This is a genomic window from Azospirillum sp. TSO22-1, from assembly GCF_003116015.1.
In the GTDB taxonomy this organism is placed as follows: Bacteria; Pseudomonadota; Alphaproteobacteria; order Azospirillales; family Azospirillaceae; genus Azospirillum.
This window is the reverse complement of the sequence record NZ_LGQZ01000030.1, coordinates 1-56,017: the sequence shown is the minus strand read 5'-3', so window position 1 is coordinate 56,017 and position 56,017 is coordinate 1. Positions and strand designations below refer to the sequence as shown.

Below are 56,017 nucleotides of genomic sequence, written 5' to 3'. Positions count from 1 at the left end.
AAGACGCAGGCGCTGGAGAACCGCAGCCTGCACGACGAGCAGGAGGCCCTCCAGCACAAGGCCGAGGCGGAGCGCGCGGCCACCGTCCGCCGCATCGCCGACCAGCTGCAGGACAGCGTCGGCCACGTGGTCGGCGCGGTGGCGTCGGCCTCCACCGAGATGCTGGCCACCGCCGAGTCGATGGCCCGCATGGTCGAGCGCGCCACCGACGGCGCCGGCGCCGTCGCCGCGGCGGCCGAGCAGGCGTCGGGCAACGTGCAGACGGTGTCGGCGGCAACCACCGAGCTGTCGTCCTCGATCGGCGAGATCGGCCGGCAGGTGACGCAGTCCGCCGCCATCGCCGGCGCCGCGGTGGCCGAGGCCGACGGGGCGAACGAGCGCATCCAGGCGCTGGTGCGCGCGGTGCAGAAGATCGGCGAGATCGTCGGGCTCATCAACTCCATCGCCAGCCAGACCAACCTGCTGGCGCTCAACGCCACCATCGAGGCGGCGCGGGCCGGCGAGGCCGGACGCGGCTTCGCCGTGGTGGCCGGCGAAGTGAAGAACCTCGCCAACCAGACGGCGCAGGCGACCGACGACATCACCCAGCAGATCGACGCGGTGCAGGCGGCGACGCAGCAGGCGGTGGCGGCGATCTCCGGCATCGGCCGCACCATCGGCACCATGAACGACGTCACCACCGCCATCGCCTCGGCCATCGAGGAGCAGGGGGCGGCGACGCAGGAGATCGCCCGCAACGTCGGCCAGGCGGCGGACGGCACGCGCGACGTCTCGCAGAACATCGCCACCGTGTCGATGGCGGTGCAGGAGACCGGGGCGGCGGCGGACGACGTGCTGGCCTCCGGCAAGCGACTGTCCGAACAGGCCGAGGCGCTGCGCCGCTCGGTCGACGAGGCGCTGAGCGCGATCCGCTCGGCGGCGTAAGTGGGAGGGCAGGTTACTTGACGCCCCTCCGCACCCCACCTACGCTCCCCGCCCACAACAAGGTGGAGGCCGGGCGATGGCCGAGGCGAAGTTCCTGAAGTTCGACACGCTCAGCCTGCACGCGGGGCAGCAGCCCGATCCGGCGACCGGGGCGCGCGCCGTGCCGATCTACCAGACCACCTCCTACGTCTTCCGCGACACCGACCACGCCGCCGCCCTGTTCAACCTGGAGCGGCCGGGGCACATCTACTCGCGCATCTCCAACCCCACGGTGGCGGTGCTGGAGGAGCGCATCGCGGCGCTGGAGGGCGGTGTCGGCGCGGTGTGCACCGCCAGCGGGCAGGCGGCGCTGACCCTGGCGATCACCACGCTGATGGGGCAGGGCGGGCACATCGTCGCGTCCGCCTCGATCTACGGCGGCAGCCGCAACCTGCTGGCCTACACGCTGCCGCGCTTCGGCATCGAGACCACCTTCGTCAACCCGCGCGACCTCGACGCGTGGCGCGCCGCCATCCGGCCGGAGACGCGGCTGCTGTTCGGCGAAGTGCTGGGCAATCCGGGGCTGGAGGTGCTGAACCTGCCCGAGGTGGCGCGGATCGCCCACGCGGCCGGCGTGCCGCTGTTGATCGACTCGACCTTCTGCACGCCCTACCTGTGCCGGCCGCTGGAGCACGGGGCGGACCTCGTCATGCACTCGGCCACCAAGTGGATGGGCGGGCACGGCGTGGCCATCGGCGGCGTGCTGGTGGACGGCGGCACCTTTGACTGGGAAGCGTCGGGCAAGTTCCCGACCATGACCGAGCCCTACGCCGGCTACCACGGCATCGACTTCGTCGAGGAGTTCGGGCCCTCCGCCTTCGTCATGCGCGCCCGCGCCGAGGGGCTGCGCGACTTCGGCGCCTGCATGAGCCCGACCAACGCCTTCCACATCCTGCAGGGCGTCGAGACGCTGCCGCTGCGCATGAAGGGGCACATCCACAACACCCGCCGCGTCGTCGGCTTCCTGGAGTCGGAGCTGTACAACGAGAAGGGCGCGGTGGACTGGATCAGCTATCCGGAGCTGGCCGACCACCCCGACCACGCGCTGGTGTCGACGCTGCTGCCCAAGGGCGCGGGGTCCATCGTGTCGTTCGGCATCAAGGGCGGGCGCGCCGCCGGCAAGCGCTTCATCGAGGCGCTGAAGATCTTCTCGCACCTCGCCAACGTCGGCGACGCCAAGTCGCTGGTCATCCACCCGGCCAGCACCACGCACGCCCAGCTCGACGCCGAGGCGCTGAAGGCCGCGGGCGTCGGCGAGGAGATGATCCGCCTGTCCATCGGGCTGGAGGACTGCGACGACCTGATCGACGACCTGCGCCAGGCGCTGCGCGCCGCCGTGAAGGGGTAAGGGCTCATGGAACTGACCGTCAACGGCGCCACCGTCTTCGCCCACACCGGCGGTCGCCCCTTCGACCCGGACCTGCCGGCGGTGGTGCTGATCCACGGCGCCGGCATGGACCACACGGTGTGGAGCCTGCAAAGCCGCTACCTCGCCCACCACGGCCGGTCGGTGCTGGCGGTCGACCTGCCCGGGCACGGCCGCTCCGGCGGCGCGCCGCTCGGCACCATCGCGGACATGGCCGACTGGGTGACGGCGCTGCTGGACGCCGCGGGGGCGGCGAAGGCGCTGCTGGTCGGGCACTCCATGGGCGCGCTGGTGGCGCTGGACGCCGCGGCGCGGCACCCGGAGCGGGTGTCCGGGCTGGCGCTGCTGGGCATCGCCGAGCGCATGCCGGTGCACCCCGACCTGCTGAAGGCGGCGGCCGACAACGACCCGCTCGCCATCGACCTGGTCACCGGCTGGGGCTTCGGGCCGCGCGGCCACGTCGGCGGCAACCCGGCGCCGGGGCTGGCGCTGCTGCCGGCCGGCCGGCGGCTGATGGGGCGGCAGGCGCCGGGCGTGCTGGGCATCGACCTCGCCGCCTGCAACGCCTACGCCCAGGGTGCCGAGGCGGCGGCCAGGGTGGCGTGCCCGGCGCTGTTCCTGCTGGGCGCGCTCGACCGCATGACGCCGGCCAAGGCGGGCAAGGCGCTGGCGGCGCTGGTGCGCGGCGGCAAGGCCACCGTGCTGCCGAACATCGGCCACATGGTGATGGTCGAGGCGCCGGACGCCACCACCGATACGCTCGCCTTGCTTGAATAAGTGACCTCTGTTACGGCTTGCTCATCGGTGGGTAATAATTAGTGTTTAAACCATACTGAGGATTGACCATACGTGCGCGGCGGGCCTGCCGCCCGCGTTCTCCCCCGGATGGGACCTGGCGTGCAGCTCAGTCAGCGATACTTCAACGCCCTGCTGGCGAACTCCACCGACGTGATGGGGGTTCTGTCGCGCGACGGGCGCTTCGTCTTCGTCGGCGACAACGTGCGCAAGGTGTTCGGCCACGCGCCGGAGGAGATGGTGGGCCGGCCGCTGACCGACTTCGCGCACCCCGCCGACCGCGCCGCGCTGGCCGAGCGGCTGGCCTTCCGCGCCGCGTCGCCGCTGGGTAGCGCCGGCACCAGCACCTTCCGCATGCGCGATTCGGGCGGCGGCTGGCGGCACGTCGAGGCCACCGGCTGCAACCTGCTGGACGACCCCGAGGTGCAGGGGATGGTCGGCAACATCCGCGACGTCACCGAACGGGTCGAGGCCGAGCGGCGGCGGCGCGAGAGCGAAGCGCTGTACCACACCCTGGCCGAGGCGGCGCCGGTCGGCATGTTCCGCGTCGGCGCGCACGGGCGGATGCTGTTCGTCAACCACCGCATGGCGGTGCTGACCGGCCTGAACGCCGAGCGCATCATGGCCGAGGGCTGGTTCGCCGCCGTCCACCCCGACGACCGCCCGCGCCTGGAGGAGGAGTGGGCGCGCAGTCTGGCCGCCGGCCTGCCGCTGATGACCAACGCGCGCCTGTTGGGGGCGGAGGGCACCACGGCGGCGGTGTTCCTGCAGACCACGCCGGTGCGCGACGCCGACGGCCGGCTGCAGGGCTGCATCGGTTCGCTGACCGACATGAGCGAGTACGTGCGCACCGCCGAGGCGCTGCTGGTGGCGGAGGCGCGCAACCGCTCTGTGGTCGAGGCGGCCGCCGACGCCATCCTGACCGTGGACGAGGAGGGCATCGTCCACAGCTTCAACCCCGCCGCCGAGGCGATGTTCGGCCTGGGTGCGGCGGAGATCGTCTGGCACCGGCTCGACCGGCTGATCCCAGGCGACGTGGTGGAGCGGCACAAGGCCTACCTGCGCCGGCCTGATTTGCGGGTCAAGCCGCCGGCCGGCTGTATCGGCGACATCCAGGCGCGCCGCGCCGACGGCACGCTGTTCCCCATCGAGCTGTCGGTGGCCGCGCTGGAGGTGCAGGGGCGCCGGCTGTTCACCGCCATCGTCCGCGACGTCACCGAGCGCAAGCGCATCGAGGCGGAGCTGATCCGCGCCCGCGACGCGGCGGAGGCCGCCGACCTCGCCAAGTCGGCCTTCCTCGCTACCATGAGCCACGAGCTGCGCACGCCGCTGAACGCGGTGATCGGCTTCTCTCAGGTGATCGAGATGCGGCTGCTCGGCCCCGACGCGCTGGACCGCTATACGGAATACGCCACGTCGATCCGCCAGTCGGGCGAGCACCTGCTGGGGATCATCGACGACATCCTCGACATCTCGAAGATCGAGGCGGGAAGCCTGCAACTGGGCGAGGCGCCGGTGGACGTCACCGACGTGCTCGGCCAGTCGCTCAACCTGATCGCCATGCAGGCCGGCAAGCGCGGCGTGGCGGTGACGCTGGACCTGGAGCGCGACCTGCCGCCGCTCCGGGTGGACGAGCTGCGGCTGCGGCAGATCCTGGTCAACCTGCTGTCCAACGCGGTCAAGTTCTCGGACACCGGCGGCCAGGTGACGGTGAGTGCGCGCCGGGCGGACGGTGGCGGGTTCGAGTTCGTGGTGTGCGACGAGGGCGTCGGCATGGCGCCGGAGGACATCCCGAAGGCGATGGAGCGCTTCAGCCAGGTCGACCAGTCGATGGCCCGCCGCCACGAGGGCACGGGTCTCGGCCTGCCGCTGACCAAGCGGCTGGTGGAACTGCACGGCGGCAGCCTGCGCATCGACAGCGCGCCGGGTGAAGGCACCACGGTGACCGTGCACCTGCCGGCGGAGCGGGTGATGCGGTTCGAGGATTTGCTGGGATAGGAAATTTCGCCCTCCCCACGCTCCGCTGGGGGGCGTGGAGCCGATGCCGCAGGCAACGAGCGCCGAAGGCGATCATAGGCGGAGCGCGGTCGCCCGACTTGCGGGCGACCGGTGAAGGGGCCCAAGCGGAGCCTGGGAAGCAACCATGTTGCTGGTGTTACGCGGCGGCATGCTCCCATGGCTTGCCATCGCGGACCATGGCATTGAGGATGACGATGATCTTGCGCATGGCGGCGACGATGACGACGCGGTGCGCCTTGCCGGCGGCTTTCAGGCGCCGGCAGAACGCCTGGGTCATCGGATTGCAGTGCGCCGCGGCCAGCGCGCCCGTGTGGAGCATGGTGCGCACACGCCGTCGTCCGCCACGGCAGGCACGGCGCCCCGTGTGCTGTCCGCTCTCGTCATCGAACGGTGCCACCCCGATCAGGCAGGCGATCGCGTGGCGTGAGAGCCGCCCCAACTCGGGCAGACGCACCACCGGCGTCACCGCATTCAAGAAGCCGAGGCTGCGACCAGCGCGCGCTTGTCGGCGGTCAGCCGCGCCACCTGCTCGGCGCACAAGGCGCACACCTCATCATCCGAGAACGTTTCGAGCTGCGTCTTGGCCTGCGCCACCGCGGCGCTGAGCTGCTCGTAGTAGGGCAGGTATGCCACCAGCCGCTCCTCGCCGAACAGCGCGGCGAACTCGGCGATGACGCGGGCGTCCAGGCGGTCGTTCTTGGCGTGTTTGTGCCGCATCTGGGCGAACAGTCGCACATCGCGCGGCTGCAGCACCAGCACGCGCTGCCCGGCGGCCCGCAGCGCCTCGACCAGTTTGCGTTCGTAGCCGCCCGCAGCCTGGTCCCCGCCACCGCACCGCACAAGGTGGATGGGCGCACGAAACATCGAACTCCGCGTTGGAATATTTCAACATGGCAATCCATGGGAAACATTCGTGTGCCTATCCTGCCGTCAAGGGAGGGCGTATATGCGGATCAACCTGTCCGTGGCCGAGGCCGACGTCGTCGAGGCGGCGTTTGTCTATGTTCTGTACAGCGACATCGTCTCCCGCCCGCAGAAGCGGGAGATGCTGGGGCAGCTCGCCGCCATGAAGCAGACGCTCGGCTGCGCGCCGCGCGCGTGCGAATCCTGCCGCCTGAAGCCCATGTGCGAGACGCGGGTGGTCGACATCATGGCGGGGACGGCGTAAACGCGCCACCTGTGATCGTGGTCACTGCACGCCGGCGCGGCTGTGCTAGAATGACCCGTTTCTCTGGGTGCGCACGGCATGGGCTTCACTCTCACCTTCTGGGGCGTCCGCGGCACGGTGCCGTGCCCGATGGCCTCGCACATGGGGTTCGGCGGCAACACCAGCTGCGTGGAGCTGACGGCCGGCGACCGCACGCTGATCTTAGACGCCGGCACCGGCATCCGCCTGCTCGGCCGCCGCCTGCTGGACCGCGGTGTCAGCCGGGCGACGCTGCTGCTCAGCCACACCCACCTCGACCACATCAGCGGCTTCCCGTTCTTCGCGCCGGTCTACACGCCGGGCTTCGCGCTGGAGATCGTCTCCGGCCACCTGTGCGCCGCCGGCGGGGCGGAGGCGGTGCTGGAGGGGCAGATGCGCGGCCCGCTGTTCCCGGTGCCCTACCGCGCGCTGGCCGCCTCGCTGAGCGTCACCGACGTCGAGCCGGGCTCGACCCTCGACCTTGGCGACGGGCTGAGCGTGCGCACCGCGCCGCTCAACCACCCGGACGGCGCCACCGGCTATCGCGTCGACTACGCCGGCCGCTCGGTCGCCTACGTCACCGACACCGAGCACGTGCCGGGCCAGATCGACCGGAACATCCTCGGCCTGATCGCCGGCTGCGACCTGGTGCTGTACGACTCCACCTATACCGACGAGGAGTACCGGCAGCGCGTCGGCTGGGGCCACTCGACCTGGACCGAGGGGATGCGGCTGGCGCAGGCGGCGGGCGTCGGGCGGCTGGTGCTGTTCCACCACGACCCCGACCGCGACGACGCCGGCATGGCGGCGCTGGAGGCCGAGGCGCAGGCGGCGTGGCCCGGCCGCGTCTTCGCGGCGCGCGAGGGCGTCACCATAGACCTTCTGTCCGAAGCTTCCGCGGGTTGACGATCAGGTAGAGCCGGCGGATCAGCCCGTCCGCCGCATCGACCCCCATCACCCCGATGAGATCGCCGTCCCGGCGCAACGCGAAGCCCGGCCCGCCGTTGACCCGCACCGGCACGAGGTCGAGCAGCAGGGCGCGCTTGCGCTGCACGCCCAGGAAGAAGCGGGCGATGCGGTCCGGCCCGCGGATCGGGTTGAACGCGCTGCGCGCCACGCCGCCGCCGTCCGCCAGCAGCACCGCGTCCTGGCTGAACAGCGCGACGATCCGCCCGTAGTCGAGCGACGCGCAGGCCTGGGCGAAGGCGTCGGCCAGCGCGCGGGTGCCGGCACCGTCCGCGGGGAAGCGCACCGGCCCTTCCAGCGCGGCGCGCGCCCGCCTCATGATCTGCCGGCAGCCCTCGGCCGAGCGGCCGAGGATCCCGGCGATCTCGGCGTAGTCCAGGTCCATCGCCTCGCGCAGCACGTAGACGGCGCGCTGCTCCGGGCCCAGCCGCTCCAGCAGCACCAGCAGCGCCAGCGGCACGCTGCCTTCCGGTTCGTCGGCGTTCCCTGGGGCGTCGCCCTCGGGAGTCACCGCCGGCTCCGGCAGCCACTGGCCGACGTAGGTCTCGCGGCTCGCCTTCGCCGCGCGCAGGCGGTCGAGCGCCAGACGCGCGGTGAGCGTGGTGAGGAACGCCCGCGGGCTGTCCACCGCGCCGGTGTCGGCGGCGGCCCAGCGCAGCCAGGCGTCCTGCACCACGTCGTCCGCGTCGCTGAGCGAGCCCAGCATGCGGTAGGCGAGCGCGCGCAGCCGCGGCCGCTCGGCGACGAACAGGTCGAGCGAACGGTCGTCGGCGGCGAGCGTCATGCGGCGGCCCGCTCCACCGGCGCCTCGCGGTGGGTCGCGATGCCGACGCGGTTCCAGGCGTTGATGGCCGCCACCGCCATGGTCAGCGCCGCCACCTGCGCGCGGTCGAAGTGGCGGCCGAGGTCGGCGTGCAGGTCGTCCAGGCGGTCCTTCTCCCGCCGGGTCAGCGCCTCGGCCCAGGCGAAGGCGGCGCCCTCGTCGGGGGTGAACAGGGGCGACGCGGCCCAGTCCGCCACGGCGCCGATGCGCTCGCGGCTCTCGCCGTCGCGCTGCGCCCACTCGGTGTGCAGGCCGATGCAGTAGGTGCAGCCGTTGATCTGCGACACCCGCAGGTCGATCAGGTGCTTCAGGCCGGTCGGCAGGCCGGACGCGCCCAGCGCCTTGGTGACGTTGAACAGCGCGCCGTAAAGATCCGGCGCGTCGGCGCTGAGGTCGAAGCGGAAGTCCATGGTGTGTCCCTTTCCCGTTGCGTGAGGTACGCCCCCAGGACGGATCGCCGACGCCCGGCGTGACGCATGGCAGCTATGCGTTCCATGGAGCGCCGGAAGCCTCTATAAGCGCAAGCATGACCACGACCGTCGTCGCGCTGTTCGCGCTCACCTATTTTGGTATGGCGCTGGGGCGCTTTCCGGGGCTGCGGATCGACCGCACGGGAATCGCCGTGGTCGCCACCGTGCTGCTGCTGGGCTCCGGCGCGCTGACCTCGCGGCAGGTGGTGGAGGCGATCGACTTCCCCACGCTGTTCATCCTGTTCGGCCTGATGATCCTGTCGGCGCAGTACGCCGCCAGCGGATTCTACGACTGGTGCGCGCTGCGCATCTCCACCTCGGCGCGCTCGCCGGCGCGGCTGCTGGCGGCGACGGTGGCGGTGGCCGGCGGGCTGTCGGCGGTGCTGGCCAACGACGTGGTCGCCTTCGCCATGACGCCGATGCTGTGCCTGGGGCTGAAGGCGCGCGGCCTCGACCCGCGGCCGTACCTGATCGCGCTGGCCGGGGCGGCGAACGCCGGCTCGGCGGCGACGGTGATCGGCAACCCGCAGAACATCCTGATCGCCCAGATCGGCCACCTGGACTTCTGGCGCTTCCTCGGCGCCTGCGGCGTGCCGGCGCTGGTCGCCATGGCCTGCGTTCACGGCGTCGTCTGGTGGGTGTGGCGCGACCGGCTGCATCTGCGCGGGCCCGAGGGAGAGGAGATCGCGCCGGCGCCGCTCGACCGCTGGCAGTTGGGCAAGGCGGTGGCGGCGACCGTGGCGCTGCTGGCGCTGTTCGCCGCCCCACTGCCGGAGGAGACGGGGGTGCTGCTGGTGGCCGGCTTCATCCTGGTCAGCCGGCGCCTCGCATCGCGCGACATGCTGGGCATGGTGGACTGGCACCTGCTGGTGCTGTTCGCCGGGCTGTTCGCGGTGAACCGGGCGCTCGGCCTCACCGGCATCCCGGGGGAGATGGTGCAGGCGCTGTCCGCCGCCGGCTGGTGGCCGGACCGGCTGGCGGTTCTGACGCCGCTGGCGCTGGCGTCGAGCAACTCGATCGGCAACGTGCCGGCGGTGGTGCTGCTGCTCTCCGCCTGGGAGGCGCCGCCGGAAGGCGCGCTGTACGGGCTGGCGCTGCTGTCGACGCTGGCCGGCAACCTGGCCCTGCCGGGCAGCCTGTGCAACATCATCGTCGCCGAACGGGCGGCGCTGGCCGGCGTGACGCTCGGCTTCCGCGAGCACGCGCGCTGCGGGGTGCCGATGACGCTGCTGTCGATGGCGTTCGCGGTCGTCTGGCTGTGGCTTGGCGGGTGGATGCGCATCGCCTGATTGATGTATCGTGTGCGAACTTGTCGCAGAAGGACGCACCGGTGAGCCTCGTCGAACAGTTCCTGGAGTTCATCGAGCAGGCGCCGAACCAGTCGCTGCGCGCGCTCAGCGGCCGGGTGCTCGGCAAGTGCCGCGACCTGACCGGGGCGGAGGCGGGCTCGGTGTTCTTCCTGCACGGCCGCGGGCGGAGCCGCACGCTGGAGGCGGTGGCGCTGCACAACGACCGGGTGCGGACGCGCAGCACCGCCTTCCGGATCCCGGTGGACCTCACCTCCATCGCCGGCTACGTCGCCGCCACCGGCGAGACGGTGTTCGTCGAGGACGCCTACGCCATCCCCGGGGACCGGCCCTTCCGCTTCAACCCCGGCTTCGACGAGAAGACCGGGTTCCGCACCCGCTCGATCCTCGCCTTCGCGCTGAAGGGGTTCAAGGACCGGCCGGTCGGCGTGGTGCAGCTGATCAACCGCGTCGGCGACGACGGCGTGGCGCCCTTCCTGGCCGAGCACGAGCGGATGATCGCCCCGGTCAACCACATCGTCGGCCGCGCGCTGGAGCGCGCCGCCGGCCTGGAGCGGCTGGCCGAGCGCAACCGCGCCCTGCAGCAGCAGCGCCGCCGCATCGCCGAGCTGCAGGCGGAGACGGAGCGGGCGCTGATGGTGTCGGTGCGCCTGCTCGCCCGCGCCGCGGAGATCCACGACGAGGACACCGGCAACCACATCCTGCGCGTCAACGAGTACGCCCACGCCCTGGCCCGCGCCGCCGGCTGCTCTCCGGCGTTTTGCGAGGAGATCCGCTATTCGGCGGCGCTGCACGACGTCGGCAAGATGAGCGTCGACCAGGCGGTGCTGCACAAGCGCGGCCGCCTCGACGAGCGCGAGATGGCGGAGATGCGCCGCCACCCGCAATATGGCTACGAGATCCTCAGCGCGTCCGACCGCCTGAAGATGGCCGCGGAGATCGCCTGGTGCCACCACGAGCAGTGGGCCGGCACCGGCTACCCGCGCGGCCTCAGGGGCGAGGATATCCCGCTGGCGGCGCGCATCGTGGCGGTCGCCGACTGCTACGACGCGCTGCGCAGCGAGCGGCCCTACAAGCCGGGCTTCAGCCACGCCCGCACGGTGGAGATCATGACCCGCGGCGACGACCGCCTGACCCCGGCCACCCACTTCGACCCGGCCCTGCTCGCCCTGTTCGCCGAGCGCCACGAGGAGTTCGCGCGCATCTGGGAGGCGTTGAAGGACCCGGCCGCGCAGATCACCCCCGCACGTACACCCTGAACCCCGCGAACGGGTGCGTCACCGCGGCGCCGTCCGGGCCGAACGACTCGCAGTGTCCCTCGGAGTGCACCGTCAGCTTGCGCAGCAGCAGGCGCGAGCGGCCGGCGACGTCGTCCAGCTTGCGCGCCAGGCAGCCGAGCGGGAAGTCTTGCGGCGCCACGCCGTCCGGCAGGGTGATGATCCGGTACTCGATCCCGTCGCTGCCGTCCTCCTTGCGCGAGGCGAGGACGTAGCGGTGCGGCCGGCTGAACGACCCGATCACCCCCTCCAGGTAGGGCCACAGCGTCTCCGGCGGCGTCAGGCACAGCTCCGGCGCGAAGCGCATCTCGGTCAGCACGCGCACCCGGCCCGAGTCCTTGTAGAGGAACGCCAGATGCACCGGCAGCACGTGCACCAGCCCGTCGCCGGTGTCGAGCACCAGCCGCATCGGCGCGCCGGAGCGGATGGCGGCCTCCAGCCCGGCGGTGTCGTCCGGCCGCGCGCTGTCATAGGCCATCGTGTGGTCGTGGCGGGTGGTGAAGCGGAAGTCCTTGTAGGCGTCGCCCGGATACCAGTCGAGCGTCGCCATCGCCCCGGCGCGCAGGCCCGGTGCGGTGGTGTAGCGGACGAACAGCCGCTCGTCGCTGCAATACGCGAAGGCGGTGGCGGTCGGCCCGGCCGGGTCCACCGCGATCGGCTGCGGCAGCGCCCAGAAATGCTCGCCGCTCACCACCACGTGGTCGAAGACGTAGCCCTCCAGGTACTCCGGCCAGTTGCTCGGCAGGAACGGGTCGGGGCTCATCACCGTGGCCAGCGAGGCGCCGCCGCGCAGCGCCGCAGCGAGGTCGGGGCGGCCCCGCGGGCCCTCGCCCGGCGATCCCCCGTTCCGGGGCAGGGCGGCGAACAGCCCGGCGGCGCCGGCGAGGTCGCCGTCGCGGGCGGCGGTGCGGCCGAGCCCGAGGACGGTGTCCGCCACCTCCGGCGCGGCGGTCACGGCGCGGCGCGCCTGCGCGGGGGCGTCCACGCCCAACAACGCCATCGACAGGTACGGCCACGCCTCCCCCGGCGCCAGGGCGGCGGCGCGGCGGGCGAGCCATGTGCCGGTCTCGGTGTCGCCGGCGTTCACGGCGTCGCGCGCCGCCGGCAGCAGGCGGGCGGCGTCCTGGGTCAGCGCGGCCTGCGCCAGCGCGAGGGGCGGGAGGTTCGGCATGCGGACTCCACCTTACCGCCCGCCGCTCCGCGACAAAAGGCCGGCGCGATTGTGCGGCGGCGGTGCGCCGGGGCATGATGGGCGCGGATCCACCGACGGCGTTGCCCCATGACCGATTCCGCGACCGGCAAGACCTTCACGCTGGCCCTGGCGCTGCACGAGGCGGGCTGGCTCGACAAGGCCGCGGAGTCCTACGCCGCGGTGCTGCGCGAGGATCCGTGCCACGCCGACGCGCTTTACCTGCTGGGCCTCCTCCGCTACGAGCAGGGCCGGCCGGCCGACGCGACGCAGCATCTGCGCGTGGCGCTGGCGGTGGTCCCAACGGAGGCGCGCGTCCATATGGCGGCGGCGAACGCCGCGTCGGCGCAATTCGACGTGGCCGCCGCCGCCGCCCACTTCCGCAACGCGCTGGCGCTGGAGCCGGCCGATGCCGAGACGCTGCGCCAGTTCGCCCGCCTGATGCGCTGGGACGGCAAACTGATCGAGGCGGCGGCGCTGTTCCACCGGGCGCTGGCGGCCCGGCCCGGCGATCCCGGGCTGATGCACCAGCTGTCCGGCGCGCTGATGGAAAACGGCGAGGCGGATGCGGCCGAGCGCTGGCTGCGCGCCTCGCTGGCGGCGGACGGCGGCACCCCGGCGACGCTCGCGGCGCTCGGCGCCATGATGACCACGCGCGGCCGTCCGGCCGAGGCGCTGCCGGCGTACGAGGCGGCGCTGCGTTCGGGCGGCGACGCGCTGGACCTGGACCTGCACCTGGGTCTCGCCGCGGCGCTGGAAGCGCTGGGGCGCAAGGACGAGGCGGCGGCGCGGCTGGCCGTCGCCGCGGCGGAGGGCGCGTGGCCGCCCGAAGACCTGCTGCGTCTCGTGCGGCGGCTGTTCGACCTGGGCGACGCCGACGCGGCGGAGGCCGTCTACCGCCGCTTCGCCGCGCTGACCGACGACCGCCGGCGCTTTCCCAACGCCACGCTGCGCCGCCTGACCGTCCGCCCGGCCGGCGAGGTGTGCCGGGAGCACGGCTGGACCTACCATCAGGTTGAGGCGCCGCGCCTTTGCTACGCCACCCTGGCGGACGGCGAGCGCAGCTTCGCGGTGCCGGAGGTCTTCCTCGCCCGCATCGACGGGGCCGAGGTGGTGCCGTCGAGCTGCGCAGTCGTCGCCGGCGAGGCGCTGCTGTTCGACGGCCTCAACACCAACTCGCGGGTCAGCGCGACGCTGCTGCCGCATTTCGTGGCGCACGCGGCGGATGAGCGCGTGCTGCTCGACCTGCCGGAAGCGACGGAGACGGTGGAGGAGGAGGCGATCCTGCTCGGCGGCGGGCCGAACTGGTCGCACGGGGTGCTCGACTGGTCGTCCAAGCTGGCGGTGCTGGAACGCTTTCCGGAACTGGCGGCGCTTCCCGTCCTGGTGGCGCCGAACCTGCCCGGCTCGATCCGCGACCTGTTCGAACTGCTGGGCGTGCCGCGCGCGCGGATGCGCCCGTTGCCGGCGGGGCAGCCGGTACGGGCGCGCCGGCTGTGGGTGCCGTCGCTGACGCACAGCTACCAGTTCACCTCGCCGACCCACACCGACTTCCTGCGCCGCCGGCTGGCGCCGCTGATCGCCGAGGGCATGGCACGGCCGCGCCGCCGCATCTTCCTGTCGCGCCGGCAGGCCGGCTACCGCACGCTGGTCAACGAGGCGGAGGTGCTGGCCGCGCTGGCGCCGCTGGGCGTCGAGCCGGTGGTGCCGGACGACTTCCCGATGGCCGAGCAGATCGCGCTGTTCGCCTCGGCCGAGCTGATCGTCGGGCCGATCGGCGGCGGCTCGGCCGCCGTCGCCTTCGCGCCGCCGGGGGCGGCGTATGTGGAGCTGGCGCATCGCCGCATCGCGTTGCGGCAGTACGGCCTCCTCACCGCCCTGCTCGGCCAGCGCTACCGCCAGATCATCGGGCCGATGCGCGGCAACCGCGGCCCGTCGGAGTTCGACTACGACTTCGCCGTCGATCCCACCGAGGTCGCCGCTGCGGCGCACGACCTGCTGGGCGGGTAGGCGGCGTTCCCCCGTTCTGTTTCAACCGCGTAATTCATAAGACATATCCGGATAACAATCGCCTTCTACAGTTGCCTCCAGCGGAAATCGAGATCGGATTTCACCGACGGTCTGGGGGAGCGGAAATGCGCGTGTACCGGGTGGGGGCGGACGGGTGGTCCGCCGGGCGGACTCAGCACGAAACGGGCTTCAACAAGCGTGGCACCGGCGTTTTTGCCGGGCGGGAGCGTGCGCCATGACCAGCGCGGCGACGGCACCCGTGCGCCACTCCGATTCAACCTTTAATCCCTTGCGCATCGAGGCGGCCATGCACCATCATGATTACATCTCCAAGGCTGTTTCCACCGACCGTGAAATCACCCTGGAGGCCCTTCGTGTCTTCACTTATCTCAGCCGGCGCCTGCACTTCGATCGCTCCATCCCGGTTCTGCAGTCCGAACTCGCCGACGCCTTGGGCATGCAGCGCCCGAACGTGAACCGCGCGATCAAGCTGCTGGAGACCAAGCAGATCCTTCTGCGTGAGTCCAAGCTGGGCCGGGCGATCACGTTCCGTCTCAATCCGGAACTGGGCTGCCGCGCGGCGTAGCCTGGCGGTTGGATGATCATCGAGACTCGTGAGCTTCTTTTTACCAATTCGGCGTTGAAGAAGGCGTTCGCCTGGTACGCCGCGGTACAGAACCAGACCGACCTCCCGCTCGGGGCCATCACCACGGTGACCCCGAAACCGGGCGGCGGCGTGTACGTGCTGGTGCAGCAGAGCGGCGCGTCGCGCAACCGCGAGGTGTCGTTCAACGCCAGCAAGACGCTGGCGGTGCTGCTGTATTTCTGCCGCAAGCAGCGCATCCCGATTCCGCGCGAGGCCGACAAGGACATCGCCGCGCAGGGCGATTCCATCAGCCTGACCATCTCCGGTAAGACGCGCACGGTTTCGCCGCCGGCGTGAGCGCGTAAAGGTTCGTTACGCCTCGGTTCGCGACGGAGGGCGGCGCACTGGAATGTCCGCCGCACCGAACCGGAATCCGTGCCGCTCGCCGAAGTCCACCAGATCATCGAGTGTGCGCAACGCCGCCGAAGCGCGGCGCAGGTTCGCCTTCAGGTCAGGGTCGCTCTCGGCGGCGACGAGGAATCGCAGGTATTCGATCTGGCCCATGGCCGCACGATAACGCAGCCCCGTGGTGATTTGATGTCATTTATATAAAATTGGATCTTTCACCCTGCGGCGTGTTGCCGCAGGGGGCGCCGGGGCACCCCCTGCGTTACCGTCCAGTCATTTCACCGGTTCGCCGGTGCGGGCCTCGGCCAGGCGGCCGGCTTCCCGCATCGCCCGTGCGGCGGCGCGCAGCGCGGATTCGGAGTGCCGGTCGGGCATCAGTTCGAACAGCAGCAGCGAACGGCCGGTGACCGGCACCTCGTCGCCGTTGCGCGCGGTGGCGACATCGATGCGGTCGGGCTCGCCGGTGTCCAGCAGCTTCAGCCACTGGCTGCCGCCGACCACCTCGGGCATGGTGAACGGCACCACGTCGTGGTGGCTGTTGACGATCAGCAGCATCGTGGCGTCCGACGACGCCTTCTTGACGCCGGTCGCCTGCGCCCGCCCGTCGAGCAGCAGGCCCAGGCACCGGGCCATCGGGTCCTGCCACTGCTCGCTGGTCTTCTCCACGCCGGCCGGGGTCAGCCAGGTGGCGTCCTTGACCTCAAGGTCGGGATTGAACGCGCCGGTCAGGAAGCGCTGGCGGCGCAGCAGCGGGTGGCTCTGCCGCAACGCGATCAGGCGGCGGGTGAAGTCCAGCAGGTCCAGTCCCTCGTCGTCGATGCCCTCCCAGTCGATCCAGGAGAGGTCGTTGTCCTGGCAATAGGCGTTGTTGTTGCCGTGCTGGGTGCGGCCGAACTCGTCGCCGGCCAGGATCATCGGCGTGCCCTGGGAGAGCAGCAGCGTCGCCAGCAGATTGCGCATCTGGCGCAGGCGCAGTTCGCGGATCTCCGGGTCGTCGGTCGGTCCCTCGGCGCCGTGGTTCCACGACAGGTTGTTGGAGTGGCCGTCGGTGTTGCCCTCGCCGTTCGCCTCGTTGTGCTTGTCGTTGTAGGAGACGAGGTCGCGCAGCGTGAAGCCGTCGTGCGCCGTGATGAAGTTCACCGAGGCCCACGGCTTGCGCCCGCGCCGGTTGAACAGGTCGCCCGACGCGGTCATGCGCGAGGCGAGGTCGGGCAGCTTGCCCTCGTCGCCCTTCCAGAAGGAGCGCACGGTGTCGCGGTACTTGTCGTTCCACTCCGCCCAACCCGGCGGGAAGCCGCCGACCTGATAGCCGCCGGGGCCGCAGTCCCACGGCTCGGCGATCAGCTTGACGCGGCTCAGCACCGGGTCCTGCCGGCAGCTGTCGAGGAAGCCGCCGCCCTGGTCGAAGCCGTGCGGCTCCCGCCCGAGGATGGTTGCCAGATCGAAGCGGAACCCGTCCACGTGCATCTCGGTCACCCAGTAGCGCAGCGAGTCATTGACCATCTGCAGCACGCGCGGGTGGCTGAGGTTCAGCGTGTTGCCGGTGCCGGTGTCGTTGATGTAGTAGCGCGGATCCGGCGCCAGCCGGTAGTAGCTGGCGTTGTCGATGCCCTTGAACGAGAGGGTCGGCCCCATCTCGTTGCCTTCGGCGGTGTGGTTGTAGACGACGTCGAGGATCACCTCGATCCCCGCCTCGTGGAACCGGGCGACCATCTCCTTGAACTCGTAGATGGCGCCGGAGGCGAGGCAGCGCGGGTCCGGCGCAAAGAAGCCGATGGAGTTGTAGCCCCAGTAATTCCGCAGCCCCTTTTCCAGCAGATAGCGGTCGTCGACGAAGGCGTGCACCGGCAGCAGCTCCACCGCGGTGACGCCGAGCGCCTTGATGTAGTCCACCACCTCCTGCTGCGCCATGCCGGCGAAGGTGCCGCGGTACTGCGGCGGCACCGCCGGATGGCGCATGGTGTAGCCGCGCACGTGCGCCTCGTAGACGATGGTGTTCTCCCAGGGGATGGCCGGCGGGCGGTCCTTGCCCCAGGTGAACGCCGGGTCGACCACCACGCACTTCGGCATGCCCGGCGCGGAATCGCGCCGGTCGAAGGAGAGGTCGTTCTTGCTCGACCCGATGCGGTAGCCGAAATGCGCGTCCGACCAGCGCAGCGGCCCGATCAGGTGCTTGGCGTAGGGGTCGATCAACAGCTTGCTGGGGTTGAAGCGGTGGCCGGCGCGCGGCTCGTACGGCCCGTGCACGCGGTAGCCGTAGACGGTGCCCGGCCGCGCCTCGGGCACGTAGCCGTGCCAGACCTCGTCGGTGTATTCCGGCAGCTCGATGCGTTCCAGCTCGCGCCGGCCTTCGCGGTCGAACAGGCACAGCTCCACCTTGGTGGCGTTGGCGGAGAACAGCGCGAAGTTGACGCCGAGCCCGTCCCAGGTGGCGCCCAGCGGGTAGGGCAGGCCTTCGCGGATACGGGAGTGGCGCTGGATCTGCGGAGCGAGCGGCTTCTTCACGGAGGAACCTCGACGCAGGATTGGGGGAAACCGGCGGCGAACGGACAACACGCAAAACGCCGGGTTGATCCACGATGCACGGAGTTCGTGTCGTTACCAATCCACTTCCGTGCAGGTGCCGTTATGAGAATCGGCATAGTCGTCAAGGCAGGTCGCTCCTGCTGGCCCCGCATGCTATGATCGGGGCAAGCAAATAAAGACTAAATACTGATTGGCCGGTTCTACCGCAGGGTTGCTGAGGGTGTCTGTCCCAACAGTTCCCTGATCCATGGAACCGCTGGTCCTGGCGTTCGAGGCGAGGGTGACCGACATGAAATCCTGGACTTTATCCCGAAGGGTGCCGCACGCGTCATCGCGCGGAGACGTCTGACAACCGCGCGAGCGCACGCGGAGCACGCCCCAGGCAGCGGCCGGGGCCGGCTCCGCCCACCCATACGGCGGCACCGCGTTCTGCGCCGTGCCGCGCAGCACCCCATGGCATCATGCCTCGGAAACCCATCCGCAGCCTTCTGACCCTCGACCCGCGGGCGGTCCTGCTCGGCATCGTGCTGACGGTGAACGTGCTGGGCGGCCTGTCGTGGTGTGCCGTCACCGCGCTCGACTACATCGACACGCTCGGTCGTGCCGTGCAGGATACGCGCGCGACGGCGCAGCTGCTCGAAGGCCACGCCCGCTCGATGGTGGAGCCGCACCTCGCGCTGCTCGACCGCGTCGCCGGCCGTTTGCAGGGGCGCGGGATGGGCGCGCTGGCCGAGCGTGCGCTGGACGAGGCGCTGTCGGCGCCGCCCGGCACTCTGGCGATCGTCGGTTCCGACGGCAGCGGCGCCTTCGGCCCCACCATCCTGTTCGATGGTTCCCCGGGCGGCCCGCCGGCCGGCACGCTGGACCGCGTCGACGACGGCAGCGGCCTGCTGGCCGGGGCGGGCAGCGTGGACGGAGTGCCGGCGCTGGTGCTCGGCCGCCGGGTGCGCGGGCCGGACGGCAGGTACGACGGCGCGGTGCTGGTGGCGCTGCCGGCGTCGGCGCTGTCGGCGGTGCTCAACGCGCTGGACGGGCCGCAGCACCACGCCGGGCTGTATCGGCCGGATGGCGGGCTGATCGCCGGAAGCGGTGCTGCCGCGCTCGGCCCGTTGCGCGCGGCGGAGGGCGCGGCGACGCAGGTCGTCGAGTCCTGGCCGGCCGGCGGGCGCGAGCACGTGCTGGCGTGGCGCCGCGTCGGCCCGCTGCCGATGCTGGCGGCGGTGGCGGTGCCGCGCGACGCGGTGCTGGCGCCCTGGCGCTCGCGCCTGGAGCGCGGCGTGCTGGTCACCGGAGCGAGCCTGCTGGCGCTGCTCGGCCTCGCCGGGCTCGGATGGGGCAGCCTGCGCCGCGAGGAACTGGCGATGAGGGCGCTGGCCGAGGCCAACGCCCGGCTGGAACAGCGCGTCGAGGAGCGCACGTCCGACCTGCGCTCGCTGAACCAGAAGCTGGTCGCCGCGCTCGCCGAGAAGGAGCGGGCGCACCAGGCCAAGGCGCGCTTCCTGTCCGCCGCCAACCACGACCTGCGCCAGCCCTTCCAGGCGCTGCGGCTGTTCCACCACCTGCTGAACGAGCGGCTGAAGGATCCGCGCGACAAGGGCATCGCCGACAAGATGGGCGACGCGCTGGACAGCGGCGAGAAGCTGCTGCACGCGCTGCTGGAGGTGGCGACGCTGGACGCCGGCGTGGTGCGGCCGAACATCGGCGTGGTCTCCGTCGCCGGCGTGCTGGAGGAGGTGATGGCGGAGTTCCGCCCGGCCGCCGCGGCCAAGGGGCTGGAGCTGCGCGTGCACGCCTGCGGCTGCGCGGTGCGCAGCGACCCGGTGCTGCTGACCCGCATGCTGCACGACCTCGTCGGCAACGCCGTGTCCTACACCAAGGAGGGCGGCATCCTGATCGGCTGCCGGCGGCGCGGGCAGTGGCTGCGCATCGAGGTGTGGGACACCGGCGCCGGCATCGCCGCCGAGCATCTGGACAGCATCTTCGAAGACTTCGTCCAGCTCGGCAATCCGGAGCGCGACCGCTCCCAGGGACTCGGCCTCGGGCTGGCCAAGGTGCGGCGCAAGGCGGCGCTGCTCGGCCACGCGGTGGAGGTGCGCTCGCGTCCCGGCCGCGGCTCGGTGTTCGCGGTGATGATGCCGGTGGCGGCACCCGAGACGGTGGCCGACGCCGCCCCCGCCCCGGCCGGGCCGGAGACGGCGCCGCCGGCCGAGCGGCTGATCCTGGTGGTCGAGGACGATCCGGTGCAGCGCTCCGGCGTGCAGCTGCTGCTGGAGGGCTGGGGGCACCGGGTGGTCACGGCGGCCGACGGCTTCTCGGCGCTGGAGCGCGTGCGCGGAGCCCAGCGGGCGCCGGACGTGGTGGTCACCGACTTCCGCCTGCCGGGTCCCATGACCGGCGTGCAGGTGGTGACCCGCGTCGGCGAGGCGGTCGGCCACCCGGTGCCGGGCATCATCCTGACCGGCGACACCGCGCCCGAGCGCATCCGCGAGGCGGTGGCGACCGGCTGCCGTCTGCTGCACAAGCCGTTCTCGCCGGAACTGCTGTGCGACGCGCTGGCCGCCGTCGAGCCGGCCCCCGCCACCCGCGGCGCCCAGCGCGCGGCGACGGCGGCGGCGTGACAAATGTTCATAATTAATAAGTTCTTAAGTTGCGCAACGTAGGGTTCGACTCGGATCGGAGTCTCCGCGTATGAACCAGCCACGTTCGCTCACACGGCTCGACCAGGCGCAGCTGGATGCCGTCATCCGGCGGCACGAGATGTTCCGCAACGCCCGCATGGGCGGTGCCCGCGCCACGCTGTCCTTCTGCGACCTGTCGGGGCTCAACCTCGCCGGGCGCGACCTGGCGCACGCGGACCTGGTGGGCGCGTCGCTGAAGGGCGCCAACCTGTCGGACGCCCGGCTGGACTGCGCGGCGATGTTCGCCTGCGACCTGCGGCAGGCCAACCTGGAGAACGCCAGCCTGATCAAGACCGACCTGCGCGGCGCCTGCCTGCGCGGTGCGGTGCTGATCGGCGCCAACCTGTTCGAGGCCGATCTGCGCGATGGCTCGCTGGCCGAGAAGGACCGCCAGGGCAACCTGCGCACCGTGCAGGTGGACAACCAGCCGACCGAGGCGTCGGGCGCCGACCTCTCCGGCGCCAACCTGACCAACGCGCGCCTCAGCGGCGCCATGGCCATCCACACCGACTTCACCGATGCGGTGATGAAGGGCTGCAAGCTGGTGCGCGCCACCATGCGCGGCGCCAACTTCAGCGGCTCCAACCTGGAGGGGGCGGACCTCTCGGGCGCCGACATGCGGGGGGCCTGCCTGCGCGGCGCCATCCTGACCGGCGCGTCGATGACGATGACCGACCTCACCGACGCCGACATCGAGGACACCCTCACCGACGCTCCGGTCGGCCGCACGCTGGCCGAGTTCGACCGGCCGCTGGAAGACCTGCTGCGCGACCACATCATCTGGGTCGGCACCGGCGGCGCCCAGGGCGCGTCGCTCGACCTTGCCGAGTTCGATCTGCGCCACGACGCGCCGAGCTTCGCGCACGGCTGCCTGACCATGCTGCGGGCGCCGCGCGCCACCTTCTACGGCCTCGACATGACCAGCGTGCAGCTGCAGGCGGCGGTGCTGGATGGCGCCGACATGCGCGTGTGCAAGCTGCACGGCGCCGACCTGCGCGGCATCAGTCTGAAGGGCGCCAAGCTCAACAACGCCGATCTGCGCAACGCCAACCTGCGCCCGCTGGTGTTCGACGAGAAGCGCTCCATGCGCTCCGAGCTGGCCGGGGCGAAGCTGCGCTACGTGGACTTCCGCGGCGCCTGCCTGCGCGGCGTGAGCTTCGCCGGGGCGGACCTGTCCTTCGCCAACCTGATCGGCTGCGACATGGCCAAGGCCGACTTCAGCCACGCCAAGCTGTTCGGCGCCAAGCTGGAGCGCAAGGCGTTGGAAGGCGTGATCCTCGACGGCGTGGCGGGGTTGAAGCTTTAAGGCACCGGGTCCGGCGCCGCCTCGAAGCCGTGCAGGATGGCGCGGCCTTCCTGCGAATTGACGAAATCGACGAAGCGCTGCGCCCCCGGCGAAGGGGCGGCCGGCAGCGTGAAGCAGACGCGCATCAGTAGCGGGTATGAGCTGTCGGCGACGGACGCCGCCGTCGGCGCCACCCCGTCGAGATCGAGCACCCGCAGCTGGGGCCGCTCGCTGCGGACCTGCAGCAGCGTCGACACCGCGAACGAGCCGGGGATTTCCTGTGCCAGCGTGACGTTCTCCTGGTCGGTGGTCCCGACGGGTATGCCGCGCCGGGCGAAGGCCGCGTCGACCGCCCGTTCCATGCCGGGGATGGCCTGGGCGAGGTACGGCATCTCCATGCCGGCGCGCAGCCGCAGGATCGGGCGCAGCGGCGCGCCGTCCGGCCAGTTGCCGAGGGTGCCGTTGTAGATCGCCGGCAGCTGCTTCCGCTCGACTCCCGTCGCCGTGGGGTGCGAGGTGACGAAGATCAGCGCCGTCTTCAGGCAGCTCGCCTCGCGCAGGCCCTGGGCGCGTTCCTCCGGCAGCAGCGAGCGGGCGGCGACGGCGACCTCGATGGCACCCTGCGCCAGGGCGCGCAGCCCGGCCGGTGTGCCGAGGCTGCGCGCCACCTCGACCGAGATCCCCGGATCGGCTTTCTGCAGCGCGGCGCCGAGCGCCTGCGCGGTGGCCAGCCCGATGCCGGTGCCGCCGACGCGCACCTTCTCCGCGGCGTGCGCCGCTCCGCCCAGTCCGATGGCCGCGGCCGCGACGGTGGCCCAGTGAATCCAGCGTGCGGTCACGGCGTTCCTCTCCTCGTCGGCATAGGGCGAACGTTATACCACATCGGATCGGGTGCCGCCCGTCACGTCCAGCACCATCCCGGTCGTGCGCACGCTGAGGTCGAACAGATCCGGCGGCAGCGGCCGGCGGTCGCGCGCGTGCTCCAGGAAAAAGGCCAGCGAGCGCGCCAGGGACTCGCGGAACACCGTGCCGAAATCCGCGGCCTCGCGGAAGCGCTCGGGCGGGGCGGCGAAGTTTCCGTGGGGGTCGAAGGTGTCGCGGGGGCCGTGCAACGTGATGCCCTGCGGGTCGCAGGTCAGCACGCCGTTGCTGCCCAGCAGCGACAGCCGCAGCGCGAAGGGCGCGGCGTAGGAGGCGAGCACGCTGGACGTGGCTCCCCCGGCGTGCCGGGTGGCGAGGTGGCAGGTGTCGTACGCGGTGCCGCGCCCCGCCACGTTGGACGGCGCGTAGTCCCAGCGCTCCACCGGCCCCAGCAGGTGGCCCAGCAGGTCGACGAAGTGCACCGCCACCGTCTCCAGCACGCTGTGCCGGTGCCGCGCCCCGTCGGCGCGCCAGGAGCCGGGGAAGATGTCCTTGAAGGCCAGCCCGTGCGTCGACTGCACCTCGGCGTGCAGGACGCGGCCGAGCCGGCCGTCGGCCACCGCCTCGCGTGCCCGCTCGGCCCAGCGGCTGAAGCGCAGGTTGAAGCCGAAATAGGTGCGTCCCGTATCCAGGGTGCGCAGCATCTCCCAGTCGGCGCGGGTGGTGACCGGCGGCTTCTCGCAGAACACGTAGCCGCCATAGCCGGCGAGCCGGCGCAGATAGCCGCCGTGCGTGTCGTTCGGTGACAGGATCAGCACCGCGTCGCAGCCCAGCAGGTCCTCGAACCGCGTGGTGCCGGCGGGGCGGCCGGGGACGTAATCCGGGTGATAGGTCACCTCGACCCGGCCGAGGCCGGAGGCGTCCGCGAGGTCGATGATGCGGGCGGCGTGGTTGCGCCAGCCGATGGCGCCGAGGCGCAGGGTCATGACAGGGCGTCCTGAAGGGAGGCACGGACCCGCTCCACCACGCCCGGCCAGTCGCCGCGGCGGTCCTGGCGGAACAGGCGCATGGTCGGGTACCACGGGCTGTCGGCGCGCTCCAGCATCCAGCGCCAGTCCGGGACCAGCGGCAGCAGCAGCCACACCGGCCGCGCCAGCGCCCCGGCGAGGTGCGCCACCGCGGTGTCCACGGTGACCAGCAGGTCCAGCGCTTCCAGCGCCGCCGCGGTGTCGGCGAAGTCGTGCAGGTCGGGGCCGAGGTCGGTGACGCCGTGCGCGGCCAGGATCGCGTGGTCGCCGGGGCGCGGCTCCTTTTGCACGCTGAAGAAGCGCACGCCGGCCGTGCGCAGAAGCGGCTCCAGCGCCGCCAGCGGCAGCGAGCGGTTGGCGTCGTTGGCGTGGCCGGGGTTGCCGGCCCAGACGAGGCCGATCTTCACGCCGCCGCCCAGCCGGTGTCGCCACGCCTCCGCCAGATCCGGCTCGGCGGCCAGATACGGCACCTCCGTCGCGATGCGGCCGACCAGCCGCGGCAGGCTGAGCAGCGGGGCGTGCAAATCGAAGTCCGGCAGCGGCCCGCCCAGGTCGGCCTGCGCGCTCGCTCCGTCCAGCCCGGCGAACAGCCGGCGCAGCGGCGGGTGCGCCTCCAGCACCACCCGGGCGCCCATCCGTGCCACCTCCCGCGCGTAGCGGGCGAACTGGATGGCGTCGCCCAGGCCCTGCTCGGCGTGCAGCAGGATGGTGCGGCCCGCCAGCGGCTCGCCGGTCCACAGCGGCGGCGCGAAGGTCCGGCGCAGCGAGGGGAAGTCCTTGTACAGCCAGCGCCACTCGTACTCGGCGAAGCCCTCGGCGAGGTGGCCGTTGAGCAGCAGCGCCAGCGCGAGATTCCAGTGGTCCTTCGGGTTGTCCGGCCGCGCCCGCACCGCCTGGGCGAAGGCCTCCAGCGCCTCGGCGCAGCGGCCCTGCGCGGTGAGCACGCGGCCGAGGTTGCCCCACGCCTCGCCGAGCGCCGGGTTGAGCCCGGCGGCGGCGCGGTAGGCGGCCTCCGCCTGGGTCTCGTCGCCCAGCGTCTCCAGCGCGAAGCCGAGGCTGCACCACGCGTTGGCGTACGCCGGGCGCAGCGCCACCGCGCGGCCGAGCGCCGGCGCCGCGTCGGCCCAGCGTTCCATCCCATTGAGCGCGTTGCCGAGGTTGAGGTGCGCTTCGGCCAAGTCGGGGGCGAGTTCCGCCGCGCCACGCGCCGCCGCCGCGGCCTCGGCCGGCCGCCCGGCCCCCTCCAGTGCGAGGGCGTGGTTGCACAGGAACTCCGGCGAGCGGCGCAGCCGCACCGCCCGTCCGATCAGCGCCGCCCCGCGCGCCGCGTCGCCCCCCTGGTAGGCGATCAGGCCGGAGAGGTGCAGCGCGTCGGCCTCGGCGGGGTTCAGCGCCAGCACCATGCGGTAGAGGCCGGCCGCCGTCTCCAGCTGCCCGCCCTGGTGCAGGCGGACCGCGAGGGACAGGCGGGGCAGGACCTCGGCGTCGCTGGTCATGGCGGATTTCCGGAGTGGCGTGCCGCCACCTTAGGCAGGCTTTCGTAAATGTTGGTTAACAATTCTGACCGAGACTGACGCCGCACCCGACGCGGGGATCCGGCGCAGTGGCGAACAGACTGGCTTTCACTTGGCAGCTTTCCGAGGCGCACGGCTGGGGCCTCGTGGGCGTGCACACGGCGCTGCACCTGGTGGAGCGCGGCCGGCCGCCGCTGCTGCTGGCCAAGCCGGCCCTGGAGACGCTGCGCCCCGAGAACCGCCTGCGCCTGCGCGCGCTGGAGCAGGAGCACGACCAGCTCGCCGCCATCAGCGCGCAGGTCGGCGGGCAGGTGATCCGCACCGGCGATGTCGACATGCTGCACGCGCTGGGCAACGGCTTCCTGAAGAGCGGCGGCGCGGCGATCCCCTTCCAGGGCCGCCGCAACGTCGGCGTCATCGCCTTCGAGGACACGCGGCTCGACGACGCGGCGCTGGCGCGGGCGCGCGGCTACGACCGGGTCGTCGTGCACTCCAGCTACAACCGCGACCTGCTGCTGGACCGCGGCCTGACCGACGTCGGCCTCGTCTTCCAGGGCATCGACCCGTCGGAGATGACGCCGCTGCCGCCGTCCGGCGCCTTCGGCGACCGCTTCGTGGTGTTCTCCGGCGGCAAACTGGAGTTCCGCAAGGCGCAGGACGTGGTGCTCGCCGCCTTCCGCGCCTTCCATGCCCGGCACCCGGACGCGCTGCTGGTCACCGCGTGGCACAACCTCTGGCCCGCCTCCGCCCGCACCATCGCCGAATCGCCGCTGATCGAGGGCGCGCCGGAGCCGGACGCCGACGGGCGGCTGAACATCCACGCCTGGGCGGTGGCCAACGGCGTGCCGGCGGACGCCTTCATCGACCTGGGATTCCTCGGCCGGCGCGCCGTGGCGGCGGTGCTGGCCGACTGCCACGCCGCGGTGTTCCCCAACCGCTGCGAAGGCGCCACCAACCTCGTCGCCATGGAGGCGATGGCCTGCGGCGTGCCGGCGATCCTCTCGGCCAACACCGGCCACCTGGACGTGATCCGCCCCGGTGCAGCGCTGCCGCTGACCCGACAGACGCCGCTGCCCGACCCGCAAGGCGCCCGCACCGGCTGGATGGAGTCCTCGGTGGAGGAACTGGTCGAGCATCTGGAGACGCTCTACACCGACCGCGCGGCGGCGCAGGCCATGGCCGGGCGGGGGCTCGACGTCATGCGGGCGGAGCGCACCTGGGCGGCCTTCGCCGCCGGCTTCGTCGACCTCTGCACCGTCTGAGGGAGGCCCCCTTGTCTTCGCCCGATCTGGCCCGGATGCGGGCGACCGTCCTCTACAACGCCGGCATCGGCCTGCATGGGCAGGGCCGGCTCGAGGACGCCGCCACCGCCTTCCGCGACGCGGTCGAGGCCGATCCGGCCTTCGCCGAGGCGCACTTCAACCTGGGCAACACGCTGGCGCGCTGTGGCCGCTGGGACGAGGCGGTCGCGGCCTACCGCGCCGCCGCCGGGCTGGCGCCGGCCGCCGCCGAGCCGTCCTTCGCGCTGGGCGTGGCGTACGAGCAGCTGGGGTACGCGCGGGCGGCGTCCGGCCGGCTTGCCGAGGCGACGGCGGCCTACCGGGCCGCCCTGCTGTTCCGCCCCGAGGCGTCGGCGGCGCACTTTGCGCTGGGCAAGGCGCTCCTGGAGCAGGGGCGGCCGGCGGACGCTGTTGTGAGCTTCGCCCGCGCGGCGCGGCTCGACCCCGCGTCGGCCGACGCCTTCGGCGGGCTGGGCAGCGCGCTCCGCCGGCTGGAACGGTACGCCGACGCCGTGGAGGCCTGCGCCGTGGCGATCCGGCTGCGGCCCGGGGGCGCGGTGGCGCATGCCACGCTGGGCGACGCGCTGCAGGGGGTGGAGCGAATGGAGGAAGCGGTGGCCGCCTACCGCCGCGCCGTCGCGCTGTCGCCGGGGTTCCTGCAGGCCTACGTGCAGCTCGGCAGCGCGCTGCTGGCGCTCGAGCCGGCGGAGGAGTCGCTGGCCGTGTGCCGCGCTGCGGTGATGCTCGACCCCGCGCCGGCCGCGCCGCACAACAATGTGGGCAACGTGCTGAAGGCGCTGGGCCGCGTGGAGGAGGCGGAGCAGGCGTTCGCCGCCGCCGTGGCGCGCGCGCCGCAGGACCCGCTGGTCCGTCTCAACCACGCGCTGGCGCTGCTGACGCTTGCCCGCTTCGAGGAGGGGTGGGAGGCGTACGAGGCGCGCTGGCAAACCGGCATGGTCCGGCCGCGCGGCTTCACCCAACCCCAATGGGCCGGCGAACCGCTGGAGGGCCGCACCATCCTGCTGCACGCCGAGCAGGGCATGGGCGACACGTTGCACTTCGTCCGCTACGGGCCCCTGGTGGCGGCGCGCGGCGGGCGCGTGCTGCTGGAGGTGCAGAAGCCGCTGCTGCGCCTGATGCGGGGCGTGCCCGGCATCGAGCGGGTGGTCGCCCAGGGTGATCCCCTGCCGGAGTTCGATCTGCACGCGCCGCTGCTCGGCCTGCCGCGGGCCTTCGCGACGCGGCTGGACAGCATTCCCGGCGACGTGCCCTACCTGCGCGCCGATTCCGCGGAGGCCGGGGCGTGGCGGGCGCGGCTGCCGGCGGATGGGCTGCGCGTCGGGCTGGTGTGGGCCGGCGAGGCGCGCAAGGGCGTGCCGCACGCCAACCGCATCGACCGCCAGCGCTCGCTGGCGCTGGCGCAGCTGGCGCCGCTGGCCGGCATCCCGGGCGTGCGCTTCGTCAGCCTGCAGAAGGGGGCGCCGGCCGAACAGCTGCGTGATCCGCCAGCGGGGCTCGACGTGATCGACCTCATGGACGGGGTGGGGGACTTCGCCGACACCGCGGCGCTGGTCGCCAACCTTGACCTGGTGGTGGGCGTCGACACCTCGGTGATCCATCTGGCCGGGGCGCTGGCCAAGCCGGTGTGGGTGCTCTCGCGCTTCGACGGCTGCTGGCGCTGGCTGCTGGGGCGCGACGACAGCCCGTGGTACCCGACCATGCGCCTCTACCGCCAGGATCGGCCGCTGGACTGGACCGGCGCCATCGCGCGTCTTGCCACCGACCTGCGCGCATATGCGACGGCGCATGAATCGGCAGTACCCTAGCGCCGCGCCCGGAATACACGTTCCATTAACGAAGATCCTTTACCAGTTTGACTGGCAAAGCATGCGCCGGGTCCGGCCGGCGCCGCCGCAAAAGCGGCCGCGATGGAGCGACACACCATGAAGATCCTGTTCGTCAACCCCAGCCTGCGTCCCAACGCCTCGCACCGCTACCTGCCGGTCGGTCTGGGCTACGTCGTCACGGCGGCGAAGGTGGCGGGCTTCGCGTTCGACATCCTGGACGTCGATGCCACCGACTATACCGACGATCAGGTCGAGGCGTTCCTTGCCAAGGGCAAGTACGACGTGGTGGCGGTGGGCTCCATCGTCACGCATTACCGCTGGGTGCGCTGGCTGGTGCAGACGGCGAAGCGGGTCAACCCGGGCTGCGTCACCATCGTCGGCAACTCGGTCGGTGGCTCGATCCCGGAGATCCTGTTCCACACCACCCCCGTTGACATCGTGGTGCTGGGCGAGGCCGACATCACCATCGTCGAGGTGCTGGAGACGCTGCGCGACGGCAGGCCGCTCGGCCACGCCATCGAACCGCTGGTGGAGATTCCGCACGACAACGGCCCGTACCCGGCGACCGTCAAGGGCGTCGGCGTGCTGGGCATCGTCTTCCGCGATGCGAAGGGGCGCATCGTGCAGAACGACCGTCGCCCGGCGACCAAGCTGGTGGACGAGCTGCCCTGGCCCGACTGGGACCTGTTCGACGTGCAGACCTATATCGAGCGCGGGCGCGAGACGGCGCATTCCTCGGTGTGGCGCTATCCGATGGAAGAGGCGGTGGTGTTCCCGGTGAACACGGCGCGCGGCTGCGTCTTCAAGTGCACGTTCTGCCACTACGTCTTCTGGCACGACCCGTACCGGCACCGGTCGGTGGACTCGATCCTTGGCGAGATCCGGCACCTGAACAAGAAGTACGGCGCCAACTACATCAACTTCTGGGACGAGCTGTCCTTCCACAAGATCGGCCCGGCCGAGAAGTTCCTCGACGCGCTGGCGGCGTCGGGCCTCGACATCCACTGGACGGCAGCGGTGCGCTCCGACCTGCTGGGTCGCGACGACGTGCCGTACGAGGACCGCCTGCGCGTGGCGAAGAAGTTCGCCGACACCGGCTGCACCTCGCTGGGCTTCTCGCTGGAGTCCGGCAACGACGAGATCCTCACCGCCATGAACAAGCGGGTGCGCGCCGACTTCTTCCGCGAGCAGGTCCGCGTGCTGCGCGAGGCGGGGGTGGTGTGCTCGACCAGCGTGGTGGTCGGCTACCCACAGGAGACGCCGGAGACGCTGGCCGACACCATCCGCATGTGCGAGGAGACGCGGGTCTACCCCAGCGTCGGCTACCTGCTGCCGCTGCCGGCCACCGGCATGTGGAAGCACGCGCTGGAGCACGGCCACATCACCGATCCGCATCAGTTCCTGACGGACGTCACCGAGCGCCAGGACCTGGTGATGAACATGACCACCATGTCGGACGATCAGTTCCAGGGCGAAGTAAAGAACGGCCTCAGCCACCTGAACGAGGTGCTGAACTGCGAGCTGGACGAGAGCACGCTGATCAAGACCGGCGGCTACCAGAAGCACGACCGCAACCAGACCGCCGACGTGTTCAAGCACCGCAACACCACGGACTCGCTGAACTACGCGAGTTTGACCGGGGCGGTCTAGCCCTCGCCCCGCCACTCCACCCGCGCGCCTCGCGGCACCGCCAGCGCCAGCAGATGCTCGGCCGTCGGGCGCGCCAGCGTGGCGCCCCAGGCCTGCGGGTCGTCGGGGGAGGGGGTGATCGACGGTGGCTCCACCGTCACCGAGAAGCTCTTCAGCGGCAGCGCCAAGCCGAGGCCGCGCGCCTTGATGTAGGCCTCCTTCAGCGTCCACACGCCGAAGAACACCGCGTTCTGCCGCTCCGTCGGGGCGGCGGTCACCTGCGCGCGTTCGGACTCGGCGAAGGCGACGCGCGCTATGCCGTCGAGGTCGAGGCGGCGGTCCATCCGCTCGGCGTCGATGCCCACCGGCAGACCGCGGGCGACGGCGCAGGCGGCCAGCCCATCGGCGTGCGTCAGGTTGAAGCTCAGCCCGGTCTCCGGCCCGGTGAGGTACGGCCGCCCATGCTCCTCGGCGGCGAAGCGCCAGTCGCGCGGGTCCACCGCGGCGTACCGCGACAGCGCGGTGCGCAGCAGCGCGTGCGCGGCGGCGAACAGCCGGCGCGTCTCCGCCCGGTGGAAGCGGTGCCAGCGCGCGGTCTCGCTCTGGTCGAGCAGGCCGAGTCCCTCATCCTCCGGCCCCGGCGGGACCGGGCGGATCCAGACGTGGACGGTGTCGGGCGGCAGCGCGAGCACCGGCGCCGCTCAGGACTTCGGCCGGAACGCCTTGCACACCGCCGCGTCGGTGTCGATCCAGGCGCCGCCGATCAGGTCCAGGCAGTAGGGGATCGCCGGGAACACCGCCATCAGGCAGTCGTGGATCGCCGAGGGCTTGCCCGGCAGGTTGACGATCAGGCTGGTGCCGCGGATGCCGGCGGTCTGCCGCGACAGGATGGCGGTCGGCACCACCGTCAGGCTGACCGTGCGCATCAGCTCGCCGAAGCCGGGCATCATCTTCTGGCAGACGCGCTCGGTCGCCTCCGGCGTCACGTCGCGCGGCGCCGGGCCGGTGCCGCCGGTGGTGACGATCAGGTCGCAGCCCTCGGCGTCGGCCAGTTCGGTCAGGGTGGCGACGATCCCCTCCAGGTCGTCGGGGATGACGCGGGCCACCGGCTCCCAGGGGGAGGTGACGATGGCGGACAGCTCCGCGTGGATCGCCGGGCCGCCCTTGTCCTCGTAGATCCCGCGGCTGGCGCGGTCCGACACGGTGACGATGCCGATCTTCAGGGGGCGCTGGCGGCCGGGCGTGGTCATGGGGTGATCCTTATGAGAAGCCCCTCCCCCCTTGCGGGGGAGGGGTTGGGGAGAGGGGGAAAGCGACTTGGCCGCTTCGCGGCGCCACCCTCTCCCCAACCCCTCTCCCGTCAAGGGAGAGGGGCTTGATTCGACGTCAGTTCGGCCCGAGGAAGACGGACTTGTAAGTGCCCTTCTCGCGGCTGCCGGTGTCGGACAGCTGGAAGACCAGCGGCGTCGAGGCGGCGGTCAGCGTGCCCGTCGGCACCGTCACGTAGACGCGGTAGGTGGCGACGCTGTCGGGCGCGGCCTCCAGGGTCAGCGCCTGCGCGGCTTCCTCCTTCTCGCCGGCGACGCTCAGCGCGGTGCCGGGGATGCCGGACAGCGCCAGATCGTAGTGGCGGTTGTCGCGGGTCTTGTTGGTGATCTTGAAGGTGTAGGCGTTGCGGATGCTGCCGTCCTTCAGCGTCACGAACAGCGGCGCGCGGTCGCGCAGCACCGTCACGTCGAGGTGCGAGCGGTTGCCGAAGACGAACAGCATGGCCGTCGCCACCACGCCCATCACCGCCGTGTAGATGATCGTGCGGGTGCGGATCACCGGCAGCTTGTACGGCGCCTTGGTCGCCTGCGCGCTGGTCTGCGCCATCGAGGCGAACTGGATCAGGCCGCGCGGGCGGCCCATCTGGTCCATGATGCGGTCGCAGGCGTCCACGCACAGACCGCAGTTGATACAGTCGGCCTGGGCGCCGGTGCGCACGTCGATGCCCATCGGGCAGACCTGGACGCACTGGGTGCAGTCGATGCAGTCGCCGAAGCCGCGCTCCTGGCGCTGCTCCCAGTTCTCCGACTTGCGCTTCGGCCCGCGCCGGTCGCCGCGCCAGTCCTGGTAGGTGACGACCAGCGAGTGCTCGTCGAGCATGGCGGTCTGGATGCGCGGCCACGGGCACATGTACATGCACATCTGCTCGCGCGTCCAGCCGGCCATGACGTAGGTCGAGGCGGCGAACAGCCCCAGGAAGGTCAGGGCGTTGCTGGACAGGTTCAGCGTCGCCGCGTCCATCGCCAGCGTCGGAGCGTCGGTGAAGAAGGCGCACATGCCGAACGCCGAAACGACGGAGATCAGCTGCCACACCGCGTGCTTGGCCGTCTTGCGGCCGACCTTCTTCGCGCTCCAGCGCGCCTTGTCCATGCGGATGCGCTCGGCCCGGTCGCCCTCGAAGTACGCTTCGACGCGGACGAACAGGTCGGTCCACACCGTGTGCGGGCAGCCGAAGCCGCACCAGATGCGGCCCGCCAGCGCGGTCGCCAGGAACAGGCCGACGGCGGCGATGATCAGCACGCCGGTCAGGTAGTAGATCTCCTGCGGCCAGATCTCGATGTTGAAGATGAAGAAGCGGCCCTGCTCCAGGTCGAACAGCACGGCCTGGCCCGGCGCGTCGGCGCCGCGATCCCAGCGGATCCACGGCAGGACGAAGAAGATGCCCAGCAGCACGGCCACGGCGGTCCACTTCAGCGAGCGGAACCGGCCCGACACCGCCTTGGGATGGATCGTCTTATGGCTCTCGTACAGGCTCGTCGCTGAGGCTGGCGGGGGTGCGCTGCCATCGGGCATGGGGTTGGCCTTCGTCCATAGGATGTTTATTTTGCGGCGCACCCTAGTCGAAGCGCGCGCGCGTGTGTTTGACCGGGATCAAACTTCCGGTCAAGTGCGATGCACGGGCGGGCGCGGCACCCATTCCCCACCCGCATCGCAGAGCCCTTGAAAGTCCTGGCGCGCGGCCCAAAAGCGCTCGCCGACTCCGATTTCTTGATGAAATTGGTCTCTCCACTTGACGGGGAGGGCTCAGGTGCAGCTTGACGAGGATCAAGACGGCCGCGAGACTCCGGATCTAGGGTTTCCGCCGCAACCGTTCTCCGTGAGGTTTCCCATGCTGCAGGAAAAGGTGCGCGACGCGCTGCGCACGGTCATCGACCCGGAGATGGGCATCGACGTGGTGGAACTCGGCCTCGTCTACGGCATCGAGGTGGCGCCGGACAACGCGGTCGCCGTGCGCATGACCATGACCTCGCCGGCCTGCCCGCTGGGCGAGTTCCTGCGCGAGAGCGCCGAGTGCGCCATTCGCGACGCCGTGCCGGAAGCCCCGGCGGTGGACGTCGCCCTGGTGTTCGAGCCGCCCTGGACCTCCGACCGCATCTCCGAAACCGCGCGCCGCCAGCTCGGCTGGCCGGAGGCGTAGCGTGGCCGCCGCCGCCACGGTCCCGGCCTCCGCCGCCACGTTGCGGGCGCGGCGGCTGCCGCTGCTGGCGCTGGGCTTCGTGTCGCTGCTGGGCGGCGTGCTGGCCGGGCTGGCGCGGCTGGGACTCGGCGTGCCGCTGCCGCACCTGGACCTTGCGCTGCTGCACGGGCCGCTGATGGTCTCCGGCTTCTTCGGCACGGTGATCGCGCTGGAGCGCGCGGCGGCGCTGGGCAGGCGCTGGATTTTCGCCGGGCCGCTGGCGGCCGGGCTGTCGGGCGCGCTGCTGGTGGCGGGGGCGCCGCCGCTGGCCGCGGCGCTGCTGATGACCGTCGCGTCTGGTGTGCTGCTGGCGGCAAGCGTCTGGGTGTGGACGCGGCAGAAGGAAGGCTTCACCGCCACCATGGCCGGCGGGGCGGCGTGCTGGCTGGTCGGCAACGCGCTGTGGCTGCTGGGCGCGCCGGTGAGCGCGGCGGTGCTCTGGTGGGCGCTGTTCCTGGTGCTGACCATCGCCGGCGAGCGGCTGGAACTGAGCCGCTTCCAGCCACCGAACCGCTGGGCCGGGCCGGCCTTCGCGGCGGCCGTGGCGATCCTGGTGCTGGGCGCCGCGGTCGCCGTGGCGGCGCCGGAGGCGGGGTTCCGCGTCGCCGGATTGGGGATGCTGGCGCTGGCCGGCTGGCTGGCGCGATTCGACGTGGCGCGGCGGACGGTGCGCGGCAGCGGCCTGCCGCGCTACGTGGCGGCGTGCCTGCTGTCGGGCTACGCGTGGCTGGCGGTGGCCGGGGCGGTGGCGCTGGCCGGCGCCGACCCGACGGGCGGGCAGTATGACGCCGTGCTGCACGCGCTGTTCCTCGGCTTCGTCTTCGCCATGGTGTTCGGCCACGCGCCGATCATCCTGCCGGCGGTGCTGCGCCTTGCCGTGCCGTTTGCTCCGCGGCTGTACCTGCCGCTCGCCGCGCTGCACCTTGGGGTTGCGCTGCGCACCGCGGGCGTGCTGTCGGGCGAACTGGCGGTGCGGCAGTGGGGCGGGCTGGCCAACGCGGCGGCGCTGGCGCTGTTCATCGCGGTGACCGCCCACGCCGTGCTGGCGAAAAAAGCGCCGGTCCGGCGGAATCCTTGACAACCGTCAAGGAAGCGGCGGCGCGGCGCGCTATAGTCACCGCTCAAAGCGTGTCGTTGTGCTTGGCCACAACCGTGGCCTGGCTTCCAGGGAAACACTGAAGCCCCGCGTCCTGCGACGTGGGGCTTTTTTCGTTTGCATCTATGCACATTCGCCGAGCGTGCTACGCCGGTTGGGTGGACTGTTAACAAGCGTATCCCGGCGATATGATGGCCTGGGGAGTGAAGGTCGGAGAAAGTCAAAAGTTATGCGGCCCAGGGATCTAGAGACCATCCGTGCCCTTTCGTGTTTCGAGGAACTTGACGATGAGCAATTGACCGCCGTCGCCACCGGTAGCCTGTTGCAGCGCTTCCCGCGCGAGACGGTGCTGTTCGAGCAGGGCGAGCGGCCGGACTTCCTGCACGTGCTTGTCGAGGGCTCGGTGATGCTTTACGGCGGCACGGCCGAGGGGCGCGAGACGGTGATCGAGATCCTCACGCCGGTGGACACCTTCATCCTCGCCGCGGCGCTGACCGACACGCCCTACCTGATGTCGGCGAAGGCGCTGGAGCCCTCGACCATCCTGATGCTTCCCGCCCGCAACCTGCGCGAGCAGGTGGCGGCGCAGCCGAAGCTGGCGCTCTCCATGATGGCGTCGCTGGCGTCGCAGTTCCGCCGCATGGTGCGGCAGATCAAGGACCTGAAGCTGCGCACCTCGACGCAGCGGCTGGCCGCCTACCTGATGCGCCTCGCCGTGCCGGCGGAGGATGGGGTGAGGGTGGAACTGCCGGTCAACAAGCAGGTGCTGGCGAGCCGGCTGGGCATGACGCCGGAGAACCTGTCGCGCGCCTTCGCCACGTTGGCCGAGCAGGACATCCAGATCAAGGGGCGCACCGTGACGGTGGGCAGCATCGAACGCCTGCGCGCGTACTGCAACCCCGACACGCTGATCGACGACGTGGAGCGGGATTTGAAGGTGGTGCTGGATTGAATTTTCCTCTCCCGGGGCGGGAGAGGGTCAGGCAACCACCCCGCTCCGATTCCTGACCATCGCGTCCGCCGCCTCCGGCGTCAGGGGACGGGCGAAGTAGTAGCCCTGGGCGTAGTCGCAGGACAGTGCCTTCAGGTGCTCGGCCACCGCGGCGGTCTCCACGCCCTCCGCCACCACGTCGAAGCCGCAGGTGTGGGCGACGTCGATGATGGCGCGCAGGATGGCGTCGCCCTGCGTCGAGTGCTGGAGATCCTGCAGGAACGACCGGTCCACCTTCAGCGAATCCACCGGCAGCCGTGTCAGGTAGCTCAAGGACGAATAACCCGTTCCGAAATCGTCGATGGCCAGCCGCACGCCCATGCGCTTCAGCGCGTCGAGCGCCTCCAGGCTGCGCTCGCCGTGGGCGATCACCGCGCCCTCGGTGATCTCCAGCTTGAGCAGTTTCGCATCGGCCCCGGTCTCTTCGAGGACGCGCGCCACCTCATCCACGAATCCCGCCTCGCCCAGCTGCACCGGCGACAGGTTGACGCTCATGAAGGGCGGCGCATCGCTTCCGTGGTCGAGCGCCGTCCACGCCGTCAGCTGCCGGCACGCCTCGGCCAGCACCCAGCGGCCGAGCGCGACGATCAGGCCGGTGCTCTCGGCCACCGGGATGAATTCGGCGGGCGGGACGTTGCCCAGCTCCGGATGGGTCCAGCGCAGCAGCGCCTCGAATCCGCGCAGCCGGCAACCGCACAGGTCCACGATGGGCTGGTAGGCGAGCCACAGCCCGGTGTGCTGCTCCAGCGCCTCGCGCAGGTCGTGCTCGACGCGGGTCTGGCTGACCAGGCGGTCGCGCAGGCCCGGCTCGAAGCGCACCCAGCGCGCGCCGCCCAGCTCGCGGGCGTGGAAGGCGGCGATCTCGGCGTCGCGCAGCAGGTCCTCGGGCGTGTGGTCCGGGCCGCCGACGGCCACCGCGCCGATGCTGGCGGTCAGGTGCACCGGGCCGCCGGCGATGCCGCGGGTGCGGCGCAGAAGTGCTGCGATGCTCTCCACGTGCGCGGCCAGCGTCGCGTCGTCCGGGGCACCCTCCAGCAGCAGGCCCAGCGCGTCGTCGGTGACGCGGGCCAACCGCGCCTTGCCGATGAAGCTGCCCATCAGCCGCGCCGCCAGCCCGGCCAGCATGGCGTGCGCGAACTCGTGTCCGAAGCTGTGGCGCAGCTTGGAGAAGCGGTCGAGGTCGATGCACAGCAGCGTCGCCGGCCTGCCCGCCGCCAGCGTGTCGGCCAGGGTGCGCAGCATGCCCTGGCGGTTGGCCAGCCCCGTCTCCTGGTCGCGGTAGGCGAGGTCCATCAGCTCGCGCTCCATGCGCTTGCGGTCGCTGATGTCGCGGATGCTGGCGACGAACAGGCGGCCGCCGGACGCGCTGGTCTCGCTGACGGTCAACTCCACCGGGATGCGCCAGCCGTCGGAGCGCATCGCCTCCACCTCGAAGCGGTGGCCGAGCACGCGCCGCTCGCCGGTCTCCAGGTAGCGGCGCAGGCCCGCCTGGTGCGCCGCCACCAGTTCCGGCGGGATGAGGATGTCGGCGACGTCCAGGCCCAGCACGTCGGCGCGGCGGCGGCCGAAGATGCGCTCGGCGGCCGGGTTGAACTCGACGATGCGGTGCTCGCCGTCGATGGCGACGACGCCGTCCAGCGCGCCGTTGACCACCGCCGCCTTCAGCGCCTCGCTGGCGCGCAGCTCGTCCTCGGCGCGGTGGTGCTCGGTGATGTCGTGGACGAACACGGCGTAGCCGTCCAGCCGCCCGTCCGGCATGACGTTGGGCGTGTGGACGCGCCGCACGAAGCGGCGGCCGCGCAGCGGGTAGTCGACCCACTGCTCGACCTGCGAGGTGTTGCCGGCCAGCGCCGCCTCGACCGCCGACCGCAGCTCGCGGTACAGCCGCTCCCCCAGCACCTCCGGTGCCGCCATGCCGACGATGGCGTCCGGCGTGATGCCGACGAAGTCGCAGTAGGCGCGGTTGGCGTAGCGGTAGCGGCGGTCCGGCCCGACCAGCGCCACCCGCATCTCGGCCGTGTCCAGCAGCCGGCGCATCTGCTCCAGCTCGCCGAAGGTCGCGGACGAGCGGCGGGGAGCGGATAGCGGGCGCGGCGAGTCGGGGGGCTTGTCCGACACTCCTGCCATCGCCTGTCCTCCCGCCGGATCGATTATGCCGTCATACGCTCGTGCGAGCCAATGTACGCCGCACCCGCGGCATCATGGAAGAACCCGTTTGCCAACGGCGCATCGGTCACAAGCCCGGCCAGCTCGGCGGCGAGATCGCCGCCCGCGCGCTCGCCGTCCAGCACGGCGCGGAAGCCCTTCGCCACGCGCACCATGTCCACCGTGTGCGGCGACAGGCGGAAGCGGCCGACGCCCAGGCGCTGCAGCTCGGCGATCTCGGCGGCGAGGCAGAGGTAGGTGTGCGACATGGTCTGCAGCCCGTTGACCGCCAGGAACGGCTGGTCGTCCAGCGTCTCGACGCCGAGGCCGTCGAGGTCCTGCCCGCAGACGAACTGGCAGCCGTCCTTGTGCAGCCCGTGCACCCGCGCGTGGTAGCAGCGCGCCGAGATGGCGAGCGGCACCCGGCCGAACACCTGCACTTCGGTCTCCACGCCCAGCCGCGTGGCCTCCTGCGTCAGCGAGGCGACCGAGGCCGCCGGCATCTCGGCGCCCAGCGACACCGATGTGGCGCCGCGCGAGGCCAGCCAGCCCAGCGTCGCCTCGTTGTAGACGTTGACGAACGGGCCGACGGCGTGCGGCTTGCCGGCCAGCTGCGCGACGGCGCCGAGGTCGTTGGCCTCCACCTCCAGCTCGCCGGCCTCGACGAGGTCGCGGACCGCCTTGCGCTCGCGGTCGGTGGTGACCAGGATCGGGCTGGCCAGCACGACGCGCTTGCCGGCGGCGGTCAGCCGCTCGATCACGTCGGGGATGGCGTCCTCGAAGAACGGCGCGCGCTTCGAGCAGACGACCTCGCCGAGGTACACGACGTCGAGCGGCGCCTCGTCGGCCATGCGGGCGTAGAAGTCGCGCCACTGGTCCACCGGCCAGTTGAACAGCACCGGGCCGAGGGTGAGCAGGGAACGGGTTGCCATGATCGGGGCTCTCCTCAGCGCCAGGACTTCTGGTAGGCGCCGGCCGTCTCGCGGGCGCCCTCCACCACGGCGTCCAGGTCGACGTTCGGCACCTTGCCGTTGCGCTCGAAGGCGTCCAGCGCCTTGCGGTAGGTCTGCACGACCGAGGCGATGTAGGCCTTGCCGCGCTGGCGCCCCTCGATCTTCAGGGCGTGCACGCCGGCCTTCTTCAGCTCCGGCAGCAGTTGCAGAGCGTTCAGGCTGGTCGGCTCCTCGAACAGGTAGCCGGCGTCGGCGCCCTGCGCCGCGAAGCGACCCTTGCACAGGGTGGGGTAGCCGGCCGGCTCGTCGGCGCCGAACACGTTGATGGTGAAGTCGCCGAGGCGCGAGATCAGCTCGTTGCCGCGCGGCTCGTAGCGCACGTGGCTGGCCGGCGAGCACACACCCTGCTTGTTGGGCGACAACCCCGTGGCGTAGCTGGACAGCGAGCAGCGCCCCTCCGCCATCGGGCAGAGGCCGCCGAAGACGAACACCTCGACCTCGACGCCGGTCTCGGCGGTCAGGCCCTTGATGTCGGCGACGGTGAGTACGCGCGGCAGCACCACGCGCTGCACGCCGAAGGCGTCGCGGAACAGCGTCACCGCCTCGGCGTTGGCCGCCGACGCCTGCACGGACAGGTGGAGGCGCAGACTCGGATGCTTGCGCGCCGCGTAGTCGAGCAGGCCGAGGTCGGCCAGGATCACCGCGTCGGCGCCCAGGCGCGCGGCGTCGTCCACCGCCTTGTGCCAGGGGGCGAGGTTGCCGGCGGTGGGGTAGGTGTTGATGGCGACGAACACCTTGCGGTCGCGGGCGTGCGCGTAGCGCACCGCCTCGCCCAGCTCCTCGCGGGAGAAGTTGAGGCCGGGGAAGTTGCGCGCGTTGGTCTCGTCGCGGAAGCCGCAATAGACCGCGTCGGCGCCGGCGTCCACGGCGGCGCGCAGCGCGGCGGGGGTGCCCGCCGGGCAGATCAGCTCGAAGGCCATTTTAGTCAGATCTCTCGGCCAGGACGGGAGGAACGGGGGGCAGGGGCGGGGGTGGCGATGCGGCGCTCCAGCGCGTCGAGCCGGCCCATCACCGGAGCGAGCAGCAGGGCGCGCGCGCCCTCCAGCATCCCGGTCAGGCGGGCGGCCTCGCGGCGCAGGCGCGGCACGGCGAGGCGGAACGGCCCGGCGAGGCCGGCGAGGTCGGCGACGAGGTCGATGTCCTCGCCGTCCAGCGCGTTGCGCAGGCCGACCACCAGGGCGGTGTCGCCCTCGATCGACAGGGTGCGGCGGAAGAACAGCGCGTCGCCGTCGATGCGGCCCTCCAGCAGGTCCATCAGGTTGACCAGCGGGCCGCGGATGCCGGCGTCGGCCGGCGCGTCCTTGGCGGCGACGCGCAGCCTGGGCTGCGGGCCGACCGACAGCAGGAAGGCGACGGGCTGGTCGACGGGGTCGATCAGCACGGCGGCTTCGCGCATCTCCGCCATCGCCTCGAAGGCGCGGCGGTGGCGGGACGCCAGCGTGCGCAGGACGCGGTCCAGCACCGGCGCGGTGACGCCGTCGCCCAGCCGGGCCGCGGCGCGCAGCGCGACGCCGGCCAGCATGGCTTCCATCCGGCGGACACCGTCGTCCGCCGACGCTCCTGAATTCCGTTCCAACATGCTTGGCGCTTTCCCCTTCGCGACCGGCCAAAGGCAGTCTTCGGCAGCCTATCACCAGTCGTGGGGAATACTCGGCCGCGCGAGGTCTGTCCATCCTTGACCGCGGTCAAGAGGCATTTCGCCGCGCCCCCCTATCGTGCCGGCAACCGGTGCTCCGCTATATCCGACTATTCTGATTTTCCGCCGGATTTGCGTGCTGGGATTGACTTTCGTCAACGCTAGGGGGGTGTATGCTGTCCCCTGACATGGCCTTCGGGTCGCGGGATCGGCTGCTGCCGGCGTCCGTGCCGTTCCGCTTCTTCGCGGCGGCGCTGGTGTTCCATCTCGCCGGGTGGCTGTTGCTGACGCTGGGCGACGACTCGCTGGCCGGGTCGCGCGGCGGCCCCGGCACGGCGATGGCGGCGCTGCACCTGTTCACGCTGGGCACGCTGGCGACCACCGCCATGGGCGCGTCGTACCAGCTGCTGCCCATGGCGACGATCCGGCCGGTCGGCTCGGTCGGCTGGGCGCGGGCGAGCTTCTGGCTGATGGTGCCGGGTGTTGCGCTGATGGCGGCCGGGCTGGCGACGCTGAGCCACCCGCTGGCGTCGGTCGGTGGCGGGATGGCGGCGGCGGCGCTGGCGGTGTTCGCCGCGCTGATGGCCGGCAACCTGCGCGGCGCCAGCCAGATGCCGGCGGTGCGGGCCAGCGCCTGGGCGGCGCTGGGCTGTCTGGCGGCGATGGCGACCCTCGGGCTGACGCTGCTGGCCGACCTGCGCTTCGGCTTCCTGCCCGACCACCGGGCGCTGACCGGCGTGCACCTGGGGCTGGCGCTGTTCGGCTTCATGGGGATGCTGGTCGCCGGCTTCTCGACGATCCTGATCCCGATGCTGACGCTGGGGCAGGCGCCGCCGGTGCGCAACGGGCTGGCCACCGCGGCGGCGGCCGGCGTCGGGCTGACGCTGCTGGTGGCGGGAGCCTTCACCGAGGGACGGATGCTCACCGTCGGCGCGGCGCTGGCCGGGCTGGTCGCCGCGGCGCTGCACCTCCAGGCCATGGAGGGCGTCATGCGCGGGCGGATGCGCAAGCGCCTGGGCATTCCCTTCATGATGATCCGCGCCGGCTGGGCGATGCTGCCGCTCAGCCTGATCGTCGCGCTGTCGCTGGCCGCCGGACTCGACCGGCTGAACGCGCCGACCGTCTTCGTCATCCTGGCGGTGGGCGGCTGGCTGATGACCTTCCTGTTCGGCGTCCTGCAGCGCATCGCGCCGTTTCTTGCCTCGGTGCACGTCACCGTGCCCGGCCGCCGGCCGCCGCTGGTCTCGTCGCTGGCGCCGGAAGGCCCCACCAAGGTCCACGCCGCGCTGCATCTGGCGGCCATCGCGCTGCTGGTGCTCGGCAACCTCGCCGATGTCGAGTGGATCGCGCGGGCCGGCGCCGTGGCCGGCACCGGCGCCGCCGTCGCCATCATCGTCTTCGCCCTGCAGGTCCGTGCCCGCGCGCTGAAGGCGCTGCACGCCGACCCGCCGGCTCCCCGTTCCCGCACACCAGGAAACGTTGCATGCTCCACATGAATTCCCGCATCGGCCAGCTTCTCCACGCCGACCACCTGACCACCCTCGGCACCTTGCAGGAGCTTGAGGAATTGCTGGTCGGCCAGGGCGCCACGCCCCCCGACCTGACGAAGGCGACCGTGCGCGCCGCGCTGGAGACGCTGGTCGCGGTGGTGAAGGGCGAGGTGAGCCGCCACTTCGGCTTCGAGGAGAACCACCTGTTCCCGGTGCTGGCCGACGCCGGGCAGACCGGCATGACGATGCTGCTGATCTCCGAGCACCGCGCCATCCTGCCGGTGGCCGAGGTGGCCGGCGCGTTGGCCGGGGCGGCGCTGGCGGCCGGGGCCTTCACGCCGGAGGACTGGGCCGAGTTCCGCGACGCCGGCCTGGAGTTCTGCGAGCGCGAGCTGTTCCACATCCAGAAGGAGGAGATGGGCCTGCTGGCCGCCGTGGCGGCGCTGGTCGGCCCGGACGAGGACACGCGGCTGGCCGGGGTGTTCGAGGGGCTGCACGCGGCGTGAGGCCGGGCTCCTATCCCCCTATCCCCGCCACCACCGCGGCGTACCGCCCCGCCTTCCCCGCCGTCACCAGCACCAGGAACACCCGCCAGTCCACCCGCAGGATCCCGGCGACCAGCGTCAGCGGGTCGCCGACCAGCGGCAGCCAGGCGAACAGCAGGCTCCACACGCCGAAGCGCCGGAACCACGCCGTCGCCTTTTCCACCTGCCGCGGTGTCACCGGGAACCACCTCCGGTCCCGGAAGTGCATCAGATAGCGCCCCAGCGCCCAGTTGATCGCCGAGCCCAGCACGTTGCCCGCCGTCGCCACCAGCAGCAGCAGGCCCACGTCGTAGGATCCGGACGCGCTCAGGCCCGCCAGCAGCAGCTCCGACTGCGCCGGCAGCAGCGTCGCCGCGACCAGCGCGGCCAGGAACAGCCCTCCATAGGCGGTCGCGTCGCTCATGACGCAACGCGGTAGTCCAAACCTGGGCTTCCTGTCCAGTGGCGAAGCGGGCGACCGTCATCCGGGCGGTCTGTTGCGCCTGCGGACCCGTACGGGCGCCGCCGCCCCGATGATCGACAACGCGGGGATCAGAGCGCCGTCTTCGCCACCGCCCCCCTGCGTGCCGGGAACGCTCCCTCCCGTGCCTCCTCGGCCCACGGGCAGGGGTACGGGTCGGTGCCGAAGGTCCAGGCGCGCGCCAGAGCGCCGGCGGCGTTGCGCACCAGCACGCGGGCGTCGTGGCCGTCCTTGCCGGCCTGCTGGGCCGCCTGCACGGCGGTGATCAGCGCGCCGGCCCGGCCGCCGGGGCAGGGGCCGTAGACGTTGTGCTCGAAGGAGACGTACCAGCCGTCTTCCCGTTCAACGACCACGTAGTGGGCGCGCGACATGTGTCTCTCCTTTGAAGGCGGGCTCTTGCGGTTGTCTTTCAGGCGCCGGCCGCGGCGACACGGGTGCCGCCGCCCTGGCAGACCGTGGCGAGCTGCGCCGCGGTCAGCCCCTGCGCGTCGCGCAGCGTGGCGCCGTACAGGAGCGCCCCCCACAGCGACGCCCCGGCCAGCATGGCGCCGGTCAGGTCGGCCTCGCACAGGTCGGCGTGGTCGAGGTTGGCGCCGCCGAGATCGGCCCCCGTCAGCCGTGTCCGCTGCAGCCGCGCCGACCACAGCGAGGCGCGCTCCAGACAGGCGCCGGTCAGCGACGCCTCGGACAGGTCGGCGTGGTCGAGGTCGGCCCCGCGCAGGATGCAGCCGTCCAGCCGGGCGTGGCGCAGATCGGCGCGCCACAGCGCGCGGCCATGCAGGTCCAGGCCGCGCAGGTCGGCTGGTTCCCCCTCGGTGCCGGCGCTGATCAGCCAGCGCCGGTGCGCGGCCAGGATGTGGTCGAGCGCGTGCTGCGAGAGGGCTTCGGGCATCGGGAGGCCTTCCGAATAGCTGTGCCGGCGCAACGAAGCACGGTCGGTACCGCGCGTGGCGCCGGGTCGGATCGTGCAGAAGCCCTTGGCAGCGATGTGGGGCGGAAAGCCCCCCGGGCAAGCGCGCGGCGCCGACCGTACTCCCAATGACCGGGCGGACCGGCGGGTGTGCGCTGCGGGAATTCGGCTTCTGTCTTGGCGGTCGCCTCGGATATCCTGGTTTCCGCCGGGCTGGTCCGGCGGGTGCGACGAGGAGAGGCCGCTGCAATGACGGGCGCCGGAACGGCCGACTTCACGGCGCAGGACCGTCAGGCGCTGCTGGAGACCGCGTTCGACACCTTGGTGGACGCGATCTCCGGCTTCGACGCCGACCTGCGGCTGGTGCTGTGGAACCGCCACTACGACGACCTGTCGCGCCTGCCGGGCATGATCCGCGTCGGCGCGCGCTTCGAGGACATCGTGCGCGCCATGGCGGAGCGCGGCGACTTCGGCCCGGTGGACGTCGAGTCCTTCGTCGCCGAACGGGTGGCGGCGGCGCGGCGCAACGAGCCGTTCCACATCCGCTTCACTCTCTGGGGAAGCACCGTCTTCGACATGCGGCACCTGCCGCTGCCGGACGGCGGCTTCCTGCGGCGCTACGTCGACATCACCGACGATGCCCGCGCCGAGGAGGCGCAGCGCGCCGTGCTGGAGGCGATGGCGGTGCCGCTGGTGGTGACGCGGGCGGCCGACGGCTCGGTGATGCTGGCCAACGAGCCGGCGCTGGAGTTCTTCGGCGTCTCGCGCCGGGAGTCGGAGAGCGGCCTGCACGCCGCCGGCTTCTACCTCGACCCGTCGGAGCGCCAGCGCATCCTGGAGGCGCTGCGCGACAGCGGCGGCTGCCTGCAGGCGTTCGAGACGCGCGTGCACGCCGCCGGCCGGCGCGTGGCGTGGGTGCTGCTGTCGATCCGCAGCTTCCGCTTCCACGGCGAGGACGCGCTGCTCGCCTGCGTCAGCGACATCTCCGGCCGCAAGCGGACGGAGCGCGAACTGGACGACAGCCGTGAGCTGTTCGAGTTGGCGATCCGCGCGGCCCGCGACGGGATCTCGCGCTGGGATCTCGCCACCGGCGAGCTGTGGTTCTCGCCGCAATGGTGGGCGCTGCTCGGCTACCGCGAGGACGAGGCGGTCAACACGCTGGAGCGCTGGAGCGAGCTGATCCTGCCCGAGGACCACGAGCCGTCGCTGCGCATGGCGCAGGATTTCATCGCCGGCGTCACCGACGAGTGCCAGCTGGTGCAGCGCTTCCGCCACAAGGACGGGCATGTCGTCTTCTTCTACACCCGCGCGGTGAAGGTGACCAACGCCGACGGCACGCCGCTGCGCCTCGTCGGCTCGCACACCGACATCACCGGGCGCATCCGGGCGGAGGAGGCGGTGCGCACCGCCAAGGAGCAGGCCGAACGCGCGCTCGACGAGCTGAAGCAGGCGCAGGCCCACCTGATCCAGTCGGAGAAGATGGCGGCGCTCGGCTCGCTGGTGGCGGGCGTGGCGCACGAGATCAACACCCCCGTCGGCATCGCGCTGACCGGCGCCTCGCTGCTGGCCGAGCGCACCGGCGAGGTCCGCGCCGCGCTGGACGCCGGCCGGCTGCGAAAGGCCGACCTCGTCGAGTACCTGGACACCGCGGCCGAAGCCAGCCAGCTGATGATGCTGAACGTCGACCGCGCCGCGCAGCTGATCCAAAGCTTCAAGCAGATGGCCGTCGACCAGGCCAGCGAGGAGCGCCGCGCCTTCAACCTGCGCGACTACATCCACGAGGTGCTGCGCAGCCTCGGCGTCCGTCTGAAGCGCGCCGCGCACCGCGTCGAGGTGACATGCCCGGACGATCTGGTGCTGGACAGCTACCCGGGGGCGCTGAGCCAGCTGCTGACCAACTTGGTGATGAACTCGCTGGCCCACGCCTACGGCCCCGGCGAGCATGGCCACCTGCGGATCGCCGTGCGCAGCCTGGACGCGGAGCGGGTGGAACTGGTCTACAGCGACGACGGCCGCGGCATCCCGGACGACTTGCACGCCCGCGTCTTCGAGCCCTTCTTCACCACCAGCCGCGGCAACGGCGGCAGCGGGTTGGGGCTCAACATCGTCTACACCATCGTCACGCGGACCCTGAAGGGCCGCATCACCCTGGACAGCGCGCCGAGGCGCGGCGCTGCGTTCACGATCACCTTCCCGAAGGTGGTGGGGTAGGGGCGGGCGTTTGCGAAACCCTCCCCCGCCTCCGGCGGGGGAGGGTTGGGTGGGGGCAGCGGCGCACACGAGAATCAACGCCTGCCACCGACACCGTAGCCCCCACCCTCCCAAGCCGCGCTTGGGCCCCTCCCTCCCCCAGCGGGGCTGGGGGAGGGGCTTGGCTTTACTTCTTCGCCGGCGCCACCAGCACTTGCGGCCGCGGCGCCGCGGCGGGCGTATCGCCGGCGCCCTCGCGGGCCTGCCGGTAGTACAGCAGGTTGCGCTGCACCTCCGCCTCGCCCAGGTCGAGGCGGCCCATGCGGGCGGCGTCCTCGTCGCGGCCGGCCAGACCGTAGGCCAGCGCGAGGTTCTGCCGCTGCAGCGCGCTGGCGGTCGGCGCGCGCCCCAGCGGCTCCAGGATGCGGATCGCCTCCGCCGCGTTGCCGGCCAGCAGGTGCGAGAAGCCCAGGTTGTTCAGCGTCGTGCGGTCGTCCGGCGCCAGCGCCAGGGCGGCGCGGAACCGCTCCTGCGCGCCGTTGTGGTCGCCCATCATATCCTTGGACACGCCCAGGCCGTTGAGCGCGCGGCGGTCCTTGGGGTCGGAGGCCAGCACGGCGGCGTACTGGCGCGCCGCCTCCTCCGGCTGGTCGAGCGCCAGCAGCGCCCGGCCGTAGCCGCGCAGCGCCGCGGCGCTGCCGGAGTCCAGGGCCAGCGCCTGCCGCCAGATGTCCAGCGCCTCGCGCGGGGTGCCCTGGTCGATCAGCACGTCGCCCAGGCCCAGCAGCGGCTCGACCCGCGCGCCGTTGGCGGCGTGGGCGCGGCGGTAGAGCGTGGCGGCGGTGTAGAGGTCACCCTGACCACGCGTGGTGTCGGCCAGCCGCATCAGCGCCTCGTAGCTGGCGCTGTTGGCGGCCCCGGTGCCGGTGCTGTCCTTCGTCGTCTGGCAACCGGCAAGCATCAGCGCCAGCATCGCCACCAAAGCGTGTACAAGACGTGTGGTCGGGCGCACGGTTCCAGAAATTCCCAAGGTGTTTGCCGGCGCAGCTTCGTCGGTCACGGTTAAGATATCTTAAAGGATCGCTCTCTAACGTGTTCGATGCCTCCGGCGGCCTCACAGACTGCATCCCCGTCCCATGACAACGACGCTCGTTCATTCCCAACCCGACGATGCCGCCCGCAAGGACAGGGTCTCGCCGAGCCAGATGTACCATGAGATCGCGCGGATCATCGAACGGATGCACCGCCGGTATCTGGACGTGTTGCGCATCGAGCTGGGCCGCATCGGAATCGACGACATCAGCCCGGTCCAGGTCATGATGCTGTTGAACATCTCGTCCGGCGAGATCAGCGTGCGCGACCTGATCGAGCGCGGCTACTATCTCGGCTCCAACGCCTCGTACAACCTGAAGCAGCTGGTCGACCAGGGCTATGTCGACCGCGCCGCCTCGCCGCGCGACAAGCGGGCCGCCCGGCTCAAGCTGTCGGCGCGCGGGACCGAGCTGTGCGAGCAGCTGCGCCGCATGTCGGCGCTGCACGCCGACGCGCTGATCCGCGCCGATGGCGACATGCAGGACTTCGAGGTCACCTACAAGACCCTGCGCCGCCTGGAGCGCAAGTGGACCGACGTCATCCGCTCCGATGAGAGCGAGCTGCTCTAGAGCAAGACCACATTGGCCACGGGGCCCCGCATGGTTCGCAGAGTCTGGTGGCTGGGCCTGACGTGTCTGCTCGTCCTGCCGGCGGCGCTTCCGGCGCTGGCCGACCCGGCGCCGCGGGTGCGGCTGGTCTTCGCCACCGATGCCAACCCGCCGCGCATCATGGGCGAAGGCACCGCCATCGACTGGGAGAAGCCGGGCCTGACGCCGGAGCTGCTGCGCCTCGCCGCCGTCCGCGCCGGCGTCGAGTTCACCTTCCAGCGCGTCCCCTGGAAGCGCGGGCTCTTCCTGATCGAGACCAACGAGGCCGATGGGCTGTTCCAGGCCAGCTATCTGCCCGACCGCACGGGCACCATGGCCTACCCCATGAAGGCCGGGCGGCCGGATCCGGCCCGCTCGCTCATGGAGCAGCGCTACGTCCTCTACAAGCGTCCCGGGGCCGCGGTGGCGTGGGACGGCGCCCGGCTGACCGGCGCCGACGCGCCGGTCGGCGCCATCTCCAGCTATTCCGTGGTGGACGAGCTCACCCGCCTCGGCATTCCCGTGGATGAGGCCAAGACGCAGGAGCACAACCTCGACAAGCTCGTCGGCGGGCGCATCGCCGCCTACGCCGGGATGGAGGCGATGACCGACGCCCAGATCGCCGCCCACCCGGACAAGTACGGCCGGCTGGTGAAGGTGATGCCGCCGCTGGTCTCCAAGCCCTATTACTTGGTGTTCTCCCGCAGCTTCTACAGCGAGCACCGCGACGTGGCGGAGCGGATCTGGGACGCCATCGCGGAGGTCAACGCCTCCGAAGACTTCGCGGCGATCGTCCGCCGCTATGCGGACTGATGCCGCGTGGACGCCCCTCTCGCCAGCCCCGAACCCCACAAGCCCAGGCGCATCGCGCCCGCGCTGCGCTCGCCCATCGCCATCCGGCTGATCCGCGTCACCTTCGGCCTGTATGTGCTGGTGGCGGCGCTGATTGCCGGCGCCCAGATCGCCGAAGAGTACCTGGGCACGGTGCGGGAGATGCAGCGCGAGCTGACCGTCTACGCCGGCGGCTTCGAGAACGGGCTGGGCAGCGCGCTGTGGGCGCTCGACACTGAGGAGTTGCAGTCCATCGTCGCCGGCATGACGCGCATTCCCGGGATCGCCGGCGTCAAGGTGGTGGACCACCGTCGCGCCCGCACCTTCGCGGTGTCCGGCGCCGTGCAGGATGGCAGCGGCACGCTCTGGTACGGTCGTGACGGCCAGCCGGCGCCGCCGCCGGATTCGCGCGCGTTCACCGGCCTGTTCGGGCAGGAGCACGCCGTTCAGCACACCCACGCCATGGGCACCGCGCTGGTCGGCTACGTCACCATCTACAGCAACTCCCACGCGGTGTTCGATCGCGTCTGGGTGCCGATCGCCTTCGTGCTCGGTGGTGCCGTGGTGAAGACGGTGGCGCTGTGGCTGATCTTCGTCTTCGTCGCCCGCCGCCTGCTGGTGCAGCCGCTGGCCCGCCTGACCGAGGCGGTGGAGCAGATGGACCCGCGCACCGGCCACGGCCCGCTGGTCGTCCCGCCGCCCGACCGCAAGGACGAGCTGACCGAACTGGCGCAGGCCTTCGCCGACCTGGTGCGCCGCCTGCGCGCCGAGACCGAGGCGCGCAACTGGCTGGAGGCCGGGCTGGAGGCGGAGGTGCGCCGCCGCACCGAGGAGGCCGATGCCGCCCGCCGCGCCGCCGAACGCGCGCTGGCCGAACTGGGCGAGACGCAGGTGCACCTTGTGCAGGCGGAGAAGATGGCTTCGCTCGCCACCCTGGTGGCCGGCGTGGCGCACGAGATCAACACGCCGGTCGGCATCGTGGTCACCGCCTCCTCGCACCTGATCGACGAGGCGCGCCGCATGGAGCTGCGCGCCCGCGAGGGCAACCTGCGCCGTGCCGACCTCGACGCCTTCCTCAACGCGGTGACCGAGGCGGGCAGCATCGTGCTGTCCAACGGCCGCCGCGCCGCGCAGCTGGTGCAGAGCTTCAAGCGCGTCGCCGTGGACGAGGCCAGCGAGGAGCGCCGCACCTTCCTGCTCGACGACTATGTGCGCGACGTGCTGGCGACGCTCGGCCCCCGACTCAGCCGCACGCCGATCGCCGTCGAGATCGCCATCCCGCGCGACCTCGACCTCGACAGCTACCCCGGCGCGCTGGCGCAGGTGCTGACCAACCTGTTGCTGAACGCGCTGCTGCACGCCTTCCCCGACGGCAGCCGCGGCCGCATCGTCCTCGCTGCACGCAGGGACGAGCCGGAGATGGTGGAGCTGAGGATCTCCGACGACGGCTGCGGCATCGCGCCCGACCTGCTGCCGCGGATCTTCGACCCGTTCGTCACCACGCGGCGCAGCGCCGGCGGCAGCGGTCTCGGCCTGCACGTCGCCTTCAACCGGGTGACGCTGACGCTGGGCGGCAGCATCGCCGTGGACAGCGCCCTGGGCCGCGGCACCACCTTCACCCTCCGCCTGCCCCGCGTCGCGCCGACGCCGGTGCACCCGGAGCCGGAAGGCGTGCGGTAGCCGGGTACGCCGGATTCCTTCGACGGGGTGGGCATGCGATGCTGAATTCAACAAGAACGCTTGCGGACGATGTTTATGGGCGTGGCTGATTTCGTGGGGTTGATCGGGGTTGCGGCCTACCTGTCGGCCTACGGTCTGCTGCAGCTCGGAAAGCTGAAGGTCGAGGACGGCCGCTATGCGGCGCTGAACGGCGCCGGTGCCCTGGCCATTCTTTACTCGCTGATCTTCGATTTCAATCTTCCGTCGTTCATCACGCAGTCCGCCTGGTTGGTCTTCACCGTCGTCGGCTACGTGCGCTCACGCTCCAGGCGAGCGCCGTCGTAACGCATGAACGCTTTGGTGGTTCGTGCCGGCGGATCGTATCGCCTGCGGCCGGCAAGGCCGTGGCATCCCGCGGGCTTGGCGTATAACCGATTGCCCAGCTCGGTTTTGCCACATATCATCGGTATTCCCCACTATCCGGGCGGCAAGCCCGCGCATCGAAGGTTTCTGACGGCTTGGACTGGATGCGCTCTCTGACGCGCTGGATTCCGGCGTGCGTGGTCCTGCTCGCCCTGGCGGCGCCGGTTCTGCTTCTGCGCGGCGAACCGGAGGCGGCCGGGCGGCCGCGGGTGGTCGGCGTGCTGACCAACGCGGCGGTGGCGCTGCCCGCCTACGAGGGCTTCCGTGCCGGCCTGGCGGAGCTGGGCGGGCCGCCGGTGTCCTTCCTGTTCGGCGGCGTCATCCCCGACGATGCCGCCCTGGCCGCCGAGGCGCGCCGGCTGGTGGCCGGCGGCGCCGACCTGATCCTGACGCTGACCACCCGGGCGGCGCTGGCGGCGCTGGAGGCCGGGCGGGAGCGCGGCGTGCCGGTGGTCTTCGCACCGGCCAGCAACCCGCTGCGGACCGGGCTGACGCAATCGCTGCGGCGCCCCGGCGGCAACGCCACCGGGGTGACCTTCGGACGGCAGGAGGCGCGGCGCCTGGAATGGCTGCTGCGGCTGGTGCCGGGTACCGAGTCCGTCTACGTCCCCTACACGCGCGGCGACCCCAGCCCGCTCGCCAGCCTGCCGGTGCTGCGGGAGGCGGCGAAGACCCTCGGCGTGTCGCTGACGGAGGAGGCGGTGGACGGCTGGGACGGCCTGCGGGCGGCGCTGGCGCGGCTGCCGGCGAGCACGCGCGCCATGCTGGTGCCGGCCGACCCGGGCATCGCCTCGCATTCCCGCGAGATCGCCGCCTTCGCCACGGAGCACGGCATCGCGCTGTCGATGCCGCACCGCGAGGGGGTGGAGCAGGGGGCGCTGATGTCCTATGGCTTCACCCTGTACGGCCTCGGGCGGCAGGCGGCGCGGCAGGCGCTGCTGGTGCTGTCCGGCGTGCCGCCGGCCGAGATTCCGGTGGAACTGGCGGAGTTCTCGCTGTCCCTCAACCTGGAGGCGGCGCACCGCCTGGGCCTGGACATCTCGCCGCTGATGCTGCGCCAGGCCCATGTGGTGGCGCCGTGAGCGGGGCGGTGCCGGTCCTGCCCGCCGGGCCGCGGCGCAGCATCCGCACCCGGCTGATCGCCGCCTTCTTCGGGTTGGCGCTCGGGCCGCTGCTGCTGCTCGCGCTGGTCCTGCTGCCCTACAGCGTCTACACCCGCATCGACGCCTCGCTGCTGCGCCAGGACGAGGCGGCGCGCCGCGTCACCCAGGACGTTGCCGTGCTGTTCAGCGAGGCGGAAAGCGCCCTGCGCGCCGCGTTGGGCGAGGTGCAGACCTACCGGCTGCGCGACCTGCCGTTGCTGCTGCGTCTGGACGCGCTGATGGCCGAGGGGCACCGCTTCGCCGCGGTGTCGCTGGTGGACGGGCTGGGTGTGGAGACCGCGCGGGTCGAGTACGACGTCGTGGTCGCCCCTGGCGACCGCCGCGACCTCAATGATCTGGAGCCGGTGGCGCGGGCGCTGAAGACCGGCGCCACCGCCTACGGCCCGGCCGAATTCGATGCGGAGACCGGCGAACCGACCATGCTCGTCGCGCTGCCGGCGCCCAGCCCGGACCGCCGCGGCATCGAGGGGGCGCTGGTCGGCCGCCTGCGCCTCAAGCCGATCTGGCACGTGGTGGGGCAGGCCTGGGCGGCGCAGGGGCTGGATGCCTACGTCGTCGATTCTGCCGGCCGGGTGATCGCGCACCGCAACCCGTCGGTGGTGCTGGGCGGCCGGCACGTCACGCTGCCGTTGCCCGACGGCCTGACGCGTGGCCTGGACGGCGGTCTGGTGGCGCGCGCGTCGGTGGTGCGCACGTTGGGCGGCGAGCCACTGACCACCGTGGTCGAGGTGCCGGCGGCGGAGGCGCTGGAACCGACGCTGCGGCTGCTGGTCGTCCTCCTGGTGCTGCTGCTGGGCGGCGTGGCGGTGGCCGCGCTGCTGGTGCGCCGGGCGCGGCGCGGCATCACCCGGCCGTTGCGCGCGCTGGTCGAGACGGTGCAGGCGATCACCGCCGGCGACCTGACCCGCACCGCCGAGGCCCGGCGCAACGACGAGATCGGCGACCTCGCCCGCGCCTTCAACGAGATGACCGCCCGCCTGCGCGCCCTGATCGACGAGCAGCGCCGCCTCAACGAGGAACTGGAGGCCCGCGTCGTGCGCCGCACGGCCGAGCTGGCGGCCAGCGAAAGCCGGCTGCGCGCCATCATGGACACGGTGCTGGAGGGCATCGTCGTCACCGACGAGCGCGGCGTCATCTGCGCCTTCAACCCGGCCGCCGAGCGGACCTTCGGCATGACGGCGGCGCAGGCGATCGGCCGCGAGCTGGCCATCCTGATGGGGCCGGAGGACGCCGCCGCGCACCGCAACGCGCTGGAGCGCTATGCCCACGACGGCCAGTCGCAGGTGATCGGCCGCTCGCGCGAGGTGGTCGGGCGCCGGCCGGACGGCACCGCCTTCCCGTTGGAGATCGCGGTGGCCGAACTGGTCACCGGCGAGGGCCGGCTGTTCATCGGCGCGCTGCGCGACATCAGCAGCCGCAAGGCGATCGAGCGCCAGCTGATCGCCGCCCGCGACGGCGCCGAGCAGGCGAACCGCGCCAAGACCGAGTTCCTCAGCAGCATGAGTCACGAGCTGCGCACGCCGCTCAACGCCATCCTGGGCTTCGCGCAGCTGCTGGAGATGGACGTGGGCCGCGCGGCCTCGCCCAAGCGGGCGGAGTACGTGCAGTTCATCCTGCGCGCCGGCCGCCACCTGCTGTCGCTGATCGAGGACGTGCTCGACCTCGCCAAGATCGAGGCCGGGCGGATCGAGCTGGCGGTCGAGCCGGTGGCGCTCGCCGACGTGATCGAGGAGGCGATGGGCATCGTCGGGCCGACCGCTGACTCCGTCGGCGTGACCCTGGTCGACGAGGCCGGCGCCGAAGCCCCGACGGTGCTGGGCGACCGGCGGCGGGTCTGCCAGGCGCTGGTCAACCTGCTGTCCAACGCCGTGAAGTACAACCGGGCCGGTGGCCGGGCGACGGTGGCGGTGGACGTCTCCGACCCGGCACGGCCGCGCGTGCTGGTCAGCGACACCGGCCGCGGCATCCCGGAAGACCGCCTGGGCGAGCTGTTCGAGCCGTTCAACCGCCTGAACGCCGAGCGCAGCGCCATCGAGGGCACCGGCATCGGGCTGGCGATCACCAAGCGGATGATCGAGGCGATGGACGGCGAGGTGGGCGTCTCCAGCGCCGAGGGCGTTGGCTCGACCTTCTGGATCGCGCTGCCTGGGGGGCGTGAGCGCGGGTTGCCCTGCGCGTCATCCCCCGCCACAATGCCCCCGGACCAGTAGGGAGACCCGAATGCCCGCCGTCGTCGTACGCCCCTCGCGCGCCGAGGACATCGACGCCATCCAGGCCATCTACGCGCATCATGTGCTGCACGGCCTCGCCTCGTTCGAGGAGGTGCCGCCCGACGCCGCCGAGCTGGCGAAGCGCCGCGAGGCGATCCTGGCGCAGGGCCTGCCGTACCTCGTGGCGGAGATCGACGGGCGGCTCGCCGGCTACGCCTACGCCAGCCTGTACCGGACGCGCTCCGCCTACCGCCACACGCTGGAGGACTCGGTGTACGTGGACGACGGCTGCCGCGGGCTGGGCGTCGGCCGGGCGCTGCTGACCCGGCTGGTGGCGGAGTGCGAGCGCTGGGGCGCCCGGCAGCTGGTGGCGGTGATCGGCGATAGCGGCAACGCCGGCTCCATCGGCCTGCACGCCGCGCTGGGCTTCGCGCGCACCGGAGTGCTGCCGGCGGTCGGCTTCAAGCACGGCCGCTGGGTGGACAGCGTGCTGATGCAGCGCCCGCTGGGCGAAGGGGACCGCACGCTGCCGTGAGGCCCCCCTCCCCAGGGACGGCGCCTCAGTGCCTCACCAGGGCACGTCGCGGCGGTCGATGAACAGCGGGGCGTAGCTGGTGCCGCCGTTGATCGGCGCCAGATAGTCCTGGATCTCTCCCATGGTCACGCCGCTCAGCACCACCGACACCGGCGGCGCACCGCCCGGGTCGTGCAGGAAATCCTCGTAGACGAAGCGCGTGTCGCGCCCGCCGTTCACCGCGGTGACGCTGTTGATGCTCAGGTAGTCGGTGCGGTACAGCCGGTCCTCGCCGAGCTGGAAATCGTCCACCGTGATGGTGCAGCCGGGCGTGGTGATGCCGTTGACCATGAAGATGTCGCGGCCGCCACCGCCGACCATGGTGTCGTTGCCGCTGTAGTACATCAGCAGGTCGTCGCCGGCGCCGCCCAGCAGCCGGTCGTTGCCGGTGCCGCCGTCCAGGTGGTCGTTGCCGGCGCCGCCGACCAGCACATCGTTGCCGGCCCCGCCGTTGATGACGTTGTTGCCGCTGTTGCCGATCAGCGTGTTGTTCAGCGCGTTGCCGGTGATGGAGCCGTTGGCTGACGCCCCCTTCTCCTGCAGAGTCACGTTCTCGATGTTGTCGCCCAGCGTCCACGAGTACTTGGCGACCACCGTGTCGTGGCCCTGGCCGGCGAACTCGATGATCGTGTCCTCCGGCCCGTTGGCGTAATAGATGTCATTGCCCCAGCCGCCGTACATCGTGTCCGGCGCGGAGTCGTCGCCGGGATAGAGCGTGTCGTTGCCGTTGCCGCCGTAGATCACGTCGGAATTGTTGTTGCCGCCCAGGACGTCGTTGCCGTCGTACCCGTAGATCGTGTTGTTGCCGGCCGGCGCCCAGATGGTGTTGTTGGCGTTGTTGCCGCGCAGGATGGCCATGACAGACTCTCCCGTGTGTTGTGATGCCGCGTTGGTGGCGGCGTTCAGCAAGTCTAGCAACGGGAGGTCGTTGAAGGGGCAGCGCTAAAAGGTTGTAAAGCCTGGGCGGAGGGCTTACTCCACCATAACTCGCGATGTCTCACGGAAATCACAACACAAAGCGCAAAAACACAAAAGGCCGCACGGTTGCGCGGCCTTTGTTCCGTTCGGCGACCGGCGGATGGTCGCGGAAAGCCTTACTTGATCTTGCTTTCCTTGAACTGGACGTGCTTGCGGGCCACCGGGTCGTACTTGTTGAACGACAGCTTCTCGGTGGTCTTCTTCGGGTTCTTCTTCTTGACGTAGAAGAAGCCGGTGTCGGCCGTGCTCACCAGCTTGATGAGGACCGTGTTCTGCTTGGCCATGATCGCAAATCCTGACAAAAATCCCGTGACCCGCCGGCCCGGCAGGACGGCGACTGAGAGCGCGAAGATACGCAGATCCGCCGGGATGTCAAGCTTTGGAGCGGGGTTTCGGCGAGCATCTTCACACCCCTCCCCTGCCTCCGGCGGGGGCGTGGAGCCGGTGCCGAAGGCAACGAGCGCCGAAGGCGATCGTAGGCGGAGCGCGGTCGCCCGACTTGCGGG

Annotated in this window: 52 protein-coding genes (1 of these 52 cut by a window edge); 29 read left to right on the top strand and 23 right to left on the bottom strand. The window is 71.7% G+C overall.

The genetic code is table 11. The annotated features are described in order from the left end of the window. From TSO221_RS09545 to TSO221_RS09530, 4 genes are all read left to right on the top strand, one after another. Positions 1–924, top strand: partial view of a methyl-accepting chemotaxis protein gene (locus TSO221_RS09545; RefSeq protein ID WP_109118256.1) — the end only. Its footprint begins 1,044 nt before the window's first position; only the last 924 of its 1,968 coding nucleotides appear in the window; the start codon falls outside the window, past its left edge; its stop codon occupies positions 922–924. Positions 925–1,000: 76 nt separating this feature from the next. Continuing rightward, complete coding sequence (locus TSO221_RS09540; protein WP_109118255.1) at positions 1,001–2,311, top strand: O-acetylhomoserine aminocarboxypropyltransferase; 1,311 nt, start codon at positions 1,001–1,003, stop codon at positions 2,309–2,311. Between the two features lie 6 nt (positions 2,312–2,317). Further along, positions 2,318–3,106, top strand: coding sequence for an alpha/beta hydrolase (locus TSO221_RS09535; RefSeq protein ID WP_109118254.1), 789 nt, complete (start codon positions 2,318–2,320; stop codon positions 3,104–3,106). A 120-nt stretch (positions 3,107–3,226) separates the two neighbouring features. After that, positions 3,227–5,122 (top strand): PAS domain S-box protein, encoded by a 1,896-nt coding sequence (locus TSO221_RS09530; protein ID WP_158284038.1) that lies wholly within the window; start codon positions 3,227–3,229, stop codon positions 5,120–5,122. 157 nt (positions 5,123–5,279) lie between these two features. On the opposite strand, the gene TSO221_RS09525 is transcribed toward TSO221_RS09530, so the two are convergent. Further along, positions 5,280–5,609, bottom strand: coding sequence for a transposase (locus TSO221_RS09525; protein ID WP_247877987.1), 330 nt, complete (start codon positions 5,607–5,609; stop codon positions 5,280–5,282). Between the two features lie 5 nt (positions 5,610–5,614). After that, positions 5,615–6,007: a transposase gene (locus tag TSO221_RS09520; protein ID WP_109118252.1), complete on the bottom strand. Its 393-nt coding sequence runs from the start codon at positions 6,005–6,007 to the stop codon at positions 5,615–5,617. Between the two features lie 82 nt (positions 6,008–6,089). Between TSO221_RS09520 and TSO221_RS09515 the strand changes: the two genes are divergently transcribed. Next, positions 6,090–6,311, top strand: coding sequence for a hypothetical protein (locus TSO221_RS09515; protein WP_109118251.1), 222 nt, complete (start codon positions 6,090–6,092; stop codon positions 6,309–6,311). 78 nt (positions 6,312–6,389) lie between these two features. Next, the gene (locus TSO221_RS09510; RefSeq protein WP_109118250.1) at positions 6,390–7,235 is read left to right on the top strand and encodes an MBL fold metallo-hydrolase; all 846 of its coding nucleotides are present in this window, start codon (positions 6,390–6,392) and stop codon (positions 7,233–7,235) included. Here TSO221_RS09510 and sigJ read toward each other — a convergent pair. Next, positions 7,198–8,079 carry an RNA polymerase sigma factor SigJ gene (gene sigJ, locus TSO221_RS09505; protein WP_109118249.1) on the bottom strand — a complete coding sequence of 294 codons (882 nt, stop codon included), beginning with the start codon at positions 8,077–8,079 and terminating at the stop codon, positions 7,198–7,200. The two genes, TSO221_RS09510 and sigJ, sit on opposite strands and share 38 nt — an antisense overlap. Next, positions 8,076–8,528: a carboxymuconolactone decarboxylase family protein gene (locus tag TSO221_RS09500; RefSeq protein WP_109118248.1), complete on the bottom strand. Its 453-nt coding sequence runs from the start codon at positions 8,526–8,528 to the stop codon at positions 8,076–8,078. Before TSO221_RS09500 ends, sigJ begins: the two co-directional genes overlap by 4 nt. Positions 8,529–8,644: 116 nt before the next feature. Between TSO221_RS09500 and TSO221_RS09495 the strand changes: the two genes are divergently transcribed. Further along, entirely contained in the window at positions 8,645–9,877 is a 1,233-nt protein-coding gene (locus tag TSO221_RS09495; RefSeq protein ID WP_109118247.1) for an SLC13 family permease, read from the top strand. Positions 9,878–9,918: 41 nt separating this feature from the next. Next, positions 9,919–11,154: an HD domain-containing phosphohydrolase gene (locus TSO221_RS09490; protein WP_247877978.1), complete on the top strand. Its 1,236-nt coding sequence runs from the start codon at positions 9,919–9,921 to the stop codon at positions 11,152–11,154. Here TSO221_RS09490 and TSO221_RS09485 read toward each other — a convergent pair. Next, positions 11,132–12,343: a hypothetical protein gene (locus tag TSO221_RS09485; protein ID WP_109118246.1), complete on the bottom strand. Its 1,212-nt coding sequence runs from the start codon at positions 12,341–12,343 to the stop codon at positions 11,132–11,134. The genes TSO221_RS09490 and TSO221_RS09485 overlap by 23 nt on opposite strands. A gap of 108 nt (positions 12,344–12,451) precedes the next feature. Here TSO221_RS09485 and TSO221_RS09480 point away from each other — a divergent pair, with 108 nt between their 5' ends. The 3 genes from TSO221_RS09480 (at position 12,452) to TSO221_RS09470 (ending at position 15,314) form a co-directional block, all read left to right on the top strand. Then, positions 12,452–14,371 carry a glycosyltransferase family 61 protein gene (locus tag TSO221_RS09480; protein ID WP_109118245.1) on the top strand — a complete coding sequence of 640 codons (1,920 nt, stop codon included), beginning with the start codon at positions 12,452–12,454 and terminating at the stop codon, positions 14,369–14,371. A 235-nt stretch (positions 14,372–14,606) separates the two neighbouring features. Beyond that, positions 14,607–14,957, top strand: coding sequence for a helix-turn-helix domain-containing protein (locus TSO221_RS09475; protein ID WP_247877977.1), 351 nt, complete (start codon positions 14,607–14,609; stop codon positions 14,955–14,957). Between the two features lie 12 nt (positions 14,958–14,969). Then, a complete protein-coding gene (locus tag TSO221_RS09470) occupies positions 14,970–15,314 on the top strand; it encodes a hypothetical protein (protein WP_109118244.1) in 345 nt (114 codons plus the stop codon). A 15-nt stretch (positions 15,315–15,329) separates the two neighbouring features. Here TSO221_RS09470 and TSO221_RS09465 read toward each other — a convergent pair whose 3' ends face one another. Together TSO221_RS09465 and glgX are read right to left on the bottom strand one after the other, a co-directional pair. Next, positions 15,330–15,521: a Nif11-like leader peptide family natural product precursor gene (locus TSO221_RS09465; protein ID WP_109118243.1), complete on the bottom strand. Its 192-nt coding sequence runs from the start codon at positions 15,519–15,521 to the stop codon at positions 15,330–15,332. 117 nt (positions 15,522–15,638) lie between these two features. Beyond that, positions 15,639–17,870, bottom strand: coding sequence for a glycogen debranching protein GlgX (glgX, locus tag TSO221_RS09460; RefSeq protein ID WP_199229425.1), 2,232 nt, complete (start codon positions 17,868–17,870; stop codon positions 15,639–15,641). Between the two features lie 482 nt (positions 17,871–18,352). On the opposite strand from glgX, the gene TSO221_RS09455 reads away from it, so the two are divergent. After that, the gene (locus TSO221_RS09455) at positions 18,353–20,509 is read left to right on the top strand and encodes an ATP-binding protein (protein WP_109118242.1); all 2,157 of its coding nucleotides are present in this window, start codon (positions 18,353–18,355) and stop codon (positions 20,507–20,509) included. Between the two features lie 70 nt (positions 20,510–20,579). Next, entirely contained in the window at positions 20,580–21,875 is a 1,296-nt protein-coding gene (locus tag TSO221_RS09450) for a pentapeptide repeat-containing protein (protein WP_109118241.1), read from the top strand. Here the strand turns inward: TSO221_RS09450 and TSO221_RS09445 are convergent. Genes TSO221_RS09445 through TSO221_RS09435 form a run of 3 tightly spaced genes read right to left on the bottom strand, consistent with a single transcriptional unit; the run spans position 21,872 to position 25,239 of the window. Next, positions 21,872–22,693: a substrate-binding domain-containing protein gene (locus tag TSO221_RS09445; RefSeq protein WP_109118240.1), complete on the bottom strand. Its 822-nt coding sequence runs from the start codon at positions 22,691–22,693 to the stop codon at positions 21,872–21,874. The genes TSO221_RS09450 and TSO221_RS09445 overlap by 4 nt on opposite strands. 33 nt (positions 22,694–22,726) lie before the next feature. Then, positions 22,727–23,701, bottom strand: coding sequence for a Gfo/Idh/MocA family oxidoreductase (locus TSO221_RS09440; RefSeq protein WP_109118239.1), 975 nt, complete (start codon positions 23,699–23,701; stop codon positions 22,727–22,729). After that, entirely contained in the window at positions 23,698–25,239 is a 1,542-nt protein-coding gene (locus tag TSO221_RS09435) for a tetratricopeptide repeat protein (protein WP_109118238.1), read from the bottom strand. The genes TSO221_RS09440 and TSO221_RS09435 overlap by 4 nt, the downstream gene beginning before the upstream one ends. A 107-nt stretch (positions 25,240–25,346) precedes the next feature. On the opposite strand from TSO221_RS09435, the gene TSO221_RS09430 reads away from it, so the two are divergent. The 3 genes from TSO221_RS09430 to TSO221_RS09420 all read left to right on the top strand — a co-directional run bounded on the left by TSO221_RS09430 (position 25,347) and on the right by TSO221_RS09420 (position 30,034). Beyond that, positions 25,347–26,519: a glycosyltransferase family 4 protein gene (locus tag TSO221_RS09430; RefSeq protein WP_109118237.1), complete on the top strand. Its 1,173-nt coding sequence runs from the start codon at positions 25,347–25,349 to the stop codon at positions 26,517–26,519. Positions 26,520–26,530: 11 nt separating this feature from the next. Continuing rightward, a complete protein-coding gene (locus tag TSO221_RS09425) occupies positions 26,531–28,363 on the top strand; it encodes a tetratricopeptide repeat protein (protein ID WP_146208747.1) in 1,833 nt (610 codons plus the stop codon). Between the two features lie 117 nt (positions 28,364–28,480). Beyond that, complete coding sequence (locus TSO221_RS09420; RefSeq protein ID WP_158284036.1) at positions 28,481–30,034, top strand: radical SAM protein; 1,554 nt, start codon at positions 28,481–28,483, stop codon at positions 30,032–30,034. Here TSO221_RS09420 and TSO221_RS09415 read toward each other — a convergent pair. From TSO221_RS09415 to ccoG, 3 genes are all read right to left on the bottom strand, one after another. After that, complete coding sequence (locus tag TSO221_RS09415; RefSeq protein WP_109118234.1) at positions 30,031–30,705, bottom strand: 4'-phosphopantetheinyl transferase superfamily protein; 675 nt, start codon at positions 30,703–30,705, stop codon at positions 30,031–30,033. The two genes, TSO221_RS09420 and TSO221_RS09415, sit on opposite strands and share 4 nt — an antisense overlap. A gap of 9 nt (positions 30,706–30,714) precedes the next feature. Further along, complete coding sequence (gene mog / locus TSO221_RS09410) at positions 30,715–31,263, bottom strand: molybdopterin adenylyltransferase (protein ID WP_109118233.1); 549 nt, start codon at positions 31,261–31,263, stop codon at positions 30,715–30,717. Positions 31,264–31,399: 136 nt separating this feature from the next. Next, the gene (gene ccoG, locus TSO221_RS09405; RefSeq protein WP_109118232.1) at positions 31,400–32,854 is read right to left on the bottom strand and encodes a cytochrome c oxidase accessory protein CcoG; all 1,455 of its coding nucleotides are present in this window, start codon (positions 32,852–32,854) and stop codon (positions 31,400–31,402) included. Positions 32,855–33,170: 316 nt separating this feature from the next. On the opposite strand from ccoG, the gene TSO221_RS09400 reads away from it, so the two are divergent. The 3 genes from TSO221_RS09400 (at position 33,171) to TSO221_RS09390 (ending at position 35,566) form a co-directional block, all read left to right on the top strand. Beyond that, positions 33,171–33,479, top strand: a complete 309-nt coding sequence (locus tag TSO221_RS09400; RefSeq protein WP_109118231.1) for a metal-sulfur cluster assembly factor — start codon at positions 33,171–33,173, stop codon at positions 33,477–33,479. Position 33,480: 1 nt separating this feature from the next. Further along, positions 33,481–34,596, top strand: a complete 1,116-nt coding sequence (locus TSO221_RS09395) for a hypothetical protein (protein ID WP_199229424.1) — start codon at positions 33,481–33,483, stop codon at positions 34,594–34,596. 247 nt (positions 34,597–34,843) lie between these two features. Further along, positions 34,844–35,566, top strand: coding sequence for a cyclic nucleotide-binding domain-containing protein (locus TSO221_RS09390; RefSeq protein ID WP_109118230.1), 723 nt, complete (start codon positions 34,844–34,846; stop codon positions 35,564–35,566). 27 nt (positions 35,567–35,593) lie between these two features. Here the strand turns inward: TSO221_RS09390 and TSO221_RS09385 are convergent, their stop codons facing one another. Genes TSO221_RS09385 through TSO221_RS09370 form a run of 4 tightly spaced genes read right to left on the bottom strand, consistent with a single transcriptional unit; the run spans position 35,594 to position 40,285 of the window. Beyond that, positions 35,594–37,732 carry a bifunctional diguanylate cyclase/phosphodiesterase gene (locus TSO221_RS09385; RefSeq protein ID WP_109118229.1) on the bottom strand — a complete coding sequence of 713 codons (2,139 nt, stop codon included), beginning with the start codon at positions 37,730–37,732 and terminating at the stop codon, positions 35,594–35,596. 23 nt (positions 37,733–37,755) lie between these two features. Then, a complete protein-coding gene (locus TSO221_RS09380; protein ID WP_109118228.1) occupies positions 37,756–38,682 on the bottom strand; it encodes a U32 family peptidase in 927 nt (308 codons plus the stop codon). 14 nt (positions 38,683–38,696) lie between these two features. After that, positions 38,697–39,683: a peptidase U32 family protein gene (locus tag TSO221_RS09375; protein WP_109118227.1), complete on the bottom strand. Its 987-nt coding sequence runs from the start codon at positions 39,681–39,683 to the stop codon at positions 38,697–38,699. 5 nt (positions 39,684–39,688) lie between these two features. Beyond that, positions 39,689–40,285 carry an SCP2 sterol-binding domain-containing protein gene (locus TSO221_RS09370; protein WP_247877976.1) on the bottom strand — a complete coding sequence of 199 codons (597 nt, stop codon included), beginning with the start codon at positions 40,283–40,285 and terminating at the stop codon, positions 39,689–39,691. A gap of 287 nt (positions 40,286–40,572) precedes the next feature. Here TSO221_RS09370 and TSO221_RS09365 point away from each other — a divergent pair, with 287 nt between their 5' ends. Together TSO221_RS09365 and TSO221_RS09360 are read left to right on the top strand one after the other, a co-directional pair. Continuing rightward, positions 40,573–41,895, top strand: a complete 1,323-nt coding sequence (locus tag TSO221_RS09365; protein WP_109118225.1) for a hypothetical protein — start codon at positions 40,573–40,575, stop codon at positions 41,893–41,895. Next, entirely contained in the window at positions 41,883–42,395 is a 513-nt protein-coding gene (locus TSO221_RS09360; protein WP_247877975.1) for a hemerythrin domain-containing protein, read from the top strand. The genes TSO221_RS09365 and TSO221_RS09360 overlap by 13 nt, the downstream gene beginning before the upstream one ends. A 10-nt stretch (positions 42,396–42,405) precedes the next feature. Here the strand turns inward: TSO221_RS09360 and TSO221_RS09355 are convergent, their stop codons facing one another. From TSO221_RS09355 to TSO221_RS09345, 3 genes are all read right to left on the bottom strand, one after another. After that, positions 42,406–42,837 (bottom strand): YqaA family protein, encoded by a 432-nt coding sequence (locus TSO221_RS09355; protein WP_109118224.1) that lies wholly within the window; start codon positions 42,835–42,837, stop codon positions 42,406–42,408. A gap of 128 nt (positions 42,838–42,965) precedes the next feature. Beyond that, on the bottom strand, positions 42,966–43,265 hold the full coding sequence (locus tag TSO221_RS09350; RefSeq protein ID WP_109118223.1) for a hypothetical protein: 300 nt from the start codon (positions 43,263–43,265) through the stop codon (positions 42,966–42,968). Between the two features lie 38 nt (positions 43,266–43,303). Next, positions 43,304–43,786, bottom strand: a complete 483-nt coding sequence (locus TSO221_RS09345; protein WP_109118222.1) for a pentapeptide repeat-containing protein — start codon at positions 43,784–43,786, stop codon at positions 43,304–43,306. Positions 43,787–44,053: 267 nt separating this feature from the next. On the opposite strand from TSO221_RS09345, the gene TSO221_RS09340 reads away from it, so the two are divergent. After that, positions 44,054–46,015, top strand: coding sequence for a PAS-domain containing protein (locus TSO221_RS09340; RefSeq protein WP_109118221.1), 1,962 nt, complete (start codon positions 44,054–44,056; stop codon positions 46,013–46,015). A gap of 166 nt (positions 46,016–46,181) precedes the next feature. Here TSO221_RS09340 and TSO221_RS09335 read toward each other — a convergent pair whose 3' ends face one another. Beyond that, positions 46,182–46,967 carry a tetratricopeptide repeat protein gene (locus TSO221_RS09335; protein WP_146208746.1) on the bottom strand — a complete coding sequence of 262 codons (786 nt, stop codon included), beginning with the start codon at positions 46,965–46,967 and terminating at the stop codon, positions 46,182–46,184. 163 nt (positions 46,968–47,130) lie between these two features. Between TSO221_RS09335 and TSO221_RS09330 the strand changes: the two genes are divergently transcribed. The 7 genes from TSO221_RS09330 (at position 47,131) to TSO221_RS09300 (ending at position 54,494) form a co-directional block, all read left to right on the top strand. Then, complete coding sequence (locus TSO221_RS09330; protein WP_109118219.1) at positions 47,131–47,655, top strand: MarR family transcriptional regulator; 525 nt, start codon at positions 47,131–47,133, stop codon at positions 47,653–47,655. A gap of 30 nt (positions 47,656–47,685) precedes the next feature. Then, positions 47,686–48,486 (top strand): transporter substrate-binding domain-containing protein, encoded by an 801-nt coding sequence (locus TSO221_RS09325; protein WP_109118218.1) that lies wholly within the window; start codon positions 47,686–47,688, stop codon positions 48,484–48,486. Between the two features lie 6 nt (positions 48,487–48,492). Beyond that, positions 48,493–50,184, top strand: coding sequence for an ATP-binding protein (locus TSO221_RS09320; protein ID WP_109118217.1), 1,692 nt, complete (start codon positions 48,493–48,495; stop codon positions 50,182–50,184). 81 nt (positions 50,185–50,265) lie between these two features. Further along, on the top strand, positions 50,266–50,508 hold the full coding sequence (locus TSO221_RS09315; protein ID WP_199229423.1) for a hypothetical protein: 243 nt from the start codon (positions 50,266–50,268) through the stop codon (positions 50,506–50,508). A 182-nt stretch (positions 50,509–50,690) separates the two neighbouring features. Further along, on the top strand, positions 50,691–51,668 hold the full coding sequence (locus tag TSO221_RS09310; RefSeq protein WP_109118215.1) for an ABC transporter substrate-binding protein: 978 nt from the start codon (positions 50,691–50,693) through the stop codon (positions 51,666–51,668). A gap of 8 nt (positions 51,669–51,676) precedes the next feature. Further along, positions 51,677–53,959: a PAS domain S-box protein gene (locus TSO221_RS09305; protein WP_109118214.1), complete on the top strand. Its 2,283-nt coding sequence runs from the start codon at positions 51,677–51,679 to the stop codon at positions 53,957–53,959. A 10-nt stretch (positions 53,960–53,969) separates the two neighbouring features. After that, complete coding sequence (locus TSO221_RS09300; protein ID WP_109118213.1) at positions 53,970–54,494, top strand: GNAT family N-acetyltransferase; 525 nt, start codon at positions 53,970–53,972, stop codon at positions 54,492–54,494. 33 nt (positions 54,495–54,527) lie between these two features. Here TSO221_RS09300 and TSO221_RS09295 read toward each other — a convergent pair whose 3' ends face one another. Both TSO221_RS09295 and rpmG read right to left on the bottom strand, forming a co-directional pair. Further along, positions 54,528–55,391 carry a calcium-binding protein gene (locus TSO221_RS09295; RefSeq protein ID WP_109118212.1) on the bottom strand — a complete coding sequence of 288 codons (864 nt, stop codon included), beginning with the start codon at positions 55,389–55,391 and terminating at the stop codon, positions 54,528–54,530. 236 nt (positions 55,392–55,627) lie between these two features. After that, on the bottom strand, positions 55,628–55,795 hold the full coding sequence (gene rpmG, locus TSO221_RS09290) for a 50S ribosomal protein L33 (RefSeq protein WP_109118211.1): 168 nt from the start codon (positions 55,793–55,795) through the stop codon (positions 55,628–55,630). Between the last annotated feature and the right edge of the window lie 222 nt (positions 55,796–56,017).

What these genes read in the sequence shown, in the direction of transcription:
- TSO221_RS09470 (WP_109118244.1), top strand. Translation starts at nt 14,970, where the DNA reads ATGATCATCGAGACTCGTGAGCTTCTTTTTACCAATTCGGCGTTGAAG.
- TSO221_RS09295 (WP_109118212.1), bottom strand. Translation starts at nt 55,391, where the DNA reads ATGGCCATCCTGCGCGGCAACAACGCCAACAACACCATCTGGGCGCCG.
- TSO221_RS09310 (WP_109118215.1), top strand. Translation starts at nt 50,691, where the DNA reads ATGCGCTCTCTGACGCGCTGGATTCCGGCGTGCGTGGTCCTGCTCGCC.
- TSO221_RS09390 (WP_109118230.1), top strand. Translation starts at nt 34,844, where the DNA reads ATGCGGCCCAGGGATCTAGAGACCATCCGTGCCCTTTCGTGTTTCGAG.
- TSO221_RS09355 (WP_109118224.1), bottom strand. Translation starts at nt 42,837, where the DNA reads ATGAGCGACGCGACCGCCTATGGAGGGCTGTTCCTGGCCGCGCTGGTC.
- TSO221_RS09365 (WP_109118225.1), top strand. Translation starts at nt 40,573, where the DNA reads ATGCTGTCCCCTGACATGGCCTTCGGGTCGCGGGATCGGCTGCTGCCG.
- mog (WP_109118233.1), bottom strand. Translation starts at nt 31,263, where the DNA reads ATGACCACGCCCGGCCGCCAGCGCCCCCTGAAGATCGGCATCGTCACC.
- TSO221_RS09450 (WP_109118241.1), top strand. Translation starts at nt 20,580, where the DNA reads ATGAACCAGCCACGTTCGCTCACACGGCTCGACCAGGCGCAGCTGGAT.
- TSO221_RS09300 (WP_109118213.1), top strand. Translation starts at nt 53,970, where the DNA reads ATGCCCGCCGTCGTCGTACGCCCCTCGCGCGCCGAGGACATCGACGCC.
- ccoG (WP_109118232.1), bottom strand. Translation starts at nt 32,854, where the DNA reads ATGCCCGATGGCAGCGCACCCCCGCCAGCCTCAGCGACGAGCCTGTAC.
- TSO221_RS09385 (WP_109118229.1), bottom strand. Translation starts at nt 37,732, where the DNA reads ATGGCAGGAGTGTCGGACAAGCCCCCCGACTCGCCGCGCCCGCTATCC.
- TSO221_RS09360 (WP_247877975.1), top strand. Translation starts at nt 41,883, where the DNA reads ATGCTCCACATGAATTCCCGCATCGGCCAGCTTCTCCACGCCGACCAC.
- TSO221_RS09435 (WP_109118238.1), bottom strand. Translation starts at nt 25,239, where the DNA reads ATGACCAGCGACGCCGAGGTCCTGCCCCGCCTGTCCCTCGCGGTCCGC.
- TSO221_RS09335 (WP_146208746.1), bottom strand. Translation starts at nt 46,967, where the DNA reads ATGCTGGCGCTGATGCTTGCCGGTTGCCAGACGACGAAGGACAGCACC.
- rpmG (WP_109118211.1), bottom strand. Translation starts at nt 55,795, where the DNA reads ATGGCCAAGCAGAACACGGTCCTCATCAAGCTGGTGAGCACGGCCGAC.
- TSO221_RS09330 (WP_109118219.1), top strand. Translation starts at nt 47,131, where the DNA reads ATGACAACGACGCTCGTTCATTCCCAACCCGACGATGCCGCCCGCAAG.
- TSO221_RS09475 (WP_247877977.1), top strand. Translation starts at nt 14,607, where the DNA reads ATGACCAGCGCGGCGACGGCACCCGTGCGCCACTCCGATTCAACCTTT.
- TSO221_RS09420 (WP_158284036.1), top strand. Translation starts at nt 28,481, where the DNA reads ATGAAGATCCTGTTCGTCAACCCCAGCCTGCGTCCCAACGCCTCGCAC.
- TSO221_RS09455 (WP_109118242.1), top strand. Translation starts at nt 18,353, where the DNA reads ATGCCTCGGAAACCCATCCGCAGCCTTCTGACCCTCGACCCGCGGGCG.
- TSO221_RS09440 (WP_109118239.1), bottom strand. Translation starts at nt 23,701, where the DNA reads ATGACCCTGCGCCTCGGCGCCATCGGCTGGCGCAACCACGCCGCCCGC.
- TSO221_RS09380 (WP_109118228.1), bottom strand. Translation starts at nt 38,682, where the DNA reads ATGGCAACCCGTTCCCTGCTCACCCTCGGCCCGGTGCTGTTCAACTGG.
- TSO221_RS09510 (WP_109118250.1), top strand. Translation starts at nt 6,390, where the DNA reads ATGGGCTTCACTCTCACCTTCTGGGGCGTCCGCGGCACGGTGCCGTGC.
- TSO221_RS09515 (WP_109118251.1), top strand. Translation starts at nt 6,090, where the DNA reads ATGCGGATCAACCTGTCCGTGGCCGAGGCCGACGTCGTCGAGGCGGCG.
- TSO221_RS09400 (WP_109118231.1), top strand. Translation starts at nt 33,171, where the DNA reads ATGCTGCAGGAAAAGGTGCGCGACGCGCTGCGCACGGTCATCGACCCG.
- TSO221_RS09535 (WP_109118254.1), top strand. Translation starts at nt 2,318, where the DNA reads ATGGAACTGACCGTCAACGGCGCCACCGTCTTCGCCCACACCGGCGGT.
- TSO221_RS09520 (WP_109118252.1), bottom strand. Translation starts at nt 6,007, where the DNA reads ATGTTTCGTGCGCCCATCCACCTTGTGCGGTGCGGTGGCGGGGACCAG.
- TSO221_RS09350 (WP_109118223.1), bottom strand. Translation starts at nt 43,265, where the DNA reads ATGTCGCGCGCCCACTACGTGGTCGTTGAACGGGAAGACGGCTGGTAC.
- TSO221_RS09345 (WP_109118222.1), bottom strand. Translation starts at nt 43,786, where the DNA reads ATGCCCGAAGCCCTCTCGCAGCACGCGCTCGACCACATCCTGGCCGCG.
- TSO221_RS09370 (WP_247877976.1), bottom strand. Translation starts at nt 40,285, where the DNA reads ATGCTGGCCGGCGTCGCGCTGCGCGCCGCGGCCCGGCTGGGCGACGGC.
- TSO221_RS09465 (WP_109118243.1), bottom strand. Translation starts at nt 15,521, where the DNA reads ATGGGCCAGATCGAATACCTGCGATTCCTCGTCGCCGCCGAGAGCGAC.
- TSO221_RS09500 (WP_109118248.1), bottom strand. Translation starts at nt 8,528, where the DNA reads ATGGACTTCCGCTTCGACCTCAGCGCCGACGCGCCGGATCTTTACGGC.
- TSO221_RS09495 (WP_109118247.1), top strand. Translation starts at nt 8,645, where the DNA reads ATGACCACGACCGTCGTCGCGCTGTTCGCGCTCACCTATTTTGGTATG.
- TSO221_RS09485 (WP_109118246.1), bottom strand. Translation starts at nt 12,343, where the DNA reads ATGCCGAACCTCCCGCCCCTCGCGCTGGCGCAGGCCGCGCTGACCCAG.
- TSO221_RS09325 (WP_109118218.1), top strand. Translation starts at nt 47,686, where the DNA reads ATGGTTCGCAGAGTCTGGTGGCTGGGCCTGACGTGTCTGCTCGTCCTG.
- TSO221_RS09540 (WP_109118255.1), top strand. Translation starts at nt 1,001, where the DNA reads ATGGCCGAGGCGAAGTTCCTGAAGTTCGACACGCTCAGCCTGCACGCG.
- TSO221_RS09340 (WP_109118221.1), top strand. Translation starts at nt 44,054, where the DNA reads ATGACGGGCGCCGGAACGGCCGACTTCACGGCGCAGGACCGTCAGGCG.
- TSO221_RS09480 (WP_109118245.1), top strand. Translation starts at nt 12,452, where the DNA reads ATGACCGATTCCGCGACCGGCAAGACCTTCACGCTGGCCCTGGCGCTG.
- sigJ (WP_109118249.1), bottom strand. Translation starts at nt 8,079, where the DNA reads ATGACGCTCGCCGCCGACGACCGTTCGCTCGACCTGTTCGTCGCCGAG.
- TSO221_RS09375 (WP_109118227.1), bottom strand. Translation starts at nt 39,683, where the DNA reads ATGGCCTTCGAGCTGATCTGCCCGGCGGGCACCCCCGCCGCGCTGCGC.